The organism is Bacteroidales bacterium, from assembly GCA_041671145.1.
GTDB lineage: Bacteria > Bacteroidota > Bacteroidia > Bacteroidales > JAHJDW01 > JAQUPB01.
This window is the reverse complement of record JBAZBZ010000021.1, coordinates 1-51,538: the sequence shown is the minus strand read 5'-3', so window position 1 is coordinate 51,538 and position 51,538 is coordinate 1. Positions and strand designations below refer to the sequence as shown.

Annotated in this window: 45 protein-coding genes and 2 rRNA genes; 28 read left to right on the top strand and 19 right to left on the bottom strand. The window is 32.6% G+C overall.

Annotated features, from left to right (window positions below):
* The 8 genes from WC223_08300 to WC223_08265 form a co-directional block, all read left to right on the top strand.
* Positions 1-907: ribosomal RNA gene (locus tag WC223_08300) — 23S ribosomal RNA — on the top strand; the annotation flags it as partial.
* 66 nt (positions 908-973) lie between these two features.
* Positions 974-1,084: ribosomal RNA gene (gene rrf, locus WC223_08295) — 5S ribosomal RNA — on the top strand.
* A gap of 199 nt (positions 1,085-1,283) precedes the next feature.
* Positions 1,284-3,068, top strand: coding sequence for an arginine--tRNA ligase (gene argS, locus WC223_08290; GenBank protein MFA6924243.1), 1,785 nt, complete (start codon positions 1,284-1,286; stop codon positions 3,066-3,068).
* Positions 3,069-3,276: 208 nt separating this feature from the next.
* Positions 3,277-5,352: an oligopeptide transporter, OPT family gene (locus WC223_08285; protein MFA6924242.1), complete on the top strand. Its 2,076-nt coding sequence runs from the start codon at positions 3,277-3,279 to the stop codon at positions 5,350-5,352.
* Positions 5,353-5,443: 91 nt separating this feature from the next.
* Positions 5,444-5,821, top strand: a complete 378-nt coding sequence (locus WC223_08280) for a PqqD family protein (GenBank protein ID MFA6924241.1) — start codon at positions 5,444-5,446, stop codon at positions 5,819-5,821.
* 3 nt (positions 5,822-5,824) lie between these two features.
* Complete coding sequence (locus WC223_08275) at positions 5,825-7,285, top strand: aminoacyl-histidine dipeptidase (protein MFA6924240.1); 1,461 nt, start codon at positions 5,825-5,827, stop codon at positions 7,283-7,285.
* Between the two features lie 180 nt (positions 7,286-7,465).
* The gene (gene rodA / locus WC223_08270; GenBank protein MFA6924239.1) at positions 7,466-8,728 is read left to right on the top strand and encodes a rod shape-determining protein RodA; all 1,263 of its coding nucleotides are present in this window, start codon (positions 7,466-7,468) and stop codon (positions 8,726-8,728) included.
* A gap of 193 nt (positions 8,729-8,921) precedes the next feature.
* Positions 8,922-10,115 carry a peptidase U32 family protein gene (locus WC223_08265; protein ID MFA6924238.1) on the top strand — a complete coding sequence of 398 codons (1,194 nt, stop codon included), beginning with the start codon at positions 8,922-8,924 and terminating at the stop codon, positions 10,113-10,115.
* Between the two features lie 374 nt (positions 10,116-10,489).
* Here the strand turns inward: WC223_08265 and dprA are convergent, their stop codons facing one another.
* The gene (gene dprA, locus WC223_08260; GenBank protein MFA6924237.1) at positions 10,490-11,581 is read right to left on the bottom strand and encodes a DNA-processing protein DprA; all 1,092 of its coding nucleotides are present in this window, start codon (positions 11,579-11,581) and stop codon (positions 10,490-10,492) included.
* Positions 11,582-11,663: 82 nt separating this feature from the next.
* On the opposite strand from dprA, the gene WC223_08255 reads away from it, so the two are divergent.
* On the top strand, positions 11,664-12,098 hold the full coding sequence (locus WC223_08255) for a GtrA family protein (protein MFA6924236.1): 435 nt from the start codon (positions 11,664-11,666) through the stop codon (positions 12,096-12,098).
* Between the two features lie 16 nt (positions 12,099-12,114).
* Here WC223_08255 and WC223_08250 read toward each other — a convergent pair whose 3' ends face one another.
* The 5 genes from WC223_08250 to atpD all read right to left on the bottom strand — a co-directional run bounded on the left by WC223_08250 (position 12,115) and on the right by atpD (position 17,488).
* Positions 12,115-12,747 (bottom strand): SagB/ThcOx family dehydrogenase, encoded by a 633-nt coding sequence (locus tag WC223_08250; protein ID MFA6924235.1) that lies wholly within the window; start codon positions 12,745-12,747, stop codon positions 12,115-12,117.
* 31 nt (positions 12,748-12,778) lie between these two features.
* A complete protein-coding gene (locus WC223_08245; GenBank protein ID MFA6924234.1) occupies positions 12,779-14,941 on the bottom strand; it encodes a S46 family peptidase in 2,163 nt (720 codons plus the stop codon).
* 69 nt (positions 14,942-15,010) lie between these two features.
* Positions 15,011-15,568 (bottom strand): crossover junction endodeoxyribonuclease RuvC, encoded by a 558-nt coding sequence (gene ruvC, locus WC223_08240; protein ID MFA6924233.1) that lies wholly within the window; start codon positions 15,566-15,568, stop codon positions 15,011-15,013.
* A gap of 133 nt (positions 15,569-15,701) precedes the next feature.
* Positions 15,702-15,938 (bottom strand): ATP synthase F1 subunit epsilon, encoded by a 237-nt coding sequence (gene atpC / locus WC223_08235; protein MFA6924232.1) that lies wholly within the window; start codon positions 15,936-15,938, stop codon positions 15,702-15,704.
* Between the two features lie 44 nt (positions 15,939-15,982).
* The gene (atpD, locus tag WC223_08230) at positions 15,983-17,488 is read right to left on the bottom strand and encodes a F0F1 ATP synthase subunit beta (GenBank protein MFA6924231.1); all 1,506 of its coding nucleotides are present in this window, start codon (positions 17,486-17,488) and stop codon (positions 15,983-15,985) included.
* 98 nt (positions 17,489-17,586) lie between these two features.
* Here atpD and WC223_08225 point away from each other — a divergent pair, with 98 nt between their 5' ends.
* Both WC223_08225 and WC223_08220 read left to right on the top strand, forming a co-directional pair.
* A complete protein-coding gene (locus tag WC223_08225) occupies positions 17,587-18,516 on the top strand; it encodes a bifunctional riboflavin kinase/FAD synthetase (GenBank protein MFA6924230.1) in 930 nt (309 codons plus the stop codon).
* Positions 18,517-18,726: 210 nt separating this feature from the next.
* A complete protein-coding gene (locus WC223_08220; protein MFA6924229.1) occupies positions 18,727-19,404 on the top strand; it encodes a leucine-rich repeat domain-containing protein in 678 nt (225 codons plus the stop codon).
* Positions 19,405-19,521: 117 nt separating this feature from the next.
* On the opposite strand, the gene aspS is transcribed toward WC223_08220, so the two are convergent.
* Complete coding sequence (gene aspS / locus WC223_08215; protein ID MFA6924228.1) at positions 19,522-21,273, bottom strand: aspartate--tRNA ligase; 1,752 nt, start codon at positions 21,271-21,273, stop codon at positions 19,522-19,524.
* Positions 21,274-21,309: 36 nt separating this feature from the next.
* Positions 21,310-21,729, bottom strand: coding sequence for an energy transducer TonB (locus WC223_08210; protein MFA6924227.1), 420 nt, complete (start codon positions 21,727-21,729; stop codon positions 21,310-21,312).
* A gap of 487 nt (positions 21,730-22,216) precedes the next feature.
* Here WC223_08210 and WC223_08205 point away from each other — a divergent pair, with 487 nt between their 5' ends.
* A complete protein-coding gene (locus WC223_08205) occupies positions 22,217-23,170 on the top strand; it encodes an ROK family protein (GenBank protein ID MFA6924226.1) in 954 nt (317 codons plus the stop codon).
* An 81-nt stretch (positions 23,171-23,251) separates the two neighbouring features.
* Here the strand turns inward: WC223_08205 and WC223_08200 are convergent, their stop codons facing one another.
* Positions 23,252-23,998, bottom strand: a complete 747-nt coding sequence (locus WC223_08200; protein MFA6924225.1) for a porin family protein — start codon at positions 23,996-23,998, stop codon at positions 23,252-23,254.
* A gap of 96 nt (positions 23,999-24,094) precedes the next feature.
* Here WC223_08200 and WC223_08195 point away from each other — a divergent pair, with 96 nt between their 5' ends.
* The 3 genes from WC223_08195 to WC223_08185 all read left to right on the top strand — a co-directional run bounded on the left by WC223_08195 (position 24,095) and on the right by WC223_08185 (position 27,976).
* On the top strand, positions 24,095-25,105 hold the full coding sequence (locus tag WC223_08195; protein MFA6924224.1) for a DUF2268 domain-containing putative Zn-dependent protease: 1,011 nt from the start codon (positions 24,095-24,097) through the stop codon (positions 25,103-25,105).
* 383 nt (positions 25,106-25,488) lie between these two features.
* Positions 25,489-27,240, top strand: a complete 1,752-nt coding sequence (locus WC223_08190) for a gliding motility-associated C-terminal domain-containing protein (protein ID MFA6924223.1) — start codon at positions 25,489-25,491, stop codon at positions 27,238-27,240.
* A 127-nt stretch (positions 27,241-27,367) separates the two neighbouring features.
* A complete protein-coding gene (locus WC223_08185; protein ID MFA6924222.1) occupies positions 27,368-27,976 on the top strand; it encodes a hypothetical protein in 609 nt (202 codons plus the stop codon).
* A 111-nt stretch (positions 27,977-28,087) separates the two neighbouring features.
* On the opposite strand, the gene WC223_08180 is transcribed toward WC223_08185, so the two are convergent.
* The 3 genes from WC223_08180 to WC223_08170 form a co-directional block, all read right to left on the bottom strand.
* A complete protein-coding gene (locus tag WC223_08180) occupies positions 28,088-28,789 on the bottom strand; it encodes an outer membrane beta-barrel protein (GenBank protein ID MFA6924221.1) in 702 nt (233 codons plus the stop codon).
* A 125-nt stretch (positions 28,790-28,914) separates the two neighbouring features.
* Positions 28,915-30,543 carry a hypothetical protein gene (locus tag WC223_08175; GenBank protein MFA6924220.1) on the bottom strand — a complete coding sequence of 543 codons (1,629 nt, stop codon included), beginning with the start codon at positions 30,541-30,543 and terminating at the stop codon, positions 28,915-28,917.
* A 212-nt stretch (positions 30,544-30,755) separates the two neighbouring features.
* Positions 30,756-32,240 (bottom strand): MBOAT family O-acyltransferase, encoded by a 1,485-nt coding sequence (locus tag WC223_08170; protein MFA6924219.1) that lies wholly within the window; start codon positions 32,238-32,240, stop codon positions 30,756-30,758.
* A 167-nt stretch (positions 32,241-32,407) separates the two neighbouring features.
* On the opposite strand from WC223_08170, the gene WC223_08165 reads away from it, so the two are divergent.
* Both WC223_08165 and nadD read left to right on the top strand, forming a co-directional pair.
* Positions 32,408-33,445, top strand: coding sequence for a low specificity L-threonine aldolase (locus WC223_08165; GenBank protein MFA6924218.1), 1,038 nt, complete (start codon positions 32,408-32,410; stop codon positions 33,443-33,445).
* Between the two features lie 141 nt (positions 33,446-33,586).
* Entirely contained in the window at positions 33,587-34,243 is a 657-nt protein-coding gene (nadD, locus tag WC223_08160) for a nicotinate (nicotinamide) nucleotide adenylyltransferase (GenBank protein ID MFA6924217.1), read from the top strand.
* Positions 34,244-34,249: 6 nt separating this feature from the next.
* Here the strand turns inward: nadD and WC223_08155 are convergent, their stop codons facing one another.
* The 7 genes from WC223_08155 to WC223_08125 form a co-directional block, all read right to left on the bottom strand.
* Entirely contained in the window at positions 34,250-35,368 is a 1,119-nt protein-coding gene (locus WC223_08155; GenBank protein ID MFA6924216.1) for an ABC transporter permease, read from the bottom strand.
* 251 nt (positions 35,369-35,619) lie between these two features.
* On the bottom strand, positions 35,620-37,008 hold the full coding sequence (locus WC223_08150; GenBank protein ID MFA6924215.1) for a LutB/LldF family L-lactate oxidation iron-sulfur protein: 1,389 nt from the start codon (positions 37,006-37,008) through the stop codon (positions 35,620-35,622).
* A 198-nt stretch (positions 37,009-37,206) separates the two neighbouring features.
* Positions 37,207-37,647, bottom strand: coding sequence for a ribose 5-phosphate isomerase B (gene rpiB / locus WC223_08145; protein MFA6924214.1), 441 nt, complete (start codon positions 37,645-37,647; stop codon positions 37,207-37,209).
* A 105-nt stretch (positions 37,648-37,752) separates the two neighbouring features.
* On the bottom strand, positions 37,753-38,580 hold the full coding sequence (locus tag WC223_08140) for a hypothetical protein (protein MFA6924213.1): 828 nt from the start codon (positions 38,578-38,580) through the stop codon (positions 37,753-37,755).
* 93 nt (positions 38,581-38,673) lie between these two features.
* On the bottom strand, positions 38,674-39,480 hold the full coding sequence (locus WC223_08135; protein MFA6924212.1) for a hypothetical protein: 807 nt from the start codon (positions 39,478-39,480) through the stop codon (positions 38,674-38,676).
* Between the two features lie 61 nt (positions 39,481-39,541).
* Entirely contained in the window at positions 39,542-39,955 is a 414-nt protein-coding gene (locus WC223_08130) for a DUF6567 family protein (GenBank protein ID MFA6924211.1), read from the bottom strand.
* Positions 39,956-39,991: 36 nt separating this feature from the next.
* The gene (locus tag WC223_08125) at positions 39,992-40,843 is read right to left on the bottom strand and encodes a hypothetical protein (GenBank protein ID MFA6924210.1); all 852 of its coding nucleotides are present in this window, start codon (positions 40,841-40,843) and stop codon (positions 39,992-39,994) included.
* A 115-nt stretch (positions 40,844-40,958) separates the two neighbouring features.
* Here WC223_08125 and WC223_08120 point away from each other — a divergent pair, with 115 nt between their 5' ends.
* The 11 genes from WC223_08120 to tnpA all read left to right on the top strand — a co-directional run bounded on the left by WC223_08120 (position 40,959) and on the right by tnpA (position 51,482).
* Complete coding sequence (locus tag WC223_08120; protein ID MFA6924209.1) at positions 40,959-42,191, top strand: ABC transporter permease; 1,233 nt, start codon at positions 40,959-40,961, stop codon at positions 42,189-42,191.
* 86 nt (positions 42,192-42,277) lie between these two features.
* The gene (locus WC223_08115) at positions 42,278-42,688 is read left to right on the top strand and encodes a hypothetical protein (GenBank protein MFA6924208.1); all 411 of its coding nucleotides are present in this window, start codon (positions 42,278-42,280) and stop codon (positions 42,686-42,688) included.
* Between the two features lie 89 nt (positions 42,689-42,777).
* Entirely contained in the window at positions 42,778-43,188 is a 411-nt protein-coding gene (locus WC223_08110; GenBank protein MFA6924207.1) for a hypothetical protein, read from the top strand.
* A gap of 119 nt (positions 43,189-43,307) precedes the next feature.
* Positions 43,308-44,201, top strand: a complete 894-nt coding sequence (locus tag WC223_08105) for a glycosyltransferase family 9 protein (GenBank protein MFA6924206.1) — start codon at positions 43,308-43,310, stop codon at positions 44,199-44,201.
* Positions 44,202-44,284: 83 nt separating this feature from the next.
* Positions 44,285-45,745, top strand: coding sequence for an aminoacyl-histidine dipeptidase (locus WC223_08100; GenBank protein MFA6924205.1), 1,461 nt, complete (start codon positions 44,285-44,287; stop codon positions 45,743-45,745).
* Between the two features lie 271 nt (positions 45,746-46,016).
* Positions 46,017-47,357: a cyclic 2,3-diphosphoglycerate synthase gene (locus WC223_08095; protein ID MFA6924204.1), complete on the top strand. Its 1,341-nt coding sequence runs from the start codon at positions 46,017-46,019 to the stop codon at positions 47,355-47,357.
* A 126-nt stretch (positions 47,358-47,483) separates the two neighbouring features.
* Positions 47,484-48,398, top strand: a complete 915-nt coding sequence (pyrB, locus tag WC223_08090) for an aspartate carbamoyltransferase (protein MFA6924203.1) — start codon at positions 47,484-47,486, stop codon at positions 48,396-48,398.
* A gap of 75 nt (positions 48,399-48,473) precedes the next feature.
* The gene (pyrI, locus tag WC223_08085) at positions 48,474-48,926 is read left to right on the top strand and encodes an aspartate carbamoyltransferase regulatory subunit (GenBank protein MFA6924202.1); all 453 of its coding nucleotides are present in this window, start codon (positions 48,474-48,476) and stop codon (positions 48,924-48,926) included.
* A 12-nt stretch (positions 48,927-48,938) separates the two neighbouring features.
* A complete protein-coding gene (locus tag WC223_08080; GenBank protein MFA6924201.1) occupies positions 48,939-50,180 on the top strand; it encodes a C1 family peptidase in 1,242 nt (413 codons plus the stop codon).
* 160 nt (positions 50,181-50,340) lie between these two features.
* Positions 50,341-50,790 (top strand): 6-carboxytetrahydropterin synthase, encoded by a 450-nt coding sequence (locus tag WC223_08075; protein ID MFA6924200.1) that lies wholly within the window; start codon positions 50,341-50,343, stop codon positions 50,788-50,790.
* 239 nt (positions 50,791-51,029) lie between these two features.
* Positions 51,030-51,482, top strand: a complete 453-nt coding sequence (tnpA, locus tag WC223_08070; GenBank protein ID MFA6924199.1) for an IS200/IS605 family transposase — start codon at positions 51,030-51,032, stop codon at positions 51,480-51,482.
* Positions 51,483-51,538: the final 56 nt, after the last annotated feature.

Below are 51,538 nucleotides of genomic sequence, written 5' to 3'. Positions count from 1 at the left end.
TGGTGTAACGATCTGGGCACTGTCTCAGCCATGAGCTCGGTGAAATTGTAGTAGCGGTGAAGATGCCGCTTACCCGCAACGGGACGGAAAGACCCCGTGAACCTTTACTATAGCTTAACATTGACTTTGGATGAACGATGTGTAGGATAGGTGGGAGACTTTGAAGTGGAGGCGCTAGCTTTCATGGAGTCAAACTTGAAATACCACCCTTTATTCATTAGAAGTCTAATCCCGTGTATGCGGGAAACAGTGTTTGGCAGGTAGTTTGACTGGGGTGGTCGCCTCCAAAAGAATAACGGAGGCTTTCAAAGGTACCCTCAGCACGCTTGGTAACCGTGCGCAGAGTGCAATGGCACAAGGGTGCTCGACTGTGAGACTAACAAGTCGAACAGGTAGGAAACTAGGACATAGTGATCCGGTGGTTCCGCATGGAAGGGCCATCGCTCAAAGGATAAAAGGTACTCCGGGGATAACAGGCTGATCACTCCCAAGAGCTCACATCGACGGAGTGGTTTGGCACCTCGATGTCGGCCCGTCACATCCTGGGGCTGGAGAAGGTCCCAAGGGTTCGGCTGTTCGCCGATTAAAGTGGCACGCGAGCTGGGTTCAGAACGTCGTGAGACAGTTCGGTCCCTATCTGTTGTGGGCGTTGGAAGTTTGAATGGTGCTGACTCTAGTACGAGAGGACCGAGTCGGACGAACCTCTAGTGTATCTGTTGTAGTGCCAACTGCACCGCAGAGTAGCTACGTTCGGATGAGATAAGCGCTGAAAGCATCTAAGTGCGAAACTCGCCATAAGATTATACTTCCTTTAAGAGACGTTAAAGACTATGACGTTGATAGGCTGTAGGTGTAAAGACAGTAATGTCAAAGCCGAGCAGTACTAATTACTCGTAAGCTTTCTAATGTGCGTGTTTTATTTTTTATTAAGTGTTTTCTTTCAATTAAATGTCAATTATGAAACCAAAAATCTTATGGCGGCTTTAGCGGTGGTGTTCACCTTTTCCCATTCCGAACAGAGTAGTTAAGCCCACCAGCGCAGATGGTACTGCATTTATTGTGGGAGAGTATGTCGTCGCCGAATTTTATAAGACCCTTTCCGTTTTGCGGGGAGGGTTTTTATATTTATGAGATATTACTATATCAGAAACGAAATAATTTCAATACATCAATGTACCGAGCCGAGTCAATAATTTGTACATTCGATATTTTTTAAATCTGTAAATCTGTGGCATTTTTATTTTTTATTACATTTGCCCCGAAATTTATTAAAAAACAAAATGGTGAGAATAGAGGAAATTATTTCGAAAAATGTTGCGGCAATAATTAAAAAGCTTTACAATAAAGATATTGAAGTATCTGAAAATTTTATTCAAAAAACAAAAGAAGAATTTGACGGCGATATTACTCTTGTTGTTTTTTCGTTTGCAAAAATTATTGGCGGAAGTCCCGAAAAAATTGCCGAAGAAATAGGAACGGAGTTTAAAAATAATTTGAGTGAAATTTCGGATTTCAATGTAATCAAAGGATTTCTGAATTTAAAAATCAACGATAATTACTGGCTTGAATATTTTGCAGATAATAATAAAGAAAAAAATTATGGTTTTTCAAAAACAAAAAAAGAAGAAACCATAATGATTGAATACTGTTCGCCAAATACCAACAAACCATTACATCTTGGTCACATACGGAATTGCTTTCTTGGACATTCAATATCGGAAATTTTAAAAGCAAACGGCTCTAAAGTTATTAAAGCAAATCTTGTAAACGACCGCGGAATACATATCTGCAAAACCATGCTCGCATGGCAGAAATGGGGAAGCGATGATGCTCCCGAGCATAATGACATCAAAGGCGACCATTTTGTTGGCAATTATTATGTATTGTTTGAAAAGAATTATAAAAGCGAAATTGATGAACTTGTTGCAAAAGGAATTTCCGAAGAAGAAGCAAAAAAACAAGCCGGTTTGATTTTGCAGGCACAGGAACTTTTAAAAAAATGGGAAGATAGAGATATAGACACAATAAATCTCTGGAGAAAAATGAACAATTGGGTTTATGCGGGCTTTGAAGAGACATACACTGCTCTTGACATCAGCTTCGATAAAGTTTATCACGAATCGGAAACTTATATTACCGGAAAAAAAATTATTGAAGACGGATTGAAAAAAGGAGTGTTTTTTGAAAAAGAAGACGGCTCGGTTTGGATTGACCTTACTGCCGACGGATATGATGAAAAACTCCTGCTGCGTGCCGACAAAACTTCGGTTTATATTACACAGGATTTGGGAACCGCCTTGGAAAGAACAAATGAATTTAATCTTAGCAAAATGATTTATATCGTGGGAAACGAACAGGATTATCATTTTGCAATACTTAAAATTATTTTGAAAAAACTCGGTTACAACTGGGCTGATAATATATTTCATTTGTCGTATGGCATGGTTGAATTGCCATCGGGAAAAATGAAATCAAGAGAAGGAAAAGTTGTAGACGCTGATGACTTAATTAATGAAATGCTCGAAACTGCAAGGAATATAACAAAAGAACTAGGAAAAATTGAAGGAATGAGTTTTGAGGAAGCACAGGATTTGTATCGTAAAATTGGTTTGGGTGCATTGAAATATTTTATTTTGAAAATTGACCCGAAAAAAAATATGTTGTTCAGTCCCGACGAATCTATTGATTTTAATGGAAATACAGCGCCATTCATTCAATATACCTTTGCCCGCATACAATCAATACTACGAAAAAGCGAAAGCATGGAAATTAAGCCGGTTCTTGCTCAGGGTATTGCTCTGAACGAAAAAGAAAAAGAACTTATAAAATTAATTTATTATTTTCCGCAAATAATAAAACAAGCGGCAGAAGAATACAGTCCTGCTGTAATTGCAAATTATGCTTATACTCTTGCAAAAGAATATAATCAGTTTTATCACGATTATCCGATTCTGAAAGCCGAAAACGAATCCTCAATGAATTTCAGATTAATATTATCTGCATTTATAGCAGAAGTTATTAAATCATCTTTGAAACTACTGGGAATTGATGTGCCATACAGGATGTAGAGTGGCGCCAAATTAATAATTGACAAACTTCGACATTCGGTATTCGATGTTCGATATTTTTTAAAAATAATGAATAACGAATGTCGAAATGTCCCCAATTATTATTAATAATTTAACAATAAGATATGTATTGATAAAAAAGTTTGTAAAACATTTTAATTATTTTATTTTTGCCATATATTAATTTAAGAATTAAAAATTTATACTTATGGAAAATACTTCAGAACAAAAGAAATTTGTGCCTTTTGTTTCACCCGAAACAAACATGGCTGAATTTACATTAAGAGCATTGATTATAGGTCTTATAATGTCGGTGGTTCTTGGTGCAGCTAACGCATATCTTGGATTGAAAGCCGGTATGACTATTGCTGCTACTTATCCTGCTGCCGTTATTGGAATGGCTATTTTAAAAGCAATGAAAGGCAGTATTCTTGAAGAAAACATTGCCCGTACAGTTGGCTCAATAGGCGAATCAGTTGCTGCCGGAGCAATATTCACATTGCCGGGATTTTTTGTTGCCGGAATTTGGCGTCCGTTCTTTACTCCCGGTCATTATCTTACTTCAACTCTTATTTTGATTAGCGGTGGTGTTCTTGGAATTATGTTTGTTGCCTTGCTTAGAAGAGTGATGGTAGAAGACCACGAACTTCCTTTTCCAGAATCAGTTGCTGCTGCTGAAATTCACAAAGCAGGACGTAATACCGGCGGAGGTTCAAAATTCCTTTTTGGTGCAATGCTCGGCGGCGCAGTGATTAAAATTCTTGGTGATTTAAAATTCTTTGCTGCTTCATGGGAAAAATTTATTGTTTTCTCGAAACAAACAATTACAGGAACAACTATTAGCGGTAAAGGTGGCTTATTGCTTAGCTCTCCCGGAATCAGTCCCGCATACATGGGTGTTGGATATATAATAGGTCCAAAACTTGCTTCCTTGAATTTCAGTGGAGGATTAATAGCTTGGGGTCTTTTAGCTCCGATTATTCTTTATTTTTTAGGACCTTCTCTTGATTTTAACGCATGGGCGGCTTACCTCATGTCAAAAGATGCTTCTCTGACAATGGATGTAGCATTAAATAAAGTTAATGACCCTTCATTTCAAATGAGTCAGATATGGAGGTTTATTGTTCGTCCCATCGCAATTGGCGGTATGTTAATGGGTGCGGGCTTTACACTGTTTAAAATGAGGAAGAGTTTGACAGCAGGTATCGTAAGGTCGATAGGAGATGTAAAAAAAGCTGCTGCCGGCACATCGGAAGTAACTCCAAGAAACGAAAAAGATATTAGCTTTACATGGATTATGCTCGGTATTATCGGTGTTGCAATAGCCACATTTTGTATAACATTCTTTATTTTTGATACTTCTTTCATTGTTGCATTTGCTGCTGCTACGGTACTTATAATTCTTGCATTTTTCTTTGGTGCAGTTTCCGGATATCTTGTAGGTATTATGGGTTCGAGCAATAATCCTATCAGCGGATTAACTTTAACTGCGTTAGTTGTTACTGCCTTAATTCTTGTTGCTCTTGGTGTGCAAGGTCAGGCAGGTGTTGCAGCAGTTCTGGGAGTTGCAGCAATTGTTTGCGTTTCTGCTGCTGTTGCAGGTGAAATGCTGCAGGATTTGAAAGCCGGACATATTCTTGGCGGTACTCCTTGGAAAATGCAGATTGGTGATATATTAGGGGTTGTACTTGCGGGCTGTGTGATGTTTGGAGTTTTAATAATTTTAAATGAAGGTGATATTGCAAAAGGTGTAAAAGAAGGATATGAAGGCGGTTTCGGAAGCAAAAATTTATCGGCGCCACAGGCAAGCTTGATGGCAATGCTTTCAAAAGGTATTGTTGGCGGACAAATGGCGTGGCCTCTTATAATTGTCGGCATGATGATGGGATTGGGATTTATTTTAATGCAGGTTAAAAGCCCTATGCTTGTTAGTGTTGGTATGTATCTGCCGCTTGAAACTACTTTTGCTATTTTCCTTGGTGGCGTTATTAAAGGTATTGTTGAACTTTATAATGACAGGAAAAAACATAATGAAGCGCAAAAAGCAAGAGTTGAAAACACAGGCGTGTTACTTGCTGCGGGCTTTATTGCCGGTGAAGCAATTATGGGATTGGTATTTGCACTTTTCTATTTCTTAAGAATTGATTTACCTGTTATTTTCAAGAACCCATCATTTTTAGTTAGCATATTGGTTTTAATAATTATCGGATTCGTTTTGGTGAGAATACCTATTAAAAATGCAGGAAGACCAGATGAACCTGCTCCTCCAACGGCTAATTTTTAATTGAGTAATTATAATACTTTTATTGTCTAAACTCTGACAGGTCTTACGACTCTGTCAGAGTTTGGATAATCTCTTTTATCAAAAAACGATTATGAGTATTTTTAGTAAAAAAAATAAAACAAATATTAATTATCTTGAGCTAATACCTCATACTATTCATAATCACAAAATAGAAGAAGATGGTTTGGTAACTGTCTTAGTACCTCGCTTTACAAGTAAATTCTGGAGTAAATATTTTTTATCAATAATGAAAAACAAATATATTAATTTAAAACTTGATGAACTTGGCTCTGCCACATGGTTAATGCTCGACGGTAAAAATAGAGTTGACACAATATGTAATGAATTGAATGAAAAGTTTGGCGAAAAAATCAATCCGGTTGAAGAGAGAGTGACAAAATTTTTAACACAATTATATTTAAATAAATTTATAAATTTTAATGATTTTAAAAACAATAAGGAGAAATAAAAAATGGCAAAAGTTTTAAATAACCTAAAACCACAACCTTTGTGGGACTTGTTTGAGGAAATTTGTAATGTTCCTCATCCATCAAAACATGAAAAAAAATTAGCTGAATTTGTTCTTGATTTTGCAAAAAATAACGGCATAGAAGCAGCTACCGATCAGGCAGGGAATGTTATATTACGAAAACCCGCTACACCCGGAAAAGAAAATTTAAAAGGTGTAATTATGCAAAGTCATCTTGACATGGTACCACAAAAAAACAGCGATATTCCGCATGATTTTGAGAAAGACCCTATAAAACCTCGTATCGAAGGTGAATGGGTTAAAGCTACCGGAACTACGCTTGGTGCTGACAACGGAATAGGAATGGCTGCTTCGCTCGCAGTTATGGCAGCAAAAGATATTGAACACGGACCACTTGAATGTCTTATTACAGTTGATGAAGAAACAGGAATGACAGGCGCGTTTGAATTAAAACCGGGCTTATTTAAAGGAGATATTTTGTTAAATCTTGATTCGGAAGACCATGGTGAATTATTTATAGGATGTGCCGGTGGTATTAATACTTCGGCAAAGCTTCCATTCAAAAAAGAACCTGTTGATAAAAGCATGACTTCATTTAAAATTGCTGTTAAAGGATTAAAAGGCGGACATTCAGGATTAGATATTAATCTTGGCAGAGGGAATGCAAATAAAATCATTAACCGTATTCTTTTTGAAAGTGCAAATAAATTTGGTTTGAGAGTTGCCGAAATAAACGGAGGAACACTTCGAAATGCAATTCCACGCGAAGCATTTGCAACAATTGTGCTTCCTGCAAATCAAAAAGATGCCTTTGCAAAATTTGTAAAAGAATTTGAAAAAATCGTTAAAAATGAATTGGCAACTACCGACCCCGAAGTAGTTTTTCTAGTTGAAACTACCAATCTTCCCGATGCTGTTATGGATTTGCAATCGCAGCAAAAATTCCTGAATGCCATTTATGCATGTCCTAATGGAGTTTTTGGAATGAGTGCTGACATGATTGGTTTAGTTGAAACATCAAACAATCTTGCAATTGTTAAATCTGAAAATAACGCTGTTTGTATTGAAACTCTTCAGAGAAGTTCCGTTGAATCACAAAAAGAAGATATAGCTGCAATGCTCAAAAGTGTATTCACTCTTGCCGGAGCAGAAGTGGTGCAATCGGGCTCATATCCGGGATGGAAACCAAATGTTAATTCTCCTATTCTTCAGGTGATGAAAGACGTTTATAATAAACTATACGGTAATGTTCCGGCAATTAATGCTGTTCATGCCGGACTGGAATGTGGTTTGCTTGGCAGTGTATATCCAAACTGGGATATGATTTCTTTCGGACCAACCATCCGCTCTCCTCACTCACCCGATGAAAGAGTGCAAATTGAATCAGTTGGAAAATTCTGGAATTATTTAGTTGAAACATTAAAAAATATCCCGAAAAAATAATTCAAATATTTCATAAATAAAAAAAGGACTGCTTCATTTGAAACAGTCCTTTTTGTTTGATTTTATCTTTCTATATGTAAATGTATTTTCTTATTTTTGTTGTGTTTGATAAAGCAAATGAATTTTTGAAACGATTTTCCCGTTTGAATTGTAAACAGTTCAGCTATTTTTTTATACTAAATGAGAGAACAGAAACACATATTTCAGAACATTGACTGGCTGATGATAATAATTTATTTGTTGCTTGTTTTTATCGGATGGCTGAATATATACGCTTCATGTTACAATGAGGAGCGTAAAAACATTATGGATATGTCACAGAAGTATGGAAAAGAGCTTATATGGATTGGTTCGGCTTTATTTATTGCACTTGTAATTCTGATTATTGATGGAAAATTTTATTCGGCTTTTGCCTATATCATTTATGGTTTGGCAATGTTGTTTCTTATTTCAGTTTTATTTTTAGGAAACAAAACTTCCGGTGCCCAGTCATGGTTTCAGATAGGTGAATTTAAACTTCAGCCGGCAGAGTTTGCGAAATTCGCTACAAATCTTGCTATTGCCAGATACCTTAGTTCTTTTGATATAAAGTTAAAAGACACTAAAACAAAATTTATGCTCGGCGTTTTATTGGGAATACCATTAATCTCTATTATACTTCAGAATGATACCGGCTCTGCATTGGTGTTTATGGCGTTTTTCCTTATATTTTACAGGGAAGGTTTAACAGGTAATGTGGTTTTACTTCTCGGTTTACTTATCATTACACTTTTTCTGATGACTTTACTCATTGATAAATTTATTCTGAGTTCAATAATCGGGTGCCTTTTAATACTGATATATTTATTATTCAGAAAAGCAAAAAAAATAATAATGTATTTGTCTTTTGTGTTGGTATTGAGTGTAGGATTTGTTTTCAGTGTGGATTATATTTTTAATGATGTCCTTGAATCACACCAAAAAGACAGAATAAATGTTCTTCTTGGCAAAAAAGTTGACCCTAAAGGTGTAGGGTATAATGTTAATCAATCCAAAATCGCAATTGGTTCCGGAGGATTTCTGGGAAAGGGCTTTTTGCAAGGCACACAAACAAAATTTGATTTTGTTCCCGAACAAAGTACCGATTTTATTTTTTGTACAGTAGGTGAAGAGTGGGGGTTTGTCGGAAGTATTATAGTTATTGGTTTATTTCTCGGGCTGATTGTCAGGATTGTTTTCGTTGCCGAGAGGCAACGTTCGGCATTCGTCAGAATATACGGATATGGCGTGGCTTCGGTGTTGTTTTTTCATATTGTTGTGAATATAGGAATGACAATCGGAATAGTTCCTGTTATTGGGATACCACTGCCCTTCTTTAGTTACGGCGGCTCTTCACTTTGGGCTTTTACAATTTTACTTTTTATTTTTATTAAACTTGATGCGTACAGGTTGATGTTGCTGTAAAAATTAACTCTATAGAAATATTTTAAAAAAGTATTTTAAAATTTTACCGTGCAAATCTGAAAATTAATTTTAAATCTGCACGGTTGTTTTTTTGTAAATTTGCAGTTAAAATAAATATATTTTGAAAATAAAACCTCAAAAACCAATACTCAAACCGGAAATAACCTCGCCGGTTGGCTCGTATGAATCGCTCATGGCTGCAATACAAGCCGGAGCCGATTCGGTTTATTTTGGTGTCGAAAATCTTAATATGCGTTCAAGGTCATCAATAAATTTTACACTTAAAGACCTTGAAGAAATTTCAAAAACTTGCAGGAAAAATAAAGTAAAATCTTACGTTACCGTAAATACAATAATTTATGATAGCGAAATTGAACAAATGAAAGCCATAATTGATGCTGCAAAAAAAAATAAAATAAATGCAATCATTGCATCCGACCAGTCGGCAATAAATTATGCAAACAAAGTTGGAATGGAAGTTCATATTTCCACTCAATGCAATGTTTCGAATATTGAATCTGTTGAATTTTATTCCAGATATGCAGATGTGATGGTAACTGCCAGAGAATTGTCATTAAAACAAATTGCTTCAATTATCAAAGAAATTGAAAAAAGAAAAATAAAAGGACCTTCGGGAAAGCTTGTAAAGATTGAAATTTTTGCACATGGTGCTTTATGTATGGCAATATCAGGCAAATGTTATTTGAGTTTGCATACTCAGGGTTCATCGGCAAACAGGGGCGCCTGCATACAGCCATGTCGCAGAAAATATTTTGTAACCGATGCTGACGAAGGCGTGGAAATTAAAATTGACAACCAATATATAATGTCGCCTAAAGATTTATGCACAATAGGTTTCATTGACAAAATCATTAAGGCAGGCGTAAAAATATTAAAAATTGAGGGAAGAGGTCGTTCACCTGAATATGTAAAAACAGTTACACAATGTTATCGCGAGGCGGTTGATGCTTATTTCGCAGGGAATTATGAGCAGGATAAAATTAACAGATGGATGGGAAAGTTAGGAACTGTTTACAATCGCGGGTTTTGGGATGGCTACTATTTGGGAAAAAAACTCGGGGATTGGACTGAATGCTACGGCTCGCAAGCTACAAAACAAAAAATATATGTCGGGAAAATCACAAATTACTTTTCAAAACTTAAGGTTGCTGAGGTTAAAATTGAAACAAGTTTCCTGAATATATGCGATGAAGTCATAATCACAGGTCAAACCACAGGTGTTGCTGAATTAAAAATTCAGGAAATAAGAGCGAATTTAAAAAAAGTTAAAAAAACCGTAAAGGGAGATATTTGTTCTATTCCGGTTCCACAACTCGTCAGAAGAAATGATAAACTCTATAAAATTATTGACGTGGAAGAGTTTTGATTAATTTTTTTACTCTCAAAAATATTAAAGCAAAGAAATACAAACAAAATTCAGTTATAACACTTTTATAATTTTTATTATAAAGTATTTACTTTATCACCTATAAACTGCTCTCATTTGTTTTTAAGTTGTTTTAATAAATGTATGAAAAAACAACCAAAATAATTAAGAAAGCAGTATAAACAAACCAGTAAAAATTTTCTCTTATTAATACTATTGCTTTCATGGCTATTTTATTTTTAAAGTTTTATTATTAAAATTACGATAAAAACAAACTATATTCAATCAGTAATCAGTATAAGGTATAAAGAAACAAGTAAACGGTATTGATAAATAAGTTAAAGGCAGAAAGAAAGATATGTTTAAAAGGAGAATTAAATTCGTTTATAAATCTTTCCCGGCAAACTTTTCAGAAGCCCAGAGAACTCAAGATTTAATAATGCTGCTGAAATCCTGCCATGACCGAGTTCTGTTTTATAACATATAGCATCAATCGGCAAGCTTTCATTTTCATTCAGGAAGTTCATTATTATTTTTTCATCATCTGACATTTCAACAAATAATTTTTTTTGAATATTTCCTTTTTTATTTTGTTTGTCTTCCCAGTTCATGAAATAAATAATATCGCGTGCAGATTCAACAAGAGCGGCTTTATTTGTTTTTATGAGATAATGGCATCCTCTTGAATATTCATCGTTTATTCGCCCGGGAACAGCAAATACATCGCGGTTGTAACTATTGGCAATTTCCGAGGTAATTAACGAACCGCCTCTTTCTTTTGTTTCAATAACAAGCACTGCATCTGCCATGCCGGCAATAATGCGGTTTCTCTTCGGAAAGTTCGGAATATCCGGCTTTGTTTTACTAATGAATTCGGTTAATATGCCACCATTCTTGAGCATTTTTTCTGCAACTGGTTTATGTACCGAAGGATAAATCATATCGAGTCCATGACCAAGCACAGCAACGGTTTTCAGATTGTTTTCAAGAGCCGTTTTATGTGCGCATATATCAATTCCATAAGCAAGCCCGCTGACAATAAATACATCAAGAGAACTCAATTCTTCGATAATTTTTTTGCATATTTCTTTTCCATATTCAGTGGCTTTACGGGTACCGACAATTGCAAGTGTTTTCTGAACATTCAGACAAGCATTGCCTTTATAATAAAGAATTACCGGACTGTCAGAGCAGTTTTTTAATCTTTCAGGATAATCCTTATCAAGAAAAAACAAAGGAGTGATTTTGTATTTTTCAATAAACCGTATTTCTTCTTCGGCTCTTTTCAGGATATTCTGAGTGATTATAGCTTTTGCCGTAATATCACTTATTCCGGGAATTCTGACCAAATGCGCTTTCTTTTCCTTAAAAACATTTTCAATTCCTCCGCAATAAGCAATTAATTTTTTTGCAGTAATATCACCCACTCCGGGAATTAGCGTTATGCCGATTTTGTATGTTAACAATATGTTATATATTTGAATTTATTTTAATAAACTGAACCGGACAAAATTATTTTTTTATTTTAAAAGAAAAAAATAAATATTTTTGTTTCCTGAAAAAGTGCCTGAAAAAATTGATTTTATGACAGCTATTAATTTTAGTGAGGATTTCGTTTTTAAATTCATTCGGTTTTGTGTGGTGGGTTTTACAGGTGTTTTCATTGACTTCGGAATCACTTTTTTATGTAAAGAAATTATTAAAATTCAGAAATACGTTTCTAATGCAACGGGCTTTACAATAGCTGCAACAAGCAATTACTTTCTGAACAGATGGTGGACATTTCACAGTGGAAATCCTGATATAGTTGTTGAGTATTCCAAATTTTTGTTTATTTCAATAATCGGACTTGGAATAAATATGCTTATTCTGTGGATACTTGTTAGCAAGTATAACCGCCACTTTTACCTTTCAAAACTTTTTGCAATAGCAATAGTTACAATCTGGAATTTTTTCGCAAATGTGGCATATACGTTTTGCTGAAAAACTGATTCTGGAATCATTCCCCGGAATATCCTACAGCATGTGTAAATGTTATGTATTGGTCGTCTTTTAACTGCAGTTCTTTTGTGAGCATTTCCCTGTCGAACATACCTTTAATGACATTGCTGAGACCTGCAGAAGCACAATACAAATAAACATTTTCGGCAATAGAGCCGGTGTCAACCCCGTAATAAAGCATTTTACGCGTTTCATCGGCTTTTCCAAACTTCGAGCCTTCTCCAACGTAAATTAAATTAACAGGGGCAATTTTATTGAAATCCTGAGTACCTGTTTTTTCACGAATATCATTTTTAAATAATTGTTTTAAAGAGTGAGTAGTTACATCATACAAATAAACACCCGATTTGAGAGCTGCATAAATGCTTATATAGTATTTGGCATTTGCACTTGGTGCTGTTCGCTTTCCGTTTGCATGGCTAATTCCGTCAGCCGCCCAAAGCAGGTTTGATAATTCCTGCAGCGACAAATCCTTGCTGCTGAAACTACGGTTGCTTGAACGTTTTTTAAATGCTTCCATTAATGGCTTTCCGCCTGTTGTATCGGGCTTTGGTAAAATTATGTCCTGCGCATTTATAATTTGTAAGTTTGCCATAATTGTAATTAGGATTAGTTTGATTTTATTTTTCATTTTTTATGAAATTTAATTTGACAAAAATAAATCAATTTTCAGTAATTCTCATTTCATTTAATAAGTTATTTGCACCAGCATATTTGTCAACAATAAACAAAATATACCGAGCATCAACAACAACATTCCTGCATATTTTCGGTTCGTACATTACATCGCTCATTGTGCCTTCCCAGTTTCTGTCGAAATTTATACCGATTAATTTTCCTTCACCGTTTAAAACAGGACTTCCCGAATTGCCGCCGGCAGTGTGATTTGAAGCAATAAAACAAACAGGCATTGTTCCGTTAATCCCGTATTTTCCATAGTCCTTGTTCTTGTACAAAAGTTTTAATTTTTCTGGAACACTGAATCCTTTTCTTGATGTATCTTCTTTTTCCATGACTCCGTCAAGTGTTGTGCAATAAAGATAATGCACAGCATCATTCGGATAATAATCATCAACTTTTCCGAAGTTAACACGCATGGTTAAATTTGCATCGGGATATAGTTTTTTATCGGGCTGCATTTCGCAAAGTGCTTTAAAATATACTCTTTGCAAACTGTCAATTTTTATATTCAATTCCTGAAATGGCGGTAAAATATTTTTAAAATAATTGTCATTGAGTTTCATCGACAAATTAAATATCGGGTCATTGAGTATTTTTGATGCTTTTGACGGTTTATATTTGTTTAAAAAATTTGTAATTTTTTCCCCAGAAGTAAAAATAGAATTTTCAAAAATATAATCAGCATACTTTTTATAATCACAGTTGAATTTTGTGTTTATAATTTCGAGAACTTCGGGACGAACAGATTTATCAAGTCCTTCATAATATAATTTTATTAATGCTTCAAACATTTTTTTGTCGTAAGATTTGTTATAATTGGTAAAAAACTTTTTTGCATCGTTTTTACATTGCTCTGTTATTTTATTTATTTCTTCTTTTGAAATATTTTTATCCTGACTTTTATTTATAAGATTATTGAGCCCGCTTGCATATTTGAAAATTTCTATTGAAGCAGCTATTTCATTATAATAAATGCTTGCCTGATTCACCGGTGTTAGTTTTTTATAAATCAATTCAAAATCATTCAGCAATTCCCCGTAAGTTTTTTCTCTGTTTTCGTTTTCATTTGCCCATTGAATAAATTTTTGCTCAAGTTGTTTTTTCTTGCCAACAACATCATATTTTATAATTCCTTTATTTTCGCCCATCCATTTTTTCCAGCCGTTTGCAATATTTGCATATCTATGAGCATAACGAAGATAAATACTTTCCGAAGTTTTCATATATTCATCCATAATTGATAGACGCACTTCCCTGATTTTTATTTTTGACGGGTCTTCATATTTTGAAAGCATTTCGACACCGTAAGAAGTAAGATATTCCGTTGTCCTGCCGGGATAACCAAGTACAATTGTGAAATCATCCTTTTTAATTCCTTTGGCTGAAATTGTTATACTTTTTTTAGGTTTATAAGGAACATTATTTACGGAATAATCGGCAGGTTTATTTTCTGCATTTGCATAAATTCTGAAAAAACAAAAATCGGCATTATGGCGGGGCCAAATCCAATTGTCATCTTCACCTCCGAATTTGCCGATAGATTCGGGCGGTGCACCAACAAGACGAATATCTTTGAATACTTCGCTCACAAAAAGATAGTACTCATTGCCGTAAGAAAATGGTTTTACTTTTGCAATGTAATTTATATTTTTTACTGCTTCCGCTTCAATTTTTTTTATAGCACCATCAACAATTTTTCCTCTTTCGGTTTCACTCATATTTGATGTAACGTCAGCAAGAACCTGTTGAGTAACATTTTCTATTCTTACAAGAAAAGTTACTGTTAATCCTTTTGCCTGTATTTCCTCATTATGATTTGCTGCCCAAAAACCATCTTTTAGATAATTTTTTTCAACAGTGCTGTTTGCCTGAATCTGACTGTATCCGCAATGATGATTTGTAATAATTAATCCTTCTTCGGAAATAACAGATGCGGTGCAACCGCCGCCAAACAATACAACCGCATCTTTTAAACTCGAGTTGTTGATGCTGTATATATCTTCAGTCGTTAGTTTTAATCCTCTGCTCTGATAATCCGACATGTTGAGTTGCTCCAATATGAGCGGCAGCCACATTTCATCATCGGCGAAAATTGGCTTGAAAAATGAAATTGCTATAAAAAAAATGAAGAAGAATTTTTTCATGGTTTTTTGTTATGCTTATTTTTAAAACCCTTCAAGGGTTACAAACCTTTGAAGGATTTTAGGCTAATTTTACAATTTTTTCAACCTCTCCGGATTCTCTGTTATAAATGCTTTCCAGCCAGTATAAGATTTTTTCTTTTCGGTAATTCTATTTTGAAAATAATGACAAACGGCTGCTGCAAGTGCATCGGTAGTATCTAAAAATTCGGGCATTTCTTTTATATTCAATAAATTTTTCAGCATATATGCAACTTGTTCTTTTGTTGAATTTCCTTTGCCTGTGATTGATTGTTTTATTTTTCTCGGTGAATACTCAAAAGTCGGAACTGTACGATACAAAGCTGCTGCAATTGCTACACCCTGTGCCCTGCCGAGTTTAAGCATTGATTGAACATTTTTTCCGAAGAAAGGTGCTTCAATAGCCAAATCATCGGGTTTGTATTCGTCAATCAAACTTAATGTTCTTTCAAAAATTTTCTGAAGTTTTATGTGATGGTCATCGTATTTTTTGAGTTGAAGAACACCAAGAGAAAGCACTTCAACATTTTTACCGGCAATTTGAATAATGCCGTAACCCATTATATTTGTTCCCGGGTCAATTCCTAATATTATTCGGTCGGTTTTCAAGAATTTTATTAATTAATCCGTATGTTTACATAAAATTAAAAATTGCCACAGATTCTCAGATTTAATCATTTTATCAGTGAATCTGTGGCTTATTTATTTGAATTTATTAGATTTTCACGACTTTATATACTAATTATTCGGCAAGCACAATTACCTTATTTTTCAATACTTCCACAGCACCTCCATTTATTTCGAAAAACTGATTTTTCTTTTCGCTGTCAATAATTTTTATTTTTCCTTTTTTCAAAATTGAAATTAAAGGAGCATGTTTGTTAAGTATTTCAAAAGAGCCATCAATACCGGGAAGCTGGAGCAAACTCACTTCGCCTGAAAATAATTTTGTATCGGGAGAAATTATTTCTAAAAACATAAAATCAGTTTAAAGTTTTCAGTTACTGTTCACTATTGATTGAACTATTTTGCTTCTGCGATTAAGCGTTTTCCTTTTTCAATTGCTTCTTCAATAGTGCCGACCATGTGAAATGCATTTTCGGGATATTCATCAACTTCGCCGTTTATAATCATATTGAATCCTTTGATTGTATCTTCAATAGTTACAAACACACCGGGCATTCCTGTAAATTGTTCTGCAACATGGAAGGGTTGCGATAAAAACCGTTGTATTTTTCTTGCACGCTGAACAACAAGTTTATCTTCATCGGAAAGTTCATCCATGCCGAGTATTGCAATAATATCCTGAAGCTCCTTATATCTCTGAAGAATTTCTTTAACTCTTTGAGCCGTATCGTAATGTTCTTTTCCAACAACTTCGGGAGATAAAATTCTTGAAGTTGAATCGAGCGGGTCAACGGCAGGATAAATTCCAAGTTCTGAAATTTTACGGCTTAAAACTGTGGTTGCATCAAGATGCGAAAATGTTGTTGCGGGAGCAGGGTCGGTAAGGTCATCGGCAGGAACATAAATTGCCTGAACCGAAGTGATGGAGCCCCTTTTTGTTGAAGTGATTCTTTCCTGCAAAATTCCCATTTCTGTTGCAAGTGTTGGCTGATAGCCCACTGCCGATGGCATACGTCCCAGAAGTGCTGATACTTCCGAACCTGCTTGCGTAAAACGGAATATATTATCAATAAAGAAAAGTATGTCTCTGCCGCCTGTTTTTTCATCACCGTCGCGGAAATATTCGGCAACTGTTAAACCCGACAGGGCAACTCTTGCACGTGCTCCCGGAGGTTCATTCATTTGTCCGAAAACAAGTGTTGCCTGCGAATTTAAAAGTTCTTTTTTATCAACCTTCGATAAATCCCAGCCGCCTTTTTCCATACTTTCTTTAAATTCTTTTCCATATCTTATAACTCCCGATTCTATCATTTCTCGTAAAAGGTCGTTTCCTTCTCTTGTTCTTTCACCAACTCCTCCAAAAACCGATAATCCTGCATATTTTTTTGCAATATTATTTATGAGTTCCATAATAATTACAGTTTTTCCGACTCCAGCTCCACCGAATAATCCGATTTTACCACCTTTTGAATATGGCTCTATAAGGTCAATAACTTTTATGCCCGTATAAAGAACTTCTTTTTTTGTTGTGAGGTCTTCATATCTCGGCGGCTCTCTGTGAATAGGATAGCTGTTTGTTTTAGGAACAAAACCAATACCGTCAATTGCTTCACCGATAACGTTAAACAATCTGCCATATATTGTTTCACCGGTTGGCATGGTAATATAGTCGCCGGTAGCAACAACATCCATTCCTCTTCTCAAGCCATCAGTGGAATCCATAGCAATAGTTCTGACAGTATTTTCGCCGGTATCCTGCTGACATTCTATTATGAGCTTCTGACCGTTGTCTCTTGTTATTTCAAGAGCTTCATAAATATTCGGAAGTTTAGTGCCTTGTTCGAATACAACATCAATAACAGGACCTATTATCTGAGCTATTTTACCTATATTTCCTGACATAATTTTATTGTTTTTATAATTACAAATCTACTATAATATTCTAAAAAAGCAATTATTTTAAATTTTTTTTTAAATTTGGGAAAAATAAAAAACTCAATTTGAAAATTTACAAAAACCTAGAAAAATTTTCTGACTTCAAAAATCCGGTAGTTACTGTTGGAACATTTGATGGAGTTCACAAAGGACATCAGAAAATAATTGAAATGCTAAATAGTTCGGCTAAAGAATTTAAAGGCGAGTCTGTAATAATTACTTTTGAACCGCATCCGCGCCTTGCTTTATATCTTGCTGGTAAGGAAATTGAGTTACTTAATACGAAAGAAGAAAAATTAGAATTGCTCGAAAAATCCGGAGTTCAAAATACTATTGTATTTGATTTTACAACTGAGTTTTCGAAAATGAAACATGATGATTTCATTAAGGAAATTTTAATAGAAAAAATCAAAGTGAAAAAACTTATAGTTGGTTATAATCATCATTTCGGGCTTAATAGAGAAGGAAACTTCGACTACTTTCAGCAATCGGGTAAGTTGTATGATTTTAATATTGAAAAAGCAGAACAGGTGGAAGTAAATGGAGTTCCTGTAAGTTCCTCAAAAGTCAGAGAAGCATTGTTAGAAGGAAATATAAAGCTTTCAAATGATTATCTCGGTTACGATTATATTTTAACCGGAAAAGTTATAGGAGGCAATAAAATAGGCAGAAATATAGGTTTTCCAACTGCTAATATTCAAATTGAAGAAGCGAGCAAGCTCATTCCCAAAAACGGTGTCTATGCAGTAATTATTGAATTTGATAAAAAACATTATAAGGGAATGTTGAACATAGGCATACGCCCTACTTTCAATTTCAAAATGAGAACAATTGAAGTGAATATTTTTGATTTTGAGGATGATATTTATAATAAAAAAATTAAAATTTATTTTAAGGAAAGAATTCGTGATGAAATGAAATTTTTAACTATTGATGCCCTCAGAGAACAGATAAATTCAGATAAAACCAAATGTAAAAATATACTTGGACTATAAAAAAATTATATGAAATATCCATGCAATTAGAAAAAGTTGCACAAACCGTAAATGATTAAAAATTCAGTGCTATTTTCAACAAAGAAATGCATGGATATTCACGAGCAGGTTGATAGGTGGGCTTTTGCGGGAGCGAGTAACTAAAAAAGCTAAATAAACAAAACAGCAAATTAACAGTAGAAATATTAATTACTTACAAAATTTAAACAGATGAAAAAAATTATAATTTTACTGATTACATTATTTTTTGTTGTTAAGTTGTATTCTCAGGAAACTGGTAAAAGTCCTGTGGATACTAAGAGTCCTTTAGATTCAGAAAAAATTCTTCAGCAAAAATTAGATACTTTTTATAAAGCACTTGACTCGCTAAATCTTAACAGTTACGAAGAATATACATCGCTTGAAGAAGCATCAAAACATCCTGACAGTGTTTTCAAACTTGTTTTAAAACGAAAAGGATACAAGACATTTCCTATAGAAATATTAAAGTTCAAGAATCTTCTGGTATTAAATCTCAGGAATAATAAAATCTCAGAGATTCCTCCCGAAATCGCCGAACTTAAAGAATTGAGAGTACTAACTATTTCAAAAAATAAATTGACGGAATTATCTTCATCGGTTTGTAAACTGAAAAAACTTATTGCACTTAATGCTTCCGAAAACCAAATAGAAACTGTATCAAGAGATATAGAATTGCTTCAGAATTTGCAATTCTGGGATATGTGGGGAAATAGTTTGAACACTCTTCCTTCTGAAGTAAAAAACTTAAAAAAACTCAGATTTCTTGATTTAAGGGTTATCTCAATTGACGAACAACACAAAAATGCAATAGAATCGTTATTACCTCAGGCAAGAGTTGAATTTTCTTTCAATTGTAATTGTCACTAAAAACATTTCACATCATTAGTCAATAGTCATTGGTCATTAAGAAATAGAGGCATGAAAAATTTAGCAATCATTACGAGCTTCGCTGTCGTGATAAATTCAACAATAAAACAATTTTTATTATTTTTTCAAATCAATTTTCAAATTTAATTCCTTTAGTTGCTCGTAGGAGATGTTAGAGGGAGAATCAATCATAACATCACGTCCTGCATTGTTTTTCGGAAATGCAATAAAATCGCGGATTGAGTTGCATTCACCGAATAGTGTACACCAGCGGTCGAAACCGAAAGCAATACCACCATGAGGAGGAGCGCCGTATTCAAAAGCATTCATCAGAAATCCGAATTGCTCTTGTGCTTCTTTCTCGGTAAAACCAAGAACCTTGAACATTTTATTCTGCAATTGCTTATCGTGAATTCTTATTGAGCCGCCGCCAATTTCAACACCGTTTATAACTAAGTCGTAAGCATTTGCTCTCACAACAATCGGATTGTGGTCGAGCAGCGACATATCTTCCGGCTTGGGAGAAGTAAACGGATGATGTTTTGCATAATAACGATTCATTTCTTCGTGCCACTCAAACAGAGGAAAATCCAAAACCCAGAGGGGGCAATATTTTTTATTATCTATTAACCCAATCCTGTCAGCCATTTCCAAACGCAGTTCCCCCAAACATTTTCGCGTTTTATCTTTTTGTCCGGCAAGAATTAAAATTAAATCATTCGTTTTTGCATTAAATTTTTCAGCAATTTTTTTTAAATCTTCCTGAGGAAAAAATTTATCAACGGATGATTTATAAGAACCGTCATTTCCGACTTTAACATATATCAAACCAGTTGCACCTATCTGCGGTTTTCGTACAAATTCGGTAAGCTCATCAAGCTGCTTTCTTGTGTATTCTCCGCAACCTTCGGCACAAATACCTACAACAAATTCCGCTTCATCAAAAACTTTAAATCCTTTTCCTCTGGTTACATCATTAAGTTCAACAAATTTCATTTCAAAACGAATATCGGGTTTATCGGTGCCATAATATTTCATCGCATCCTGATATGACATTCTCGGAATTTTTTCTAAATCGATTTCTTTTATTTTTTTAAACAAATGTTTAACGAGTCCTTCAAATGTTTCAAGAATAGCTTCCTGAGTTACAAACGACATTTCGCAATCTATTTGTGTAAATTCGGGTTGACGGTCGGCACGTAAATCTTCATCGCGGAAACATCGGACAATTTGGTAATATCTATCGAAACCGGCAACCATCAATAATTGCTTGAATGTTTGAGGTGATTGCGGCAATGCATAAAATTCGCCGGGATTTGTTCGTGAAGGTACAACAAAATCACGAGCTCCCTCAGGTGTTGATTTGATTAAAAACGGTGTTTCTATTTCAATAAAATTTATTGAATTCAGATATTCTCTTGTTGCATTTGCCATTTTGTGGCGGAGTTCAAGATTGTTCTTATTCACATTTCTTCGCAAATCCAGATACCTGTATTTCATTCGCTGTTCTTCGCCGCCATCGGTGTTGTCTTCAATTGTGAATGGCGGAAGTTTTGATTCATTTAGTATTTCAAAACTATCAACTATTATTTCAATTTCGCCGGTTGAAATTTTTAAATTTTTATTGCTTCTTTCAGCAACGTTTCCGTTAACAGAAATCACAAATTCTCTTCCGAGTTTTCTGGCTTCTTCACATAAAGCAGAATTTGCGTCCATGTTAAAAACCAATTGTGTTATTCCATATCGGTCGCGCAAATCAATAAATGTCATTCCGCCCAAATCTCTTGAACGCTGCACCCATCCGCATAAAGTAACTTTTTTATTTACATCTTTAATTGTTAATTCTCCGCAAGTATTTGTTCGTAGCATATTTTAAGATTAAAAGATTGAAAAATTAAAAAAGATTTATTTATTTTTATTCGAATTTTCTAGGGTAAAAATAATAGGCATATTATATTGAACTCTTACAGGTTTTCCTGATTGTTTTCCGGGTAACCATTTGGGCATTAATTTAATAACTCTTAAAGCTTCTGCATCGCAACCTCCTCCGATACTTCTTATAATTCTTACATCAGTTACATTTCCTTTTTCATCAATAACAAAGGTAACATATACTTTACCTTGAATTCCATTATTCTTTGCTTCTTGAGGATATTTAACATTTTCTTGTAAAAACCTAACTCTTGCTTCATCTCCCCCCGGATATTGAGGCATTTCTTCAACAATAGTAAAAACAGGTTTTAAAGTATCTTTTTTTTGTTCCTGCGAAAAATTTTTATTAAAAAAACAAAGTACAAGAAAAAAAATGAATAGAAGTTTTTTCATTTTTAAATGTTATTAGGATTACAAATTTAAAAAAATAATTTACTATAAAAACTAATTCCTTACTACTTAGAGTTTGTCCAGAATGTCCGAGTTCTTCGTTATTCTCGTTTTACAAATCAGTCATTTACTACAGTAAACTCCTGATTTGTAAAACTTCGAAAGCCTCGAACTCGGACATTCTGAACCAAACTCTCGACTTTATGAACAGACACTACTTACTTGATGACAAATAACTTTAAACCTTAAACTTTTTTATTACATTTGTTAAATCAAAATAATAAATATGAAATATCCATGCAAATCCGCCAGCAGCGAACACAAACCGTAAATGATTAAATGAGCAGTGCACCTTTCAACAAAGTAATGTATGGATATTCACGAACAGGTTGTGCGGTTGGTTTTTGTGGGAGTGAGTAACTAAAAAAGATAATTAACCAAAACAGCAAATTAACAGCAGAAATATTAATTACTTATAAAATTTAAACACATGAAAGAAGCAGCAATCGGAATTGACATTGGTGGAACCAACACTGTTTTTGGTGTGGTTGACAGGCATGGAAATTGTCTTATTAGAAATTCTATTTTCACAAATTCGTCAATTTCTCCCGAAAGATTTTTTAAAATTTTATATGAGGAAATTGAAAAAACTTTAAAAATAGTAAAAGAAAAAATCGAATTAAAAGGAGTGGGAATAGGAGCGCCGAATGGAAATTTTTACAAAGGAACAATTGAATTTGCGCCAAATCTTAAATGGAAAGGTATTATTGATGTTGTTGGGATTTTCAAAAAATATTTTGATGTTCCTGTTTGCCTTACCAATGATGCCAATGCTGCTGCTATCGGAGAAATGATGTACGGCGGAGCTAAGAGAATGAAGGATTTTATTGTAATTACCCTTGGCACCGGTTTGGGAAGCGGAATAGTGGCAAACGGAGAATTGATATACGGACATGATGGATTTGCAGGCGAGATAGGTCACACAATTTATGATTACAATGGACGGAAGTGCGGTTGCGGGAGAAAAGGATGTCTTGAAACTTACGTTTCGGCAGGTGGAATTAAAAAAACTTTTGTTGAACTTCTAAAATTAAGAAATAATAAAAGTGAACTCCGAAAAATTTCTTTTAATAAATTAACAACTGAAATGATAAGCAAAGCTGCAAAACAGGGAGATAAAATCGCTTTGGAAACTTTCGAAATAACAGGTAAAATTTTAGGCGTAAAACTTGCCGATACTGTAGCTCATACAAGTCCTGAGGCAATATTTCTTTTCGGAGGTGTTGCAAAAGCAGGCGACTTGATTTTTAAACCTACAAAATATTATCTGGAGAAAAAATTACTTAAAATATATAAAAACAAAATAAAACTTTTACCCTCGGTTTTAAACGATAGCGATGCAGCAATTTTGGGAGCAAGTGCTCTTGTGTGGAAATTACGGTAAATAAAGTGTAACTGTTTTTGCTATTGGGTTAAAATTACTAACAACCCTGCGATGGTTCCGAACCATCGCAGGGTTTGGTATTTAGAATAAAATACCTAATGTAAGAGAAACAAAATTTGAAATTGCGTTTTGTTTTAAAGCTATTCCTTTTTTGTCAAAAAGATCTTTTGAATCTTTTTTCAGAACATTTGTAAAACCATTGTTGTAGTTTACACCTACAACCAATGATGTTGTTCCGGCAAGATTTAGTTCAAAGCCAAGTCCAATATTTAGTGCAAGTCGTAAGAAATTAATATCGCTTGCAATATCAACAGCTTCATTTGTTGTTACATTGCTTGTTCCTTCCGTTTTGCCTTCATCGTTGGCAAGTGCTTTAATTTTAAATCCAACATCAACACCAAACTGACCGAAATAAGTCATAGAGCCAATTTCATTTGTTCTTAGTTTTAAAAGAACCGGAAGTGTAATGTATCTTAATTTGTAATTTCTATTTAATATATAAAATTTCTTAGAGGTGTCTTTTTCAGGTTTGTAGTACGTTGAATCGTCTGGGGGGATTGGAAATACGAGAGTTCCGCCATTATTGGTTATTTCAATACCTGTAGAAAATGCGTAGTTGGAAGTAAAGTTAAAATCGGTCATCAACCCATAAGCAAAACAAAATTTAGGTGATTTTGATTCAAATAATTTGCTGTCAGGTTTCATCCATGCAAGAGAAGGAACTGCTTTAAGTCCGAAACGAAAATTTTTGTCATTTGGTTTACTTTGTGAATAACTTATTTCAAATAAAAATAAAGTTATAAATACTAAACAGAATAACTTTTTCATAATTTTGAGGTTTAATTAATAATTTACTGCAATATTAATAAAATTTTTTTCATATAAAAAATCATTATTATCCGACTAATTTTAAAATTTATACAAATGAAATCTTATATCAAATTATTACTATGCCTATTATTATTTTCCTGTCATACAAAAAAGGAAAAGTTAAATGTTGATGTCAGCAAAGTGAAAATTGAAAATATTGAAATAAAAAGATTGGATAAGGATTTGTTTATAAATGATGCTAAATCGCTGAAAGCAAAATTACCGTATCTGCTGAAAACATACAGCAATTTTTTTATTTCTTATTCAAGGGATATTCTTATGGCAGAAAATTATAAGGATTCTGTTTTTATTTATAAAATTTTAAATTTTGTGAACGATGCCGATATTAAAAAAATACAGGAAGATTGTATAAAAGAGTATCCTGATTTGAATAATCTCAACAATCAGTTTAACGATGCATTCAAACATTACAAATACTATTATCCCGACAAAACTATACCTAAAATCTTCACATGTGTAAGTGGTTTTAATTTTCCCGTATTTGTAACTGACAGTATTATAGCAATTGCTCTTGATATGTATCTTGGAGAAAATTCGGAATATTATCCGAAACTTACAATACCTGCATATAAAAGACGCACCATGCGAAAAGAATATATTGCAGTTGATGGCATAAAAGCATTAGCTTATAAGTTTTTTGAATTTAAAAGTAAATCAAATACGCTGGTGGATAATATGATTTATGAAGGAAAAATAATGTATTTCATTGATGCAATCTTACCCGATTATGAAGATACTTTTAAAATAGGTTTTAGTTTAAAGCAATTAGAATGGTGTAAAAAGTACGAATCTAAAATGTGGGCGTATATTGTTGATAAAAAAATTCTATTTACTCAAAATGAACTTGAGATAAAAAAGTTTATTTCCGATGCACCATCCACATCAGTTTTTCCTAAGGAATCACCGGGAAGAACAGGTGTTTGGCTCGGCTGGCAGATAGTTAAAAGCTATATGAACAACAACAAAATACCTCTTCAGCAATTAATGAACGAAAATGATGCAAATAAAATATTGTCATTGTCGCGGTATAAGCCGAAAAGATAAGAAAGTTTGTTGACTGACGAGATTGTCTTTAAAAGTGCTCTGTGTAATTCTGTGCATTCTCTGTGGTTCTCTGTGTTATTTCTTATTTTATTGTTACACAGAGATTCACAGAGCAGTCACTGAGAGCCACAGAGAAAAAAATACTAAAATTTTACTTCTGAGACAGCTTCATCAGTTTAATTTAGCCCCGGAATTTACCTTGAAATACACCCTGTTTTATGAATAATCAGTTGTGATTTAATTAAAAATTGAAACTTATATTAAAGTTTTAACGTATAATGTGTAAAGGAAAATTTTACCGATTACCAACAAATAAGAATTTTAAAATTTGCATTTATCCATTGCATTTACTACATTTATGCTATAATTTTAAGTTTATGAAAATGAAAAAAAATGTTATACTCTGCATTTTATTTGTAGCTACGTTATTTTGTTTCAGAACTTCTGCTCAGCCGATTTTGACCAACAATAATGCAATTATGCAAGCTACACCCGGCTCATTGATACAAATAAACGGTTCCGCAAATATTGTCAATAATAAATTCCATAATGATGGAAGAACCATTATTGACGGTGATTTTATTAATCAGGGACTTACCGAAGGTGACGGAATTTATGAAGTAACCGGAAACTGGATTAATGATGTTACGTTCAATTGTGATTTAAGTACTGTTAAACTCACAGGTGGCAATCAGCTTATTACAAGCGGCACCGCACAAAGTACTACTTTTCATGACCTGTTACTTATGGGAACTGCAGGAAGTATAAAAAGACAAACTGTAGATGCAAGTGTTAATAATTTACTTGATTTACTTGACCATGAGCTTGCAACTGATGCTAATGTTATGTACATTAAAACCTCTAATGTAAATGCAATTACAAGAACTACGGGTTTTGTGAGCAGTATAGGAAACGGAAGATTATCAAGAATTACAAATTCAGCTAACAGTTATTTATTTCCGGTTGGTTCAAGTTTGATTACTGCAAGATACCGTCCTGTTGAACTCACACCAACAACCACCAATGCTAATACTTATGCAGTAAAACTCGTAAACAACAATGCAACCATTGATGGATATAATGTTGCTTCAAAAGACGATTCACTTTGCTGGGTTAATAATTTGTTTTATCATGTTATTGAAAGAACAAGTGGCACAAGTCCTGCCAATATTACAATGTACTATATAAAAGTAAACGACGGAGTATTTGATGTGATAACACATTGGGATGCTTCCCCAACACCTTTAGAATGGCATGTTACTGCTTTAAATAATACAACAGGCATTACAACCATGGATTATGTTGCTACAGTTAATCCAAGTGATTTGTCTCTGCTTAATCATCCTTTTGCACTTGGAGTAAAAGGTCCTTCAATAATTAATCTTGCCGGTTCGAGCGGTTTTTGTGCTGACGACGACAGTTTATTTACATACACTGTTAACGGACCTTCTGACAGTGCTTATTTTTGGTCAATAACAGGAGGAACTATCGTGGGCGTTGATTCTGCAAAAACAGTTAAAATAAAATGGAATATTCCCGGAGGAACGGGAACAGTTTCCGTTTATTACAAAGGACAATACTGTAATTCAAAAACATTGAATTATAATGTAACTATATTTCCACTACCAATTGCGGCATTCACATATACACCAAATACAGAAATTTATGAGGATGATTTGATAAGCTTTATTAATAACAGTATCGGCGGAAGTTATTATCTATGGAGTTTCGGTGACGGAAAAAATTCCGAACAATTCAACCCATATCATATTTATGGAACCAATGGTAAAGATACCGTGATACTGATTGTTCGTTCTTCAAACGGATGCTTGGATACAACATACCAAGTAATTGACATACCAGAAGCAATGGATGTTCCAAATGTGCTTACTCCCAATGGCGACGGCTATAACGATTTCTTCAAATTAAGAAGCAGCGGTATCAAAGAATTTAAACTGGCTATTTACAACAGGTGGGGTAATTTAATTTGGGAAAGCACCGACCATAATATTGGATGGGATGGTAAAACAAAATCTGGAATTGAAGCTGCTGAAGGAACATATTATTATGCGATAAGTGCCAAATCCAGTACGAAATCATATAATAAAACCGGATACGTCACTCTGATGAGGTAAATTGTACCGATTTCCGCAATTGTGCGATTAATAGTTAATGCAGATATACAAAATTTTAATCCAATAAATTGAACTATCATATATTTGTTCCACATCATTCAATAAAATTTTCTGTTGAAAAATTATCATGGAATTTCGTATTGCAAAAATAATTTCATATTTATTTCATCCATTATTGATGCCTACAATATGTATGTTTTTGGTATTATACATAAATTCATATATATCTTTTGCTCTTAACCCGGAGGGGAAAAATATTATTATACTTATGATTTTTGTTTTAACATTCCTGCTTCCTTCGGTTATTATTTTATTTTTAATAAAAAAGGGTGTGGTAAAAAATATTGAAATGGATAGCCTTCAGGATAGATTGTTGCCATACCTCATAACAGCTGTTTTTTATTATACTTCTTTTCGCATTTTGAAAAATTTTGAACTTCCTTATATTATCCGTAATATTTTTCTCGGAGCAACTGTGTCGGTGATAATAGTATTGCTTGTTAATATTAAATGGAAAATAAGTGCTCACATGGTTGGCATTGGCGGACTTACCGGTTTTATTATTGCTCTGGCACAGCATGTAGGCAACAACCTGAATTTATATCTGATTATTTCTGTTTTTATATCGGGGTTAATTGGTTTCTCGCGACTCAAACTTAATGCCCACAATCCTTCACAAGTTTATACCGGCTTTATTGTTGGATTAACTGTAATGCTCGTTTTTGTTCTGATTTAAAAAAGTGTAAAGTCTAAAGATAAAACAACAATTCATTGCTGGCATATATGCAGAATGACAGGCACAACTTGAAACCTTAAACTTTAGACTTTAAACTCTTTAATGACTATTTTACAAAAACAAAAAAGTAATACCAATTGTGAAAGGAATATATTCTTTAAGTATCTGCTGGTTTACATCTGTAGTTTTATTTTCTTTAAATAAGCTTGAAAGAGAGTAATAACAACTTATAGAAATATTCCCATATCCTATTCTTCCTGTAATGCCGTATCTGAAAGGTTCGATGTTTTTAATGTTGGCTGTTTTGGTTTTAAGGTTATTTCCACTTCCGTCAGGATTTTTTCCTTTATATTTTGTGTGCGAATTTATTAAATATCCTGCTTTCATGCCGGCAGAAATATTTATGCTTTTACCTTTTTTCGGACTGAAAAATATTTCCAGCGGTATGTCAAGATAAGTAACGGATAATTTATTTTTTTTCATCTTCAGTGAGTCGGGAATTTCAGTAAATACAGTTCTGTTGAATATATCATTACTCAAAAACATATTGTAATTAATATTATGAGAAGTTATACCTAATCCATACATGATACCAACCGGACTTTTACCGAAATATTTTTTTGATACAGAAAATAATTCTGCTCCAAGTGATATTGGCTTTACATCAATATTGTTGGCAGCATTAAGCCACATATCGCTGTTTATGCTGAATAAAACTTTTGCTTTTGATTTAAACTTTTTTGTACTATCCGATTGAGCAAACAGTCCGGTAATTAGCAATGAACACATCAACAATAAAACTAATTTTTTCATAATATTTTAATGATTTGGTTTATAATAATATTTTTAAGTTAGAATGTTTTGTAATTACTACAAAATTAATACCAATATTTTATGCAAAACTAAAGAAAATATTTCACATGGGTTTTAAATTTTTTTTAAAAGTCGAAATAATGATTAAGAATATCGGTTTTGAATGTAAAAAATAAAAAAGTATTCCGCTTTTTTATTGAATCGGTTTTTTCGGTTCTACGTAATAAACCTAATTCAAAACGCATATTTGTTCTGGGATTTATTAAATAAGCAATTCTACATTCTTCATAAATGAGAGTGGTTTCTAAACCCTGTCCGATATAATTATTATAAAGATGAAGAGCACTATTGTCAGAATAAAAAATGTTTCTGCCGAGATTAACATAACTTGTATCAGTGCCATACATCGCATAGTTTATTTTTAATTCAATAATGATTTTATCAAGGTAATCGCTGAATCTGTAATTCAATATTGATACAGATTCATAAAAATTTGCTCCCAGCGGATGTGCCAGCGGTTGATTATAATTCGAATAATTTTGTGCGGGAACAGAATGAGAATAAGTGTAAGGTCGCACTGCGTTAAATTCGGTTTGAAAAAATAAATTTTCGCACTTTAAAAAATCAAAAAACTTAATGCCTAATTGGTATCCATATTTATTTTTATAATAACCGGGATATTTTGCGTTAAACTTATTATCGTCGAAAACCAACTGCATGTATGCAATATTTTTCTTCGCAATTTTATATTTACCGGTAAAACTCACCATAGCATTATTATCGGAATGAAGAGAAGAAATTTGAAACGGAGAATAAAAGAGCAACGGATTTGCATAATCAATTTTATATTCTGCTTTTTTCGGAACTATTTTCCAAATCACTGCATCAAAGAAACCGATATTAAGACGGTGATTTACATTATAACTCAGAAAATGAAATGTGGCATATTTTTTCTGATAACCCATTTGATATTCCCTGCCCATCAAAGGTTCTTGAAATGTTGCATAAATTGATGTGTATTGTATTTTCCAGAATTCACCTGTAAGTTGCAGAAAAGGATAATTATATGAATTATCGGAAAGCAGCAATGAACGATAACCATCGCCGATAAAATGTTTTCCGTTTCCGAATTGAATGTTCAGAAATCTGAATGGAGAATAAGAAATTTTCCCGGCAGAATTTGCAAAGTCAAAACCACGTGTTTTAAAAGGTTTTGCGAGTCCTTCGCCAGGTACAATAAAATAAGAATTATCGGCTTTATATAATTTTATTTTATTGGAAATATAATCGGGAAATATTACCTGATTTTCGGTATATGAAGAATAAAATGAAAATCTTTTGCCAACTTTTCCGGTAATCAGAAATCCTCTGGAGTTTGTGAAGTAATTGTTTTTTTCTTTTAATAAAGTTCCTGCCTGAAAATCAAATAAAGGGTCGATAGTGAATTTGTAATCCTCGCCTTTAATAGTAAAAAAATTATCGTATTTTAGTTTTGCCCATAGAACTTTATTTTTTCTTGCTTTCATCAAAATACTGTCATGTTTTCTTTCAATGTTAAAGAGAGAATCAATAAATATAGTTTTTAGTTCTATGTATGGTTTTAATGTAGTATGTTCGTTTTTATTATTTAAACAAAATCCCCGCTCTACATAAAAGCTATTATCTCTGCTGAATGGATACAAAAAGCTTTGCGCATTTGCCGTGCTTACTGAAATTAAAAAAAATAATATTATTTTGTTTTTGGGGTTGAACATTTTTTGCTTTGAGAGATTTGAAAATACAAAGTTAAAAAGTTTATAAATATGAATTATAAAAGTTGGTTGGAATTATTGCTATTTGTCTTGACTATGATTTTTGTGATTTATATGATTACCCTGAAAATAAAATAAAATCATAGAAGTATCTGTCCATAAAGTCGAGAGTAATGAAAAAATCGGACATTATGGACAAACTCTAATTACATCAATTAAAACTCCAGATAAATAAACGGCTGCACTTTTGCACTTACCGCCTGGTAAATAAAAATTATTGAAGCTACAAGAATTAAACTTTTGTAAGCCCAGTGCAATTTGGAATATTTCTGAACCAGCAGGTCGTTCCACTTCATGGGTGTAAAATGCAAAGTATATGCGAAAAGCATCATCATGAAAGGATATTTATAAAGAGTGAGCCATTGCCCTGCTAAACTTAAATTAAAGTCAGAAAATATTTTTGAAAAGATTTGTCCGGCAATAGATAAATCAGCTGACTTGAAAAGAATTATCGAAAAACTCACAAAATGAAAAGTAAGAAATATGCTTATGAAATTATAAACCTTAGTTGGTATTTTTTTTGAAATTTTCGTTCTGAAATCCTGAGAAATAATATCCCATGTCAGCGCAAGTCCATGAAAATAGCCCCAAAGCACGAATGTCCAGCTTGCTCCATGCCACAATCCGGAAATAATAAAAGTGAGCAAAACAGCAAGTACAATTCCTGTTTTTTTATACTGGCGAAAATTGTAAGAAAGTGTATAAAACAAATATTCGCTGAGCCAACGCGAGAGTGTAGTGTGCCAGCGGCGCCAGAAGTCGGTTATGTTTTTTGCAAGAAACGGCTTATTAAAATTTGCATCTATTGTAAAACCAAGCAACAGGGCAATTCCTATTACTATATCGGTATAACCCGAAAAATCGCAATAAACCTGAATTGTAGCTCCATAACTTGCCATCAGATTTTCGAATCCGGTAAAAAAATTCGGACTGTCAAAAACCCTGTCAACAAAATTTGCAGCAATAAAATCGGAAATAAAAACTTTTTTGAAAGCACCTGTCATTATTAGAAAAAAACCTTTCCCGATTTTTTCTTCGGTGATGTTTATTTTGTTTCTAAACTGCGGTAATATGTCGCGGGCTTTGGAAATAGGACCTGCAAGTATGTATGGAAAAAAAGAAACATATAAAAGATAATTTACATAACTTTTTTCGGGCTTGTCAATTACTTCACGATGCATATCTATGATGTAACTCAAACTTCTGAAAACAAAAAATGAAATTCCAATCGGTAAAATAATATTAAGCACTAACGGAGGCATATCCGGACGTGTTATTCTGAAAAAATTTTCTAAAAGAAAATTTGAATATTTGAAAAATGCAAGACAGCCAGCATTTATGACAACCGAAAGTGTGAGAAAGAAATTTCTTTTGAATTCATTTTTCGTGAAATATATTGCTCTTCCGATAAAATAATCGGAAGTTGCCATTATAACAAGCAAGATTACTGCGGCTCCGCTGACTTTATAATAAAAATATAAACTGAATATTAAAATCAGGATGTTTCTATGGCGGGTATTATCATAAACTAAAGCATAAATGCTGTAAAAAAAAGTAAAAAGCATAAAAAATAAAACGGAGTTGTAAATCAAAGGACTTCCGTTATTATATTTTAATATCTCAAAGAAATTCTGCATCATTTTTAATTTTTATCTCTGCGACTCTCTGTGAATACTCTGTGTAACAAAATATTACACGGAGTTACACAGAGTTTTGAAAATCCTCATTAAAAATTGGTTTTACAAAAAAGAAAAACCAAAATTATTCAAATATTGTTTAATTTTGATAAGAATTAAATTTTTATTTTATGATTATTCGAAATTCACGAATGTTTGCAAGCGACAATGTTGCTCCCGTTCATCCCGAAGTGATGAATGCTTTACAAAGCGTTAATAAAAATCATTGCGTAGCTTATGGTGAAGATATATATACCGAAGCTGCCATAAAAAAATTCAAGGAAATATTTGGTGAAAACATTGACGTTTATTTTGTTTTTAACGGAACAGCGGCAAATGTTTTAAGTATTGCAAATATCACAAATTCGTATAATTCGGTTATCTGTTCGGAAATATCTCATTTGAATCTTGACGAATGTGGTGCACCAGAGAAGTTCTGTGGCTGCAAATTAATTCCTCTTCCAACTCCTGATGGAAAAATAAGAGTGGAGCAATTTCATAAATATATGTTCAGTTTTGACTTTGAGCACCAGTCGCAGCCGAAGGTGATTTCTATAACCCAGTCAACCGAATATGGTACGGTTTATACAATTGATGAAATAAAGGAAATAACAGAATTTGCTCATAAAAATAACATGCTTGTTCATATTGACGGAGCGAGAATATCAAATGCAGCAGTTTCGTTGAATGTCGGATTTAAAGAAATGACGGCAGACGCAGGAGTTGATGCTTTATCTTTTGGAATGACAAAAAATGGTTTGATGTACGGTGAAGCAGTTATATTTTTTGATAAAACCAAATCAGAAAATTTCAAATACATCCGCAAGCAGGGAACACAGCTTGCTTCGAAAATGCGCTACATTGCGGTGCAATATGAAACCATTTTGAAAAACAATCTTTGGTATGAAAATGCAAAGAAAGCAAATGCAATGGCGGAATTATTATTTGAAAAAATAAAGGACTTCAAGGAAATAAAAGTAACACAAAAAGTTGAAGCAAATGTTATATTCGCCATTCTGCCTGAAGAAGCAATTGAGAAAATACAGAAAGAAATTTTCTTTTATATGTGGGATGATACAAAATTTGAAATTCGCTGGATGACTTCATTCGACACAACGGAAGAGGATATTGAAAATTTCGTTAAAGTTCTGAGGAAGTATTTAAAATAGTTTTCTGTTTTCAATATACAGTTACTTCGATATTCATTAAATGACAAAAAAATATCGAACATCAAATGTCGAATAATGAATTTCGAAGTTTTTACTAATGACTAAAGACCAATGACTAATTATAAAAACATTGAACATCGAATGTCGAATAATGAATTTCAAATACCATCAGCTTCAAAGATTGGTTTATTTTTCGGAACTTTTAATCCTATTCATGTAGGACACTTGGTTATTGCCAATTATATGGTTGAATTTACTCCTTTGAAAGAAGTTTGGTTTGTGGTTACTCCAAGAAATCCATTGAAAAACAAATCAACTTTGCTAAAAGATAATCTTCGGCTGTATATGGTAAATCTTGCAATTGAAAATATAAATAAATTAAAATCGTGTGATATTGAATTCAAACTGCCCAAACCTTCATACACAATAAATACCCTGGCATACCTTAAAGAAAAATATCCGAATAAAAATTTTACATTGATAATGGGTAGCGATAATCTTGCAACATTTCACAAATGGAAAAATTATAAACAAATTCTTGAGAATTATGAATTATATATATATCCCCGTCCTGAATCGGACAGCGGAATTTTAAAAAATAATGAACAAAACCTAACAGGTCTCGAAAACCTGTTAGGTTTGAAAAATCATAAAAACATAAAAATTGTTGATGCTCCCCTGATGGAAATTTCATCAAGTTTTATCCGCAGAGCAATAAAAGAAAAGAAAGACATAAGATTCTTCCTGACGGATACGGTATACAGGCATATTACCGAAATGCACTTTTATGAAAAATAAATAATATCACGTGGTTTTTCTATATCGCCAAACAGCAAAGCTCAGAATGAGCAATGCATATATTGATATTGAAATAAATTCTTTTTTTATGTCGTAAAAGCCGGAACCTTTAAGAAGTATCATTCTCATTACTTTAATAAAGTATGATAACGGATTAATTATGTTTATTTTTTGTGCCCACTCGGGCATGCTTTCTACGGGAGTAAATAAACCGCTGAGCAAAACAAATACAATCATAAAAAAGAAAGTAACAAACATTGATTGTTGCTGTGTATTGTTAATTGTAGAAATCAGAAGTCCTATACTTAAAATAACAAGAAGATACACCGAGGCAAAGCCGAACAAAAGCCACAAACTGCCAACAATAGGAATATTAAAGAGAAATTTTCCTATAGTGAGTCCGAAGCCAAGTTCAAACAATGCTATGAGCCAGAATGGCAATAATTTTCCGATAATGAATTGATATTTTTTTATCGGTGTAACATTTATTTGTTCAATCGTTCCTATTTCTTTTTCTCTCACAATATTCATTCCTGAAAGAAGAGTTCCAATCAAAGTTATGAGCAAAACAAGTATTCCCGGAACCATAAAGTTTATATAATTTAATTCCGGATTGAACCAGTGCGAATAATTCACCTGTATTGATGATGTTTGAAAATTTGAAGGCATATTTACCCATTCATTAATAATTTGCTTGTTGTAATCGTTAATAATTGAAATAGTATATGCATTTATTAAACCTGCAGAAGCAGCATTTATGGCATTTATCACAAGCTGAATTTTCGCTTTATTATTTGCCCTTAAATTTTTTTCAAAATTTTGCGGTATCTGGAGAACCATATCAGCTTTATTTTTCTTTAAATCTTCTTCTCCTTCTTTTTCCGAAAAAGAATAATTCGTTATCGCATAAAATGGTGAACCTTGAAATTTACTGATTAGTTTCCTTGACATACTGCTTCTGTCAAAGTCAATCAAATGTACTCTGATATGCTTCATTTCGAAAGTTGCTGCCTGCGATAAAATTAAAAGCTGAACCAAGGGCATTATAAAAATTATAGGCAGCATCATTCTGTTTCGCCTTATCTGCAAAAATTCTTTTTGAATTATGAATATTATAGTTTTCATCAGAGTTGTAGGTCGTATATAGTTTTGATTTGTTTAAAGGTTTTTGAAATTCCGTTGTAAGTTTTTATATTTTTTCCAGACATGTCTTTAACAATCCTGACGAACTTCGTTATCGGGATAAATTTAACAATAAAAAAATATAGAATCCGTCAGTGACGGAAATAATGAATTTCGAAGTTTTAATAATGGCTTAATGAATAGTGACTAATGACTTTTTTAACAACAAACCACAAACATTTTAAACTACAAACTTACTTTATACCTTGTTTTTCTTTCCAAAGACGATTAAATGATTTTGGCATTAATTGAGGAACATCGCGCCGCGAACCCCATGCTTTACTAAAAAATTTTCTTATAGCATAATTTTTTATTTTATATCCTCCCTTTTCAATAAGCCATCTGTTCAACATTGCTTTTTTATAAACAAACATTGTGAACTTTTCCGACTTTTTTGCATAACCCGATTCAACTGAATCTCTTCGGTTATATAATAACAATTTGTGCAGATTTATTTTTACAGGACAAACTTCCGTACATTTTCCGCATAATGTAGATGCATAACTCAAATGTTTATAATTTTCAAACCCTCTGAGAAATGGTGAAATCACTGAACCGATAGGTCCGCTATATGTTGTTGAATATGTATGTCCGCCAATATTTTTATAAACCGGACAACCATTTAAACAAGCTCCGCATCTTATACATGACAAAGCCCGTCGCTGCTCGGGCTTTTTAAGTAATTCCGATCTGTTATTATCAATCAATACAACATACATTTCTTCAGGTCCATCGCTTTCGCCTTCCTGTCGGGGTCCAGTAATTATCGAATTATATGCAGTAATATATTGTCCTGTTCCGTGTGTTGAAAGTAAAGGCCAAAATAAATCCAAATCGTTTATTGAAGGAATTAATTTTTCAATTCCCGTAATAGCAATATGTATTTTTGGGAAAGAAACCGACATCACACCGTTTCCTTCATTTTCGGTAAGAGCTACTGCACCTATATCTACAATTAAAAAATTGCCGCCGGTAATGCCAACATCAGCATTTACAAATTTTTCGCGTAAAAGATTTCTTACAAATTTTGTAATTTCTTCGGGTGTGCTTTCAATGGGTAAGTTATATTTCTTATTAAAGATTTCAGCTATTTCTTTTTTATTCCTGTGCATTACGGGAGTAATTATATGATATGGCTTTTCGCCACATAGCTGAACAATAAATTCTCCTAAATCAGTTTCAAGTACTTCAAATCCCTTTTTCTCAAAATGTTCATTAAAATCTATTTCTTCAGTTACCATTGACTTTGATTTTACAATCTTTTTGGCATTTGCTTTTTCTAAAATTTCCAGTATTTGTCTGATTGCATCTTCGGTATCAACTGCCCATATTACTTTTCCGCCCCTTCTTGTAAAATTTGCTTCAAAATCAATCAGGTTCTTTTCGAGATTGTCAATGGTTTTATTTTTTATATTCGCTGCTTTTTGCTTTGCCAATTCAAGATTACAATATTGTTTTTTGCCTTTTTCAACAGCAATATCGTACCGCGAAATATTAAATTTAATGGTTTTCCTATGCTCCCGGTCGAAAGCTTTTTTTTCAGATGCAATTTGAAATTTATCTGCTGTTGTATTTTCAACCATTATTGAAAATTATTAAGAAGTTGTTTAAAATTTAAAGTTTAATGTTTAAAGTTTCTGTTATTTGATATTATTACTCTTTAATTTATTTTGATTTTTATTTTTTTTAAATTCGTATGTTAATTTTTTTATTGTTAATCTCACTCTTAATATTCTGAAGTTCAAATATACATAACTTTAAACAAAAAAATCAAACAACGCCTAAATGAGTTTTGCTATTTTTTCGATTCTACGAACGTGTCTTCCGCCTTCAAAACCCATTTCAAGAAAAACTTTTGTTATTTTTTTTGCTTTACATTTGGTTATAAATCTTGCAGGCAAAGCAAGCATATTTGCATCATTGTGGGAGCGGGCAAGTCGCGCAATTTCTTTTTCCCAGCATAACGCACAACGCACATTTCTGTGTTTATTGGCAGTCATAGCAACTCCGTTCCCTGTTCCACAAATTACTATTCCTTTTTCTATTTCTTTATTCTCAACCATTCTTGCAACTGGATGAACAAAATCGGGATAATCAACGCTGACTTCGGAATCAGTGCCTAAATCTTTCACCTCATAACCGATGCTTTTAAGATATTTTTTCAAATATTCTTTTAATTTAAAGCCAGCATGGTCACTTCCTATTGCAATTATTTTTGACATATTTTTTATTTTACACTACGAAAATACGAAGATTTTGGGAATATTGTAAAAAAAGGGCTGTCTTTTATTTTAAGACAGCCCTTTTTTATATTTAAGAATGCTATATTAGTTGAAAAACCAAGATAAAGTTACTAAAGCTCCAAGTGTTCCAAAACCGCCTCTAGATTCTTTTGAGGTATCAATTGCTTTAGTAATAATTTCAGGTTGAATTACTTTTTTATTATTTATTCCTGTGTTTGATTCCGTTAATTCTTTTATACCTTTGGTATTAAAAGCATTTTTTGTTGATTTACTTAAGCCCCAAGCAAATTCTGCTCCAAGGCATAAATCTTTTGCAATAAAATAATTGAACCCTGCTACTAATTTAACACCAAAAACAAAAGTAGTTGCTGGTATTAATGTATATTTCTCAACATCTCCTTTTAAAATTGTGTCAGGAGAATAGAATGGGGGAGTTGTGCTCATCATAGCTTCTTTAGTTGATTCAATTTTAGCACCAAAAGTTTTACCAAAAAATAAAGCGCCTCCCATATATGGTTCAAGTTTTTCGTTGTCGCCAAAACTCTTTTGAGCTCCTATTTCGAAATTTAATTGACTTCCTTTGCATGTTTTTGTTTCTTGATGTATTCCATCGCCACCAAATTTTTGCGCAGTATCACCAACGGTTTTTCCATACTCAACAAAAGTAACGCCATCTTTATCATATAATCCTGATAATTTACCAAAATTAATTCCACCTCTTAGAGCAAGGTCATCAGCTAAATAATATTTAAATAATAATGTACCAGTTGTACTTGCATTGCCATTAACTGTAATGTTTTGAATTAAACCGTTAATGCCTGCAGTAAAACCTTTGTATCCTTGTGTTGGTTTTTGTGCATAAATAACAACTGCACTTAAAAAACAAATTAAAAACAAATTAAACTTTTTCATGATTTTTTTATTTTAGTTAATAAATAAATTTTAAATTTTCCGCAAAATTAACTATTATTTTGATTTAAAAAACTTTAAAAAAATATTACTTTTCTACTTTTTTACATTAAATTCATATCTATCATTAACAGATGATGCGGCTTCAATAATATTAGTGATTTTAATGACAGCATAAATTTGCCCGGTTCCGTTATTTACTTTTGTAATAATAATATCATTAATATTTAAATTTGATATTAATGACAACTTATTGCCAGAATCATAAGCAGCTTTTGCAGATATATTTGTTGCATTTGCATAATCAAATCCATTAAAAAAAACAAATTCGTTTCCTGCCGGAGAATACCAAGTTTTAGAAAGTACTGAATCTGATGGGATTGTATCAAAATCTGCAATATCAAGTAAATTTTGTTGAGCTATACCAGAAAACTGTACTGAATTTGTGTTTACATCAAACGCATCTGGTTTTCCCGAATATTTCGAATAAATAATATGCCCTGTAGTTTCAGTTAATATTACTGGATTAGGAGTAGGAATTACTATTCTCAAAGCCACATCGCTTTTGTCACCATCCGCGTCGCAAGCAGAAAAAGTAATAATTATAGAACCTGAAATTGAGTCGGGAACAGTATAAGAAAAAGTATAATATAATTTTTCTCCATTAACTAAAGTGTCAAGAATCTTAGTTTTAGCTGATTTATCAGGTTCTTGATAAATCAAAAATTTTGATAATTCATCTTTACCGCCATCTACAAAAATTTCAAAATTAATAACATCTCCTGCATTTGCTGTAATATTAATATCTGATGGATTAACGCGAATTACCGGAGTGGAGTTTTTATCTCTGCAAGAATATAAAGACAAACAAGAAAAAAATAATATAATAGAGAAAAGTCGCATAATAAAATTTTAAAAAAAATCCGGCAATAATTACTGCCGGATTTTTTTATTGTTAAATTTATTATTTTGTTTTAATTCTAAATGCTTTTGTTTTAATAGTTAAAGTAGTTTTACTACCCAAAAACATTTGTTGTTTATTGATTTCATAAGAAATAGGAAGAACAAAATCAGCATTAGGTTTTGATATTAACGCATCATACATTGCATTATTCATTCCTCTGCTTTGAGGAATACTAATTGCTAAAGAACCTTGAGGAATTGCTGTTCCAACTTTATACTTACGTCCACCTAATGGTATTCCAATAAAATACGATTGTGTTGAAGTGCCGGTTGCATCACCAAGATATTCAAGATTCTCCATAGACAAATTAATCTGAACACTTATGGGAGCAGAAGGAACTCCTTTCTTTGTGATTGAACATGAAGTAGCCATTAATACCACAATAATAATAGCTATAATATTTAATTTCTTCATAAATTTTATATTTTATATTTTGAATAATGAATTATATTATTTAAAGTAAACATGTAATACTATTCTTACATCATGGTTGGTATCCATATTAAATTGACCTTTTTTTAATGTCTTATATTTATTGTTGTCTGCAACGCCAAAAGGGTCATTTCCTTGTGTATAATATTCTGCCGAGCTAGCTTTACCATTTACTACTTGGTCTTGTGTTACTTTTGTTTTTCCACCTAAAGTCCATTTAGCATTTAATCCGTATTCTAAGCCAACTGAAACTGGTAATTGAGCAATAAAAATATTAACACCTATAACGCCAGCAAAACCAAAAATAGAAGTTTTTGTCTTTTTTTCGATATTTTCAAAATCAGAAGGTGTGTTCTTCTGAAATTTATATTCATAATCTTCAATGGTAATATCTCTACCTAATCCAGCATATAAATCACCTCCCATATAAACATCAAATATATTGCTACCAGAAAAATGCTTTTCAAGACCAAGAGCTATACAATATTCTCTTTTGCTGTTTTTTAATGAGTTGCTGCTCATACTATCGGTACTCATACCGATTATAGCATTTGTATCAGCAATATCTCCTTTTGATTTTAATGAAGATTTGTAAAGTTTTAAACCAGCTCTTAAAACTAAGTCGTCATGTAAATAATACTTAACTGTTAAGAAGTTGCTATTTTGCAACATGTTGTGAATTTTAAAGCTAAAGCTATCTACGCTAGTAAAAATAGGATAGGCAAATACTAAAGCCATATCACCTGCAACAGGACGCGCTCCAAGTTTAACATTGACAGAATCATTTCTTCTAGTTGAAATCTGGGTAAATGCAGTATTTGCAAATAACACAGTTGCAACAATCAGTAAAAGGTAATTGCGTTTTTTCATACTAATTTTTAATTTTTAGTTAATAAATATGTTTTGAAATTTTATGCAAAATTAATTGTAATTTTTATTAAAACAAGTTTTTTTTAACATATTTTTGTAAAAGTAAATATAGCTTATGCTTTTAAAATCAAAAAAATATAATCAAAAAAAATCATATTCCCTTTCTTTATTAACTTGGATAAAATTAAGAAAGAACAAGCTTGCAATGAGTGGGCTGATTTTTATCTTATTTTCAGTATTAATTTCCGTTACCGGATATTTAATTATCCCTGATTCTACCCCAATGGCGAATGAGCAGACATTGGAAATTTCAAATAAAAAACCCGGGTTTAAAGTAAAAGTATTACTTGTTAGAAAAAATGAAAAAAATGAAAAGGATAATTTTTTTAAAAAAATGTTTTTTGGTAAAAAAAGTAAATATCAGTTAATACCAATTCAAAATTATTTTTTTAAAGGTGACAAAATAATTGTAGAAAAGTTTTCGGGAATCGAAAAAATCAAAGGTGAAGAAGTTTCACTTAATATTGCGGATGTTGTTTTTTCGTTATCGGATAAACCGGATTTGATGTCGGATAAAAATAGTATAAAATTTACAACAATTGATAACAAAAGAAAAATCGCATTTGTTTCTGAATTAAAAAAAATAATCGAAGAAAAAAACATTGTAACTAAAAAATATATTCTCGGAACAGATACATTCGGCAGGGATATGCTTAGCAGAATAATAATTGGTGCGAGGGTTTCTTTATCGGTGGGATTTATTTCGGTTCTTATTTCGCTTTTAATAGGCATCACACTCGGAGCATTAGCCGGATTTTATAGGGGATGGATTGATAATTTGATAATGTGGTTTATAAATGTTGTGTGGTCAATTCCCACGCTTCTGCTTGTTATTGCAATAACATTTGCGCTCGGAAAAGGATTCTGGCAGATTTTTATTGCGGTAGGACTTACAATGTGGGTTGAGGTTGCACGAATTGTAAGAGGTCAGATTTTAAGTATAAGAGAAAAAGAATTTGTTGAAGCATCCAGAGCACTCGGATTTTCCGATTTCAGAATTATTTTCCGTCATATTTTACCAAATGTCTTGGGTCCGGTAATTGTTATATCCACCGCAAACTTCGCATCTGCAATTCTTCTTGAAGCAGGATTGAGTTTTCTCGGAATTGGTGTTCAACCACCCATGCCATCATGGGGAACAATGATAAGAGATTATTACGGTTATATCATGCTCGACATGGCATACCTTGCAATACTTCCCGGAATTGCAATAATGCTCATGGTTCTGGCTTTCATGCTTCTCGGCAATGGTTTGAGAGATGCTCTTGATGTAAAAATAAATCCATAATAAAAATAAAAATTTTATTTTCAAAATCAGAAATAATAAATTATTTGTACTTTTGTTTAAATTTAATCTATAAAAAATAAAAACCTATGAAAAAGTTAATCGAAATTTCAACAGTGGTAATTTTTATTTTATCAATTACCTTTTCGTCTTGTAAAAAATATGATGATGGACCAATGATTAGTTTAGCTTCTAAAAAAAGCAGAGTTGTGAATAAGTGGGTGTATGAATCTGTTATGCAGAATGGAGTTAACACAACAAGTTTTTATACTGCTGTATATGATTATATCGAATTAAAAAAAGATGGAAGTATTTCCTGCGTAAAAGGAGCTGTTTCAATTAATGGCACTTGGGCTTTTGATAGTAAAAAAGAAAATATAATCACTACAATTGCTTCTGATGTTAAAACAAATAAAATATTAAAACTCAAGAGTGATGAAATGTGGTTGGAAGAAGAAAATTTACTCGGTGCAATAACTTATCATTATAAATCAAAGTAATAAAATAATTACAAAAAAGCTTTAAGATTTTAGTTTTTAGATTATGGCACCCACCAAATGAAATTTATTATTTAAAGAAATAATTAGTTATGAGAAATTTCAAATTTTTAATAGTTTTATTTTTTGCAATTTCTTTAACTTTTATTGGTTGCAAAAAATATAATGATGGTCCGCGAATCAGCTTTATGCCGAAAAAATACAGAGTTGCTAATAAATGGAAAATTGATAGAAAGTTTGAAAATTCCGTTGAAGTAACAAGGAGTGCCGACTGGGAAAATGAAACTTATGAATTCAAAAGCAACGGCGGATATTTTTACACAAACGTTTTAGGCATTACATCACAGGGAACATGGGATTTGGAAAATACAAAAGAAAATTTAGTGATTTTTACAAGTTCATCAACTGTTTATAAAATTTTAAGATTAAAAAATAAAGAGCTGTGGCTTGAAGACACAAATATACCAGGCATTGAAACAGAAACACATTATGTTCCGAAATAATTTCAATTTCTGTTTTTACAATTAATAAACTTCAACTGGAAAAATTATTAATAATACGATTTAGTTCAATTGGGGATATTGTTCTCGCAACACCTGTTATTAGATGTTTGAAAAAACAATTGAATAATATCGAAATTCATTTTTTAACAAAAAAGAAATATTCGGAAATACTTGAAAACAATCTTTACATAGATAAATTTTACTATATTGAAAAAAACATATCTGAAGTAATAGAAGATTTAAAAAATGAAAATTACACACACATAATTGATTTACATCATAACCTCAGGTCTTTTTTTGTCAAACGTAATTTGCGGAAACTATCGCATAGCTTCGATAAACTTAATATTGAAAAATGGATTTATGTTAATTTTAAAATTAACATTCTTCCCAAAATTCATATTATTGATAGATATTTTAATGCAGTTAAATTTCTCGGAATAACAAATGACAACGCTGGTCTCGACTATTTTATTTCGCAAACTGATGAAATTGATTTGAAGAGATTACCTCAAAATTTCAGAGGTGGTTATATCGGTTTTGTCATCGGTGGATTACAAAACACAAAATGTTTTCCTGTTGAAAAAATAATTTCCGTTTGTAAAAAAATAAATTACCCTGTAATTATTCTCGGAGGTAAGAATGATTTTGAAAAAGGTGAACAAATTGCAGAAGCAGTTGGAGACAACATTTTCAACGCCTGCGGAAAATATAATATAAATCAATCGGCATCAATTGTAAAGCAGGCAAAAAAAATAATCACTAACGATACCGGCTTAATGCACATTGCCGCTGCATTTAAAAAAGATATAATTTCGCTTTGGGGAAACACTGTTCCTGCATTCGGCATGTATCCCTATCTTCCGGGAGCGAAAAGTAAAATTATTGAAATAAATGAAATACGTTGTCGTCCGTGCTCGAAGTTGGGTTTCGAAAAATGTCCGCATATTCATTTTAAATGTATGAGGATGCTCGATGAGGAAGAAATAATCAGAGCTTTGGAACTTTACTAAACTTTTGAAGTTTAGCAAAGCTTATAATTCTATGCTTTCTCGCGATAAAAAATAAAAAGCCACAGATTCACAAATTAAAATAAATGATTATGTCAACAATCTTAAAAAAATTACAACCCGAAAAAGTATGGGAATACTTTGAGGAAATCTGCAATATTCCTCGTCCTTCAAAGAAAGAAGAAAAAATAATTTCTTACTTGCTTGAATTCGGGAAAAAATTTAATCTCGAAACAAAAAAAGACGATGTTGGAAATGTATTAATAAAAAAGCCGGCAACAAAAGGAAACGAAAAAAAGAAAACTGTCATTTTGCAAAGTCATGTTGATATGGTTTGCGAGAAAAACAGCGATGTTCAGCATAATTTTGAAACTGATGCTATTGCTCCTTATATTGATGGTGGATGGCTAAAAGCAAAAGGTACAACACTTGGAGCAGATAACGGAATTGGCGTTGCTGCAAGTTTAGCTGTTTTAGCTTCAAACGATATTGAACACGGAAATATTGAATGTTTGTTTACTGTTGACGAAGAAACAGGATTAACAGGTGCTTTCAACTTAAAGCCAGATTTTTTAAAAGGAAATATTTTATTGAATCTCGACTCGGAAGACGAAGACCAGATTTTTATAGGATGCGCAGGAGGGAAGCAAACTTCAATAAAAATGAATTATAACAAAGAATCATTTCCTCAGAACTACATTGCTTTTAAAATAAGTGTTACGGGATTGCAGGGTGGACATTCAGGTGGAGATATTCATTTGGGCAGAGGAAACTCAATTAAAATTCTGAACAGATTATTATGGAATCTTTCAAATTTATATAAAATAAGAATTTTAAATATTGAAGGAGGAAACCTGCATAACGCAATACCACGCGAGGCATTTGCAACAATTGCGGTTTCCGAAAACGAGAAAAATAAACTTATTGAATATATTACAAGTTATAATAAAATTATTAAAGAAGAATTTTCTGTAACTGATAATAAAGTTGAAATTAGTTGTATATCCTGCAATAATCCTTTTCAGGTTATTGATTTAAAAACGCAAAATAATTTATTGAATTCACTGTATGCTTGTCCAAACGGAGTAATAGCAATGAGTGCCGATATTCCGGGATTAGTGGAAACATCAACAAATTTGGCTACTGTAAAAACTTTTGAAAACGAAATAGAAATTGTTGCAAGTCAAAGAAGTTCTGTTGAAAGCTCAAAACAAGACATTGCCGACATGGTTGAAGCTACATTCAGATTAACAAATGCAAAAATAGAACAAGGCGATGGTTATCCGGGATGGAAGCCAAACACAAAATCCGAAATACTTAATATAACAAAAACTTCATTCGTAAAAGTGTTGAAATATGAACCAAAAATATTGGCAATTCATGCAGGTTTGGAATGTGGCGTAATAGGCGAAAAATATCCCGGTATGGATATGATTTCGTTCGGACCTACAATGCGCGATGTTCATTCTCCTGACGAAAAACTTGAAATAAAAAGTGTAAATAATTTCTGGCTCTTGTTATTGGAAGTGCTGAAAAATATTCCGTAAAATAATTTTAAAATTGCTGAATATACTCTAACTACATAATGAAAACTCTTTATAATACTTTTTAAATAATGAAATCAAAAAAGTTTCTAATCTTTTTAATTTTTCAATTTTTTATAATCTGTGAATCTGTGGCAATTTTTTCTCACATAAATATTCAATAACGCTGAATATATTGATAATATTTATACTTTAGAAAAAATATTTTCCAAACTGGTTGCAGATAATACTTAAACTCTTAAATTTGCTCGAAACTTCTAAAAAAATTAATGTTATGGCAAAGAGAAATGTAATTATTATTGGAGCTGCCGGCAGAGATTTTCACAATTTCAATACTTACTTCAGGTCGAATGTCGATTTTAATGTCTTGGCATTCACAGCAGCTCAGATACCAGACATTAATGACAGGAGATATCCTGCTGAACTTTCCGGAAAGCTTTATCCGAAAGGCATACCGATTTATGATGAAAAATTTTTACCTGAACTGATTAAAAATTTAAAAATTGACGATTGTGTATTTGCATACAGCGACGTAACTTATACTCATGTCATGCATACAAGTGCAATAGTAAATCAGGCAGGTGCAAATTTTATTTTATTGGGACCAAGAGAAACACAATTAAAAAGCAGCAAGCCGGTAATATCAGTATGTGCTGTGAGAACGGGTTGTGGAAAAAGTCAGACATCAAGAAGAGTTATTGAAATTCTGATGTCGAAAGGATTGAAAGTTGTTGCTGTAAGACATCCTATGCCTTACGGAGATATTGCAAAACAAAAAGTTCAACGATTTGCAAAAGTCGAAGATTTGAAAAAGCATAATTGCACTATTGAAGAAATGGAAGAATACGAACCACATGTTGTTCGCGGAAATGTAATTTATGCCGGTGTTGATTATGAAGCAATTCTTCGTCAGGCAGAAAAGGAAGCCGATATAATTTTATGGGATGGCGGAAATAATGACTTTTCATTTTACAAATCCGATTTAGCTATTACTATTGTTGACCCTCACAGACCGGGGCATGAATTATCATACTACCCGGGAGAACTCACATTGCGTCTGGCAGATGTTGTAGTAATAAATAAAATTGACAGTGCCGATGCAAACAATATTAATATTGTGAGAGAAAATGTTGCTAAAATAAATCCTAATGCTTTGGTTGTTGATGGAGCATCTCCTATTACTGTTGAAAAACCACAACTTATCAGAGGAAAAAGAGTTTTAGTAATTGAAGATGGTCCCACTTTAACACACGGAGAAATGAAGATAGGTGCAGGTATTGTTGCAGCTAGAAAATTCGGAGCAAAAGAAATAATTGACCCACGACCTTTTGTTACAGGAAAACTTGCGGAAACATTCAGGATTTATCCTAATATAGGAACAGTGCTTCCTGCAATGGGGTACGGACAACAGCAGATAAAAGACCTCGAAACGACAATAAATAAATCAAATGCCGAATCTGTAATTATTGCAACACCTATTGATTTGAACAGGATTTTAAAAATAAAAAAACCAAGCACAAGAGTAAGCTATGAATTGCAGGAAATAGGAAAACCTGATTTAGATGATATTGTTTCCGATTTTTTGTTCAAACAAAAAATAAAATTTAAAAAATAAATTTTTATAGCGGTTTTTTTAACCGCTTTTTTTATACTTTTATGTTTTGAAAATTCTTATGAAAATAAAAATCATGTTAGATTTTTTTTTGTAAAAATAAATTTATACTGAATAAAACAATAAAAGATGAGTTTAAAAAACCGAAGTTTAGTTTCAATCAACGACTTCACAAAAGAAGAGCAGTTACAGGTTCTGGAACTTGCACGATTCTTTGAAAAAAATCCGGTGCAGGATATTTTAAACAATAAAGTTGTAGCAACTTTATTTTTTGAGCCATCCACTAGAACAAGGTTGAGCTTTGAATCGGCTGTTTCGCGGCTTGGTGGTAAAATCATAGGGTTCACAGATGCAACATCTTCCAGTTTACAAAAAGGCGAATCCTTCAGAGATACTATTAAAACTGTAAGTAATTATTCCGATTTGATTGTGATGCGCCACCCTAAAGAAGGAAGTGCGAGGTTTGCAAGCGAAGTATCATCAGTGCCAATAATTAATGCCGGCGATGGAGCAAACCAGCACCCCACACAAACTCTGCTTGATTTGTTTACAATAAATCAAACTCAGGGAAAACTAGATAATCAGCATATAGCTTTTGTTGGTGATTTGAAATATGGCAGAACAGTTCATTCATTAGTTATGGCTCTTTGTAATTTCAACTGCACTTTTCATCTTGTATCACCTTTAGAATTGAAATTGCCAAGTTCGGTGAAGTTTCATATAAACGAAAGCAAACAGAAATATTTTCAATATACAAGAATTGAAGATGTAATCAAAAATGTTGACATATTATATATGACGCGTATTCAGAAAGAAAGATTTTCTGACCCTATAGATTATGAGAAAATTAAAAATTCATATATTTTAAAAAATGACATGCTTGCAGGTACAAAAGAAAATCTGAAAATCCTGCATCCGTTGCCGCGCGTAAATGAAATCAATGAAGATGTTGACAACAGCGCAAAAGCATATTATTTTCAGCAGGCAATGAATGGTGTTTATGTCAGGCAAGCTTTAATGTCGCTTATTTTTGGGGTTAAATAAATTTAAAATAGTAGTAATACATAAGTCGTAAGTAGAAAAAAATAATGAATAAGTAACTTTTAAAAGTTTTTTAAAATGAAAGAATTTGTAGTAAAAGCCATTGACAACGGAACGGTTATAGACCACATTCCTTCCGAAAATGTTTTCAATGTCATCAGAATTTTAAATCTCGAAAATTTTGACAACCAGATATTATTCGGAACAAACCTTGAAAGCAAAAAACTCGGACTGAAAGGAATTATAAAAATGAGAAACAAATATTTTGAAAAAGATGAAATTAATAAGATTGCTATTTTTGCTCCTCAAGCAACTCTTATTAAAATAAAGGAATATCAGATTATTGAAAAAACAACTGTTACACTACCGGAAAAAATTGAAGCAATTGTAAAATGCTTCAATCCGAATTGCATAACTAATTCTGAAAATATTACGACCAAATTCACCGTACTTGATAAGGTTGATGTGAAATTACTTTGCCACTATTGCGAAAAAATTACAGATAAAGAAAATTTTATTATTTCAAAATAATTAAAATAAAAAATGAGAAAAATTTTATTAATAACCGCTATACTTTTTTCAGCAGGTGTTATTGCACAGAATGCAAAAAGAGATAAAGGTGTTTTATTAGAGAGTAAACCTGGTTATTGGAAAAATGATATTTTACCTGGAGTTGAAAAATATCAGCAGCAGATAAATCCTCCGAAAATAAATTTTAATTTCAAAGCGGATTTTTCAGGAATCGATTTTCCAAATAATATAGATTTATACAAAAAGCAATGGCATACTCCGCCAATTTCTCAGGGAGCAACCGGAACTTGCTGGTGCTTTTCCGCAACTTCATTTTTCGAAACAGAAATATACCGGTTAACAAAACAGGAAATTAAATTATCCGAAATATACACTGTTTACTGGGAATATGTTGAGAAGGCACGTCGTTACGTTCGTGAAAAAGGGAATTCGGCAATCGGTGAAGGTTCGGAAGCCAATGCTGTTATCAGAATATGGAAGACCTATGGAGTTGTTCCTTATTCGTCTTACTCGGGAATGCTTCAGGGACAACTTTTTCATGCTCATGATAAAATGAGAGAGGAGATTAAAAGTTATCTCCAGTCAGTAAAAGCTGCAAATGCATGGAATGAAGAAGCAGTTGTTGAAACAATAAAAAATATTTTGAATAGTTATCTGGGTATTCCTCCTACAAAAGTTGTTGTTGATGGAAAAGAAATGACTCCACAGGAATATTTGAAAAATGTTTTGAAGATTAACCCTGATGATTACGTTTTTGTAGTTTCGCTTATGGAAAAACCTTTCTGGGAACAGATGGAATTACCTGTATCGGACAACTGGTGGCACAGTAAAGAATATTACAATGTTCCTATTTATGATTATATGAAAATTTTAAAACAAACAGTTAAGGCAGGTTACACGGTTGCAATAGGAGGTGATGTTTCTGAAGCGGGATATGATACCCAAAAGCAAATTGCTGTTATTCCGACTTTCGATATTCCTTCTGATTATATTGATGATTATTCACGACAATTCAGATTTAGTAATGGCACTACCGGCGATGACCATGGACTGCACTTAATAGGTTATTACGAGAAAGATGGGAAGGACTGGTATTTAATTAAAGATTCCGGCTCAGGGTCTCGTAACAACGATAAAAATGATAAAAATTTTGGATACTTCTTCTATCACGAGGATTATGTGAAATTAAAAATGCTTTATTTTATGGTGCATAAAGATATGTTCAAAGATTATTTATCTGAATTTAAGAAATAATTTTTTTTGTTTGGTGTAATTTTGTGCTTTTGTGGTTGTTATTTTTTTGCCACCAAAGCACAAAATCACCAAAATCCACGAAAATAAAATCAAAATGAAATGACTATATATTTAAAAATAGAATGAAAATACAGTACCAAATATCACATTTAAATTAATTATGTCTATAATCAGAATCACAAAAAAATTTGAATTCGAAATGGCTCATGCTCTCGCAGGTTATAACGGATTATGTCGCAATATTCACGGACATTCATATAAATTATTTGTTACTGTGAAAGGCGAACCTGAAACTGCTCCTGATTCCCCGAAAGACGGAATGGTATTTGACTTCTCCGAATTAAAAAAAATAATACAAAAAGAAATTATTGAAAAATTTGACCATGCACTTGTATTAAATGAAAAAATAAATTCAGATGATATCTTCAAAACAAGCGAAATGTTCGGTAATATAATTTTGGTTGATTTTCAACCGACATGCGAAAATCTTCTGAATGATTTTGCATTCAGGATAAAAAAAATCATTCCGAAAAATATTTCACTTCACAGTTTGAAACTTTGCGAAACTTCTACTTCTTTTGCTGAATGGTTTGCGAAAGACAACCTTTAAAAAAATCAATAAATTTATAATGCTTGAATCTTGAAGTTCAATGAAGAGAAGCAAGTTTAGATATTCTTTAGATTTACAAATTAATATTGGTAATTCACTAAAAGGACTTTTTAAGAAAAAATTGGTTTCTCAGAAATACTTTATTATTTTTACAGGCAGATAATATTTTTTAATCAAAAGAATTCCTCGAGGCTCTGCCTCGGGGTCAAAAATAAAGAAAAAAACAGTAATTTTAACGTGTGAGTGAACATATATTCAAAAGACATAATAAGACGCTATTGTTGTATCATATGGTTTTTCCTGTGAAGTATAGGAGGGAAGCAATAAGTAGTAAAGTTGAGCAAACAATAGTTGAAGTAGGAAAAGGAATTAGTGCAAGATACGAAATATATTTTGTAGAAATAGGAGCAGATGAAGACCACATACATTTTTTGATTCAGAGTGTTCCAAAAATATCAGTAGAAATAATAGTACGAACTGTAAAAAGTATAATGGCAAAGGAAATTTTCAGAATACATCCAGAAGTAAAGCAAATATTGTGGGGAGGAAATTTTTGGACAAGTGGATATTATGCAAATACTGTAGGGCAGTATGGGAATGAGGAAGTAATAAAAAAATATTTGCGAGAACAAGGAAAGGGAAAGGAATATAAACAATTATATCGTGGGCAATTAAAACTGTTTGATGTTTAGAAAGACGTATGTAAATTGCACTGATACCTCGAGGCTCTGCCTCGGGGTCATTCATT

Bases quoted from the DNA above. Each gene is read 5' to 3' on its own strand.
- WC223_08285 (MFA6924242.1), top strand. From the start codon at position 3,277: ATGGAAAATACTTCAGAACAAAAGAAATTTGTGCCTTTTGTTTCACCC.
- WC223_08280 (MFA6924241.1), top strand. From the start codon at position 5,444: ATGAGTATTTTTAGTAAAAAAAATAAAACAAATATTAATTATCTTGAG.
- WC223_08275 (MFA6924240.1), top strand. From the start codon at position 5,825: ATGGCAAAAGTTTTAAATAACCTAAAACCACAACCTTTGTGGGACTTG.
- rodA (MFA6924239.1), top strand. From the start codon at position 7,466: ATGAGAGAACAGAAACACATATTTCAGAACATTGACTGGCTGATGATA.
- WC223_08265 (MFA6924238.1), top strand. From the start codon at position 8,922: ATGGCTGCAATACAAGCCGGAGCCGATTCGGTTTATTTTGGTGTCGAA.
- WC223_08250 (MFA6924235.1), bottom strand. From the start codon at position 12,747: ATGAAAAATAAAATCAAACTAATCCTAATTACAATTATGGCAAACTTA.
- WC223_08245 (MFA6924234.1), bottom strand. From the start codon at position 14,941: ATGAAAAAATTCTTCTTCATTTTTTTTATAGCAATTTCATTTTTCAAG.
- atpC (MFA6924232.1), bottom strand. From the start codon at position 15,938: ATGTTTTTAGAAATAATTTCTCCCGATACAAAATTATTTTCAGGCGAA.
- atpD (MFA6924231.1), bottom strand. From the start codon at position 17,488: ATGTCAGGAAATATAGGTAAAATAGCTCAGATAATAGGTCCTGTTATT.
- WC223_08220 (MFA6924229.1), top strand. From the start codon at position 18,727: ATGAAAAAAATTATAATTTTACTGATTACATTATTTTTTGTTGTTAAG.
- aspS (MFA6924228.1), bottom strand. From the start codon at position 21,273: ATGCTACGAACAAATACTTGCGGAGAATTAACAATTAAAGATGTAAAT.
- WC223_08210 (MFA6924227.1), bottom strand. From the start codon at position 21,729: ATGAAAAAACTTCTATTCATTTTTTTTCTTGTACTTTGTTTTTTTAAT.
- WC223_08205 (MFA6924226.1), top strand. From the start codon at position 22,217: ATGAAAGAAGCAGCAATCGGAATTGACATTGGTGGAACCAACACTGTT.
- WC223_08200 (MFA6924225.1), bottom strand. From the start codon at position 23,998: ATGAAAAAGTTATTCTGTTTAGTATTTATAACTTTATTTTTATTTGAA.
- WC223_08195 (MFA6924224.1), top strand. From the start codon at position 24,095: ATGAAATCTTATATCAAATTATTACTATGCCTATTATTATTTTCCTGT.
- WC223_08190 (MFA6924223.1), top strand. From the start codon at position 25,489: ATGAAAAAAAATGTTATACTCTGCATTTTATTTGTAGCTACGTTATTT.
- WC223_08185 (MFA6924222.1), top strand. From the start codon at position 27,368: ATGGAATTTCGTATTGCAAAAATAATTTCATATTTATTTCATCCATTA.
- WC223_08180 (MFA6924221.1), bottom strand. From the start codon at position 28,789: ATGAAAAAATTAGTTTTATTGTTGATGTGTTCATTGCTAATTACCGGA.
- WC223_08175 (MFA6924220.1), bottom strand. From the start codon at position 30,543: ATGTTCAACCCCAAAAACAAAATAATATTATTTTTTTTAATTTCAGTA.
- WC223_08170 (MFA6924219.1), bottom strand. From the start codon at position 32,240: ATGATGCAGAATTTCTTTGAGATATTAAAATATAATAACGGAAGTCCT.
- WC223_08165 (MFA6924218.1), top strand. From the start codon at position 32,408: ATGATTATTCGAAATTCACGAATGTTTGCAAGCGACAATGTTGCTCCC.
- nadD (MFA6924217.1), top strand. From the start codon at position 33,587: ATGTCGAATAATGAATTTCAAATACCATCAGCTTCAAAGATTGGTTTA.
- WC223_08155 (MFA6924216.1), bottom strand. From the start codon at position 35,368: ATGAAAACTATAATATTCATAATTCAAAAAGAATTTTTGCAGATAAGG.
- WC223_08150 (MFA6924215.1), bottom strand. From the start codon at position 37,008: ATGGTTGAAAATACAACAGCAGATAAATTTCAAATTGCATCTGAAAAA.
- rpiB (MFA6924214.1), bottom strand. From the start codon at position 37,647: ATGTCAAAAATAATTGCAATAGGAAGTGACCATGCTGGCTTTAAATTA.
- WC223_08140 (MFA6924213.1), bottom strand. From the start codon at position 38,580: ATGAAAAAGTTTAATTTGTTTTTAATTTGTTTTTTAAGTGCAGTTGTT.
- WC223_08135 (MFA6924212.1), bottom strand. From the start codon at position 39,480: ATGCGACTTTTCTCTATTATATTATTTTTTTCTTGTTTGTCTTTATAT.
- WC223_08130 (MFA6924211.1), bottom strand. From the start codon at position 39,955: ATGAAGAAATTAAATATTATAGCTATTATTATTGTGGTATTAATGGCT.
- WC223_08125 (MFA6924210.1), bottom strand. From the start codon at position 40,843: ATGAAAAAACGCAATTACCTTTTACTGATTGTTGCAACTGTGTTATTT.
- WC223_08120 (MFA6924209.1), top strand. From the start codon at position 40,959: ATGCTTTTAAAATCAAAAAAATATAATCAAAAAAAATCATATTCCCTT.
- WC223_08115 (MFA6924208.1), top strand. From the start codon at position 42,278: ATGAAAAAGTTAATCGAAATTTCAACAGTGGTAATTTTTATTTTATCA.
- WC223_08110 (MFA6924207.1), top strand. From the start codon at position 42,778: ATGAGAAATTTCAAATTTTTAATAGTTTTATTTTTTGCAATTTCTTTA.
- WC223_08100 (MFA6924205.1), top strand. From the start codon at position 44,285: ATGATTATGTCAACAATCTTAAAAAAATTACAACCCGAAAAAGTATGG.
- WC223_08095 (MFA6924204.1), top strand. From the start codon at position 46,017: ATGGCAAAGAGAAATGTAATTATTATTGGAGCTGCCGGCAGAGATTTT.
- pyrB (MFA6924203.1), top strand. From the start codon at position 47,484: ATGAGTTTAAAAAACCGAAGTTTAGTTTCAATCAACGACTTCACAAAA.
- pyrI (MFA6924202.1), top strand. From the start codon at position 48,474: ATGAAAGAATTTGTAGTAAAAGCCATTGACAACGGAACGGTTATAGAC.
- WC223_08080 (MFA6924201.1), top strand. From the start codon at position 48,939: ATGAGAAAAATTTTATTAATAACCGCTATACTTTTTTCAGCAGGTGTT.
- WC223_08075 (MFA6924200.1), top strand. From the start codon at position 50,341: ATGTCTATAATCAGAATCACAAAAAAATTTGAATTCGAAATGGCTCAT.